At 69.6% G+C, this 55,891-nt stretch carries 57 protein-coding genes, 1 tRNA gene and 1 pseudogene (1 of these 59 cut by a window edge); 38 read left to right on the top strand and 21 right to left on the bottom strand.

Going from position 1 to position 55,891, the window contains the following annotated elements:
- A protein-coding gene (locus tag ACWCSD_RS00295) for a hypothetical protein (RefSeq protein ID WP_449912140.1) crosses the window boundary here: on the top strand, positions 1–982 show its 3' portion. Its footprint begins 428 nt before the window's first position; only the last 982 of its 1,410 coding nucleotides appear in the window; the start codon falls outside the window, past its left edge; it ends in the stop codon at positions 980–982.
- Positions 983–1,000: 18 nt separating this feature from the next.
- On the opposite strand, the gene ACWCSD_RS00290 is transcribed toward ACWCSD_RS00295, so the two are convergent.
- The 6 genes from ACWCSD_RS00290 to ACWCSD_RS00265 all read right to left on the bottom strand — a co-directional run bounded on the left by ACWCSD_RS00290 (position 1,001) and on the right by ACWCSD_RS00265 (position 7,296).
- On the bottom strand, positions 1,001–1,657 hold the full coding sequence (locus ACWCSD_RS00290) for a class I SAM-dependent methyltransferase (protein ID WP_358290033.1): 657 nt from the start codon (positions 1,655–1,657) through the stop codon (positions 1,001–1,003).
- A gap of 60 nt (positions 1,658–1,717) precedes the next feature.
- Positions 1,718–2,641, bottom strand: a complete 924-nt coding sequence (locus ACWCSD_RS00285; RefSeq protein ID WP_449912137.1) for an NAD-dependent epimerase/dehydratase family protein — start codon at positions 2,639–2,641, stop codon at positions 1,718–1,720.
- Between the two features lie 61 nt (positions 2,642–2,702).
- Entirely contained in the window at positions 2,703–3,749 is a 1,047-nt protein-coding gene (locus ACWCSD_RS00280; RefSeq protein ID WP_449912135.1) for a 2-oxoacid:ferredoxin oxidoreductase subunit beta, read from the bottom strand.
- Positions 3,742–5,586, bottom strand: coding sequence for a 2-oxoacid:acceptor oxidoreductase subunit alpha (locus ACWCSD_RS00275; protein ID WP_397154463.1), 1,845 nt, complete (start codon positions 5,584–5,586; stop codon positions 3,742–3,744). Before ACWCSD_RS00275 ends, ACWCSD_RS00280 begins: the two co-directional genes overlap by 8 nt.
- A gap of 120 nt (positions 5,587–5,706) precedes the next feature.
- Positions 5,707–5,796: a putative leader peptide gene (locus tag ACWCSD_RS00270; protein ID WP_352322479.1), complete on the bottom strand. Its 90-nt coding sequence runs from the start codon at positions 5,794–5,796 to the stop codon at positions 5,707–5,709.
- Between the two features lie 33 nt (positions 5,797–5,829).
- Complete coding sequence (locus ACWCSD_RS00265; RefSeq protein ID WP_449912132.1) at positions 5,830–7,296, bottom strand: polysaccharide deacetylase family protein; 1,467 nt, start codon at positions 7,294–7,296, stop codon at positions 5,830–5,832.
- Between the two features lie 103 nt (positions 7,297–7,399).
- On the opposite strand from ACWCSD_RS00265, the gene ACWCSD_RS00260 reads away from it, so the two are divergent.
- From ACWCSD_RS00260 to ACWCSD_RS00235, 6 genes are all read left to right on the top strand, one after another.
- Positions 7,400–7,771: an NADH-quinone oxidoreductase subunit A gene (locus ACWCSD_RS00260; protein WP_358290019.1), complete on the top strand. Its 372-nt coding sequence runs from the start codon at positions 7,400–7,402 to the stop codon at positions 7,769–7,771.
- 239 nt (positions 7,772–8,010) lie between these two features.
- The gene (locus ACWCSD_RS00255; RefSeq protein ID WP_449912130.1) at positions 8,011–9,105 is read left to right on the top strand and encodes a M48 family metallopeptidase; all 1,095 of its coding nucleotides are present in this window, start codon (positions 8,011–8,013) and stop codon (positions 9,103–9,105) included.
- Positions 9,106–9,132: 27 nt separating this feature from the next.
- Complete coding sequence (locus tag ACWCSD_RS00250; protein ID WP_449912128.1) at positions 9,133–9,669, top strand: NADH-quinone oxidoreductase subunit B; 537 nt, start codon at positions 9,133–9,135, stop codon at positions 9,667–9,669.
- Entirely contained in the window at positions 9,666–10,208 is a 543-nt protein-coding gene (locus ACWCSD_RS00245) for an NADH-quinone oxidoreductase subunit C (protein WP_352364678.1), read from the top strand. Before ACWCSD_RS00250 ends, ACWCSD_RS00245 begins: the two co-directional genes overlap by 4 nt.
- The gene (gene nuoH, locus ACWCSD_RS00240; RefSeq protein WP_358290014.1) at positions 10,201–11,142 is read left to right on the top strand and encodes an NADH-quinone oxidoreductase subunit NuoH; all 942 of its coding nucleotides are present in this window, start codon (positions 10,201–10,203) and stop codon (positions 11,140–11,142) included. The genes ACWCSD_RS00245 and nuoH overlap by 8 nt, the downstream gene beginning before the upstream one ends.
- Before the next feature lie 79 nt (positions 11,143–11,221).
- On the top strand, positions 11,222–12,166 hold the full coding sequence (locus ACWCSD_RS00235) for a hypothetical protein (RefSeq protein WP_449912125.1): 945 nt from the start codon (positions 11,222–11,224) through the stop codon (positions 12,164–12,166).
- Positions 12,167–12,429: 263 nt separating this feature from the next.
- Here ACWCSD_RS00235 and ACWCSD_RS00230 read toward each other — a convergent pair whose 3' ends face one another.
- Positions 12,430–13,665, bottom strand: coding sequence for a serine/threonine-protein kinase (locus tag ACWCSD_RS00230; RefSeq protein WP_358290010.1), 1,236 nt, complete (start codon positions 13,663–13,665; stop codon positions 12,430–12,432).
- Positions 13,666–13,818: 153 nt separating this feature from the next.
- Between ACWCSD_RS00230 and ACWCSD_RS00225 the strand changes: the two genes are divergently transcribed.
- The 7 genes and pseudogenes from ACWCSD_RS00225 (at position 13,819) to htpX (ending at position 22,719) form a co-directional block, all read left to right on the top strand.
- A complete protein-coding gene (locus ACWCSD_RS00225) occupies positions 13,819–15,519 on the top strand; it encodes a 4Fe-4S binding protein (protein WP_449912122.1) in 1,701 nt (566 codons plus the stop codon).
- Positions 15,516–16,076, top strand: coding sequence for an NADH-quinone oxidoreductase subunit J family protein (locus ACWCSD_RS00220; RefSeq protein WP_352322488.1), 561 nt, complete (start codon positions 15,516–15,518; stop codon positions 16,074–16,076). The genes ACWCSD_RS00225 and ACWCSD_RS00220 overlap by 4 nt, the downstream gene beginning before the upstream one ends.
- Positions 16,076–16,378: pseudogene (nuoK, locus tag ACWCSD_RS00215) on the top strand (NADH-quinone oxidoreductase subunit NuoK); the annotation flags it as partial. The gene ACWCSD_RS00220 and the pseudogene nuoK, both read left to right, overlap by 1 nt.
- A gap of 158 nt (positions 16,379–16,536) precedes the next feature.
- Entirely contained in the window at positions 16,537–18,480 is a 1,944-nt protein-coding gene (locus ACWCSD_RS00210) for an NADH-quinone oxidoreductase subunit 5 family protein (protein WP_449912119.1), read from the top strand.
- Complete coding sequence (locus tag ACWCSD_RS00205; protein WP_449912117.1) at positions 18,477–20,120, top strand: complex I subunit 4 family protein; 1,644 nt, start codon at positions 18,477–18,479, stop codon at positions 20,118–20,120. The genes ACWCSD_RS00210 and ACWCSD_RS00205 overlap by 4 nt, the downstream gene beginning before the upstream one ends.
- Positions 20,117–21,688 carry an NADH-quinone oxidoreductase subunit N gene (locus tag ACWCSD_RS00200; RefSeq protein ID WP_449912115.1) on the top strand — a complete coding sequence of 524 codons (1,572 nt, stop codon included), beginning with the start codon at positions 20,117–20,119 and terminating at the stop codon, positions 21,686–21,688. Before ACWCSD_RS00205 ends, ACWCSD_RS00200 begins: the two co-directional genes overlap by 4 nt.
- 179 nt (positions 21,689–21,867) lie before the next feature.
- Entirely contained in the window at positions 21,868–22,719 is an 852-nt protein-coding gene (gene htpX / locus ACWCSD_RS00195) for a zinc metalloprotease HtpX (protein WP_358289996.1), read from the top strand.
- A 152-nt stretch (positions 22,720–22,871) separates the two neighbouring features.
- Here htpX and ACWCSD_RS00190 read toward each other — a convergent pair whose 3' ends face one another.
- Both ACWCSD_RS00190 and ACWCSD_RS00185 read right to left on the bottom strand, forming a co-directional pair.
- Entirely contained in the window at positions 22,872–23,342 is a 471-nt protein-coding gene (locus ACWCSD_RS00190) for an NUDIX hydrolase (protein ID WP_397154442.1), read from the bottom strand.
- A gap of 102 nt (positions 23,343–23,444) precedes the next feature.
- Entirely contained in the window at positions 23,445–23,942 is a 498-nt protein-coding gene (locus ACWCSD_RS00185; RefSeq protein WP_352322494.1) for a YajQ family cyclic di-GMP-binding protein, read from the bottom strand.
- Between the two features lie 219 nt (positions 23,943–24,161).
- On the opposite strand from ACWCSD_RS00185, the gene ACWCSD_RS00180 reads away from it, so the two are divergent.
- Positions 24,162–24,842 carry a sulfotransferase family protein gene (locus ACWCSD_RS00180; protein WP_397154440.1) on the top strand — a complete coding sequence of 227 codons (681 nt, stop codon included), beginning with the start codon at positions 24,162–24,164 and terminating at the stop codon, positions 24,840–24,842.
- An 87-nt stretch (positions 24,843–24,929) separates the two neighbouring features.
- Positions 24,930–25,011: transfer RNA gene (locus tag ACWCSD_RS00175), tRNA-Tyr, on the top strand.
- Between the two features lie 1,341 nt (positions 25,012–26,352).
- On the opposite strand, the gene ACWCSD_RS00170 is transcribed toward ACWCSD_RS00175, so the two are convergent.
- The gene (locus tag ACWCSD_RS00170; protein WP_449912111.1) at positions 26,353–26,958 is read right to left on the bottom strand and encodes a GNAT family N-acetyltransferase; all 606 of its coding nucleotides are present in this window, start codon (positions 26,956–26,958) and stop codon (positions 26,353–26,355) included.
- A 217-nt stretch (positions 26,959–27,175) separates the two neighbouring features.
- Entirely contained in the window at positions 27,176–27,613 is a 438-nt protein-coding gene (locus ACWCSD_RS00165; RefSeq protein WP_397154406.1) for a hypothetical protein, read from the bottom strand.
- Positions 27,614–27,930: 317 nt separating this feature from the next.
- On the opposite strand from ACWCSD_RS00165, the gene ACWCSD_RS00160 reads away from it, so the two are divergent.
- On the top strand, positions 27,931–29,124 hold the full coding sequence (locus tag ACWCSD_RS00160; protein ID WP_397154404.1) for a sensor histidine kinase: 1,194 nt from the start codon (positions 27,931–27,933) through the stop codon (positions 29,122–29,124).
- Positions 29,125–29,147: 23 nt separating this feature from the next.
- On the top strand, positions 29,148–29,819 hold the full coding sequence (locus ACWCSD_RS00155; RefSeq protein WP_397154402.1) for a response regulator transcription factor: 672 nt from the start codon (positions 29,148–29,150) through the stop codon (positions 29,817–29,819).
- A 165-nt stretch (positions 29,820–29,984) separates the two neighbouring features.
- On the opposite strand, the gene ACWCSD_RS00150 is transcribed toward ACWCSD_RS00155, so the two are convergent.
- Positions 29,985–30,392, bottom strand: a complete 408-nt coding sequence (locus ACWCSD_RS00150) for a MerR family transcriptional regulator (RefSeq protein WP_397154400.1) — start codon at positions 30,390–30,392, stop codon at positions 29,985–29,987.
- 59 nt (positions 30,393–30,451) lie between these two features.
- Here ACWCSD_RS00150 and ACWCSD_RS00145 point away from each other — a divergent pair, with 59 nt between their 5' ends.
- The 3 genes from ACWCSD_RS00145 to ACWCSD_RS00135 all read left to right on the top strand — a co-directional run bounded on the left by ACWCSD_RS00145 (position 30,452) and on the right by ACWCSD_RS00135 (position 32,779).
- Positions 30,452–31,159, top strand: coding sequence for an SDR family oxidoreductase (locus ACWCSD_RS00145; RefSeq protein WP_397154398.1), 708 nt, complete (start codon positions 30,452–30,454; stop codon positions 31,157–31,159).
- A 522-nt stretch (positions 31,160–31,681) separates the two neighbouring features.
- The gene (locus ACWCSD_RS00140) at positions 31,682–32,236 is read left to right on the top strand and encodes a hypothetical protein (protein WP_449912107.1); all 555 of its coding nucleotides are present in this window, start codon (positions 31,682–31,684) and stop codon (positions 32,234–32,236) included.
- A gap of 162 nt (positions 32,237–32,398) precedes the next feature.
- Complete coding sequence (locus tag ACWCSD_RS00135; protein WP_397154395.1) at positions 32,399–32,779, top strand: hypothetical protein; 381 nt, start codon at positions 32,399–32,401, stop codon at positions 32,777–32,779.
- Between the two features lie 63 nt (positions 32,780–32,842).
- On the opposite strand, the gene ACWCSD_RS00130 is transcribed toward ACWCSD_RS00135, so the two are convergent.
- Together ACWCSD_RS00130 and ACWCSD_RS00125 are read right to left on the bottom strand one after the other, a co-directional pair.
- Positions 32,843–34,066: a serine hydrolase domain-containing protein gene (locus ACWCSD_RS00130; protein WP_449912105.1), complete on the bottom strand. Its 1,224-nt coding sequence runs from the start codon at positions 34,064–34,066 to the stop codon at positions 32,843–32,845.
- Between the two features lie 34 nt (positions 34,067–34,100).
- Positions 34,101–35,618: a serine hydrolase domain-containing protein gene (locus ACWCSD_RS00125; RefSeq protein WP_449912103.1), complete on the bottom strand. Its 1,518-nt coding sequence runs from the start codon at positions 35,616–35,618 to the stop codon at positions 34,101–34,103.
- Positions 35,619–35,842: 224 nt separating this feature from the next.
- On the opposite strand from ACWCSD_RS00125, the gene ACWCSD_RS00120 reads away from it, so the two are divergent.
- Positions 35,843–37,045, top strand: a complete 1,203-nt coding sequence (locus tag ACWCSD_RS00120; RefSeq protein WP_449912101.1) for a helix-turn-helix domain-containing protein — start codon at positions 35,843–35,845, stop codon at positions 37,043–37,045.
- A 64-nt stretch (positions 37,046–37,109) separates the two neighbouring features.
- On the opposite strand, the gene ACWCSD_RS00115 is transcribed toward ACWCSD_RS00120, so the two are convergent.
- Positions 37,110–37,607 (bottom strand): ABC transporter permease, encoded by a 498-nt coding sequence (locus ACWCSD_RS00115; RefSeq protein WP_449912099.1) that lies wholly within the window; start codon positions 37,605–37,607, stop codon positions 37,110–37,112.
- A gap of 380 nt (positions 37,608–37,987) precedes the next feature.
- On the opposite strand from ACWCSD_RS00115, the gene ACWCSD_RS00110 reads away from it, so the two are divergent.
- Complete coding sequence (locus tag ACWCSD_RS00110; RefSeq protein WP_449912097.1) at positions 37,988–38,584, top strand: hypothetical protein; 597 nt, start codon at positions 37,988–37,990, stop codon at positions 38,582–38,584.
- Positions 38,585–38,674: 90 nt separating this feature from the next.
- On the opposite strand, the gene ACWCSD_RS00105 is transcribed toward ACWCSD_RS00110, so the two are convergent.
- Positions 38,675–39,196 carry a hypothetical protein gene (locus ACWCSD_RS00105; RefSeq protein WP_449912095.1) on the bottom strand — a complete coding sequence of 174 codons (522 nt, stop codon included), beginning with the start codon at positions 39,194–39,196 and terminating at the stop codon, positions 38,675–38,677.
- 351 nt (positions 39,197–39,547) lie between these two features.
- On the bottom strand, positions 39,548–40,252 hold the full coding sequence (locus ACWCSD_RS00100; RefSeq protein WP_449912093.1) for a VOC family protein: 705 nt from the start codon (positions 40,250–40,252) through the stop codon (positions 39,548–39,550).
- A 277-nt stretch (positions 40,253–40,529) separates the two neighbouring features.
- On the opposite strand from ACWCSD_RS00100, the gene ACWCSD_RS00095 reads away from it, so the two are divergent.
- Together ACWCSD_RS00095 and ACWCSD_RS00090 are read left to right on the top strand one after the other, a co-directional pair.
- Entirely contained in the window at positions 40,530–41,285 is a 756-nt protein-coding gene (locus ACWCSD_RS00095; protein WP_449912091.1) for a hypothetical protein, read from the top strand.
- Positions 41,286–41,299: 14 nt separating this feature from the next.
- Positions 41,300–41,878, top strand: coding sequence for a hypothetical protein (locus ACWCSD_RS00090; RefSeq protein ID WP_449912089.1), 579 nt, complete (start codon positions 41,300–41,302; stop codon positions 41,876–41,878).
- 51 nt (positions 41,879–41,929) lie between these two features.
- Here ACWCSD_RS00090 and ACWCSD_RS00085 read toward each other — a convergent pair whose 3' ends face one another.
- Complete coding sequence (locus ACWCSD_RS00085; protein WP_449912087.1) at positions 41,930–42,115, bottom strand: hypothetical protein; 186 nt, start codon at positions 42,113–42,115, stop codon at positions 41,930–41,932.
- A 274-nt stretch (positions 42,116–42,389) separates the two neighbouring features.
- Between ACWCSD_RS00085 and ACWCSD_RS00080 the strand changes: the two genes are divergently transcribed.
- Entirely contained in the window at positions 42,390–42,767 is a 378-nt protein-coding gene (locus tag ACWCSD_RS00080; RefSeq protein WP_397154378.1) for a hypothetical protein, read from the top strand.
- 237 nt (positions 42,768–43,004) lie between these two features.
- Here the strand turns inward: ACWCSD_RS00080 and ACWCSD_RS00075 are convergent, their stop codons facing one another.
- Complete coding sequence (locus ACWCSD_RS00075) at positions 43,005–43,451, bottom strand: DUF6461 domain-containing protein (protein WP_449912248.1); 447 nt, start codon at positions 43,449–43,451, stop codon at positions 43,005–43,007.
- 190 nt (positions 43,452–43,641) lie between these two features.
- On the opposite strand from ACWCSD_RS00075, the gene ACWCSD_RS00070 reads away from it, so the two are divergent.
- Together ACWCSD_RS00070 and ACWCSD_RS00065 are read left to right on the top strand one after the other, a co-directional pair.
- On the top strand, positions 43,642–45,924 hold the full coding sequence (locus ACWCSD_RS00070; RefSeq protein ID WP_449912085.1) for an SCO7613 C-terminal domain-containing membrane protein: 2,283 nt from the start codon (positions 43,642–43,644) through the stop codon (positions 45,922–45,924).
- A gap of 195 nt (positions 45,925–46,119) precedes the next feature.
- Complete coding sequence (locus ACWCSD_RS00065; RefSeq protein ID WP_449912246.1) at positions 46,120–46,782, top strand: DUF4097 family beta strand repeat-containing protein; 663 nt, start codon at positions 46,120–46,122, stop codon at positions 46,780–46,782.
- Positions 46,783–46,982: 200 nt separating this feature from the next.
- Here ACWCSD_RS00065 and ACWCSD_RS00060 read toward each other — a convergent pair whose 3' ends face one another.
- Positions 46,983–47,327 (bottom strand): ester cyclase, encoded by a 345-nt coding sequence (locus ACWCSD_RS00060; RefSeq protein WP_358289875.1) that lies wholly within the window; start codon positions 47,325–47,327, stop codon positions 46,983–46,985.
- A gap of 1,075 nt (positions 47,328–48,402) precedes the next feature.
- Here ACWCSD_RS00060 and ACWCSD_RS00055 point away from each other — a divergent pair.
- From ACWCSD_RS00055 to ACWCSD_RS00010, 10 genes are all read left to right on the top strand, one after another.
- A complete protein-coding gene (locus ACWCSD_RS00055) occupies positions 48,403–48,957 on the top strand; it encodes a hypothetical protein (RefSeq protein WP_449912083.1) in 555 nt (184 codons plus the stop codon).
- Entirely contained in the window at positions 48,954–50,324 is a 1,371-nt protein-coding gene (locus ACWCSD_RS00050) for an SRPBCC family protein (protein ID WP_449912081.1), read from the top strand. The genes ACWCSD_RS00055 and ACWCSD_RS00050 overlap by 4 nt, the downstream gene beginning before the upstream one ends.
- A 56-nt stretch (positions 50,325–50,380) precedes the next feature.
- Entirely contained in the window at positions 50,381–50,800 is a 420-nt protein-coding gene (gene gvpJ, locus ACWCSD_RS00045) for a gas vesicle protein GvpJ (RefSeq protein ID WP_358289862.1), read from the top strand.
- Between the two features lies 1 nt (position 50,801).
- Positions 50,802–51,605: a GvpL/GvpF family gas vesicle protein gene (locus ACWCSD_RS00040; protein ID WP_449912080.1), complete on the top strand. Its 804-nt coding sequence runs from the start codon at positions 50,802–50,804 to the stop codon at positions 51,603–51,605.
- Positions 51,606–51,675: 70 nt separating this feature from the next.
- Complete coding sequence (locus ACWCSD_RS00035) at positions 51,676–51,900, top strand: gas vesicle protein GvpG (protein WP_397154368.1); 225 nt, start codon at positions 51,676–51,678, stop codon at positions 51,898–51,900.
- Positions 51,901–51,944: 44 nt separating this feature from the next.
- A complete protein-coding gene (locus ACWCSD_RS00030; RefSeq protein ID WP_449912077.1) occupies positions 51,945–52,310 on the top strand; it encodes a gas vesicle protein GvpO in 366 nt (121 codons plus the stop codon).
- Positions 52,311–52,336: 26 nt separating this feature from the next.
- A complete protein-coding gene (gene gvpJ, locus ACWCSD_RS00025) occupies positions 52,337–52,714 on the top strand; it encodes a gas vesicle protein GvpJ (protein ID WP_352355870.1) in 378 nt (125 codons plus the stop codon).
- Positions 52,704–53,522, top strand: coding sequence for a GvpL/GvpF family gas vesicle protein (locus ACWCSD_RS00020; RefSeq protein ID WP_449912075.1), 819 nt, complete (start codon positions 52,704–52,706; stop codon positions 53,520–53,522). The genes gvpJ (ACWCSD_RS00025) and ACWCSD_RS00020 overlap by 11 nt, the downstream gene beginning before the upstream one ends.
- Positions 53,509–53,748, top strand: coding sequence for a gas vesicle protein (locus tag ACWCSD_RS00015; RefSeq protein WP_358289850.1), 240 nt, complete (start codon positions 53,509–53,511; stop codon positions 53,746–53,748). The genes ACWCSD_RS00020 and ACWCSD_RS00015 overlap by 14 nt, the downstream gene beginning before the upstream one ends.
- On the top strand, positions 53,732–54,043 hold the full coding sequence (locus ACWCSD_RS00010) for a gas vesicle protein K (RefSeq protein WP_397154362.1): 312 nt from the start codon (positions 53,732–53,734) through the stop codon (positions 54,041–54,043). Before ACWCSD_RS00015 ends, ACWCSD_RS00010 begins: the two co-directional genes overlap by 17 nt.
- Before the next feature lie 51 nt (positions 54,044–54,094).
- Here the strand turns inward: ACWCSD_RS00010 and ACWCSD_RS00005 are convergent.
- A partial coding sequence (locus ACWCSD_RS00005) for an FtsX-like permease family protein (protein WP_449912071.1) occupies positions 54,095–55,891 on the bottom strand: 1,797 nt, incomplete at its 5' end.

Here is a 55,891-nt window from a genome sequence, read left to right as displayed (position 1 = left end):
GACCGTCACGGCCACCCGCACCCCGACCCCCACGGGCACGCCGCCCAGCGAGTCGCCGACCCCGACGCCCACCAAGACGCCCACCGGCACCCCGACGGCGACCCATACGGCGACCCCCACGGCCACCAAGACGCCGACCCAGACCCCGTCCCAGACGCCGACCCAGACCCCCACCAAAACCCCCGCCTCCACCCCGCCCCCCGGCGGCGGCGGCTGGCCCGGGGCGGGCAACACCGGCGTCCCCGACGGCACCGACCTGGTCAAGAAGACCGGCTCGATCGTCATCAAGGAGGACGGCAAGGTCATCGACGGCTGGGACGTCACCGGTGACATCACCGTCGAGGCCGACAACGTGACCATCCGCAACACCCGCGTCCGCGGCCAGAGCGACTACTGGGGCATCCTCCAGCGCGAGGGCTTCTCCGGCCTGAAGGTCGAGGACAGCGAGATCTTCGGCAACGGCAAGGTGCGCACCCAGTTCGGCATCCTCAACCAGGGCAAGCTGATCACGATCCGCCGCGTGGACATCCACACGATCTCCAACGGCATCCTCACCGACCAGGGGCTGGTCGAGGACTCCTACGTGCACGACCCGAAGTACTACTCCGGCGACCACACCGACATGATCATGTCCACCGGCACCGCCGCCCCCGGCACCGAGCTGGTCATCCGGCACAACACGGTGATCAACACGCTCGACCAGACCGGCGCCATCGCCCTCTTCCAGGACTTCGGCGTCACCAGGAACGTCACCGTCCAGGGCAACTTCCTGGCCGGCGGCGGCTGGTCGCTGTACGCGGGCGCCGGCCGGAAGGGCCTGTCGTCCAACATCAAGGTGATCGACAACGTCTTCAGCCGCAAGGTCTGGCCGAAGGGCGGCTACGCCGGCCCGGTGTCGTACTGGGACGCGAACGGGCCGGGCAACGTCTGGAAGGGCAACTCCTGGGAGGGCGGCGGCGCGACCATCATGGGCACGGACTGACCCCGGCGAGCCTGGGCCTCAGCTGCGGACCGCGATGACCGACTTCACCAGCCCGGCCAGCCGCTCGAAGCGCAGCCGCGACTTCGGGAAGTAGTGCCGCATCTCGGTCACGCTCAGCAGCTCGACCTCCATGGCGATCATCCGGGCGGCGTCCCGGTCGGAGGTCGGCGTGTGGACGAGCGGCCAGCGGCGCAGGATCGTCGTCCGCGCGGCGAGCGGCAGGAACTGGAAGCCGGGGAACAGGAAGTGCGGTTCGACCGGGAAGTACCGGTAGGGCGTCTGCACCCAGTGGCGATCGGCCATCTCGTGCACGGTGTCGGCGAACCGCTGCCGGCGCTGGTGTCCGCCGACGTGCTCGATGACGGCGTTGGAGAAGACCAGGTCGTAGCGGCTGCCGCGGATCGCGGGCGGCAGGTCGCAGGCGTCGGCGACGTCGGCCCGCAGCCAGGACGGCAGGTCGGCGGGCGGCTGTTCGAGGTTGACGATGTGCACGTGCGCGGGCCTGACCGGGGCGCGCATCCAGGCCCCGGCCGTGCCGCCGAGGTCGAGGACGTTCATCCGGTCGAGGTCGGGGAAACGGGCGGCGAACCATTGCCACCTGCGTGCCCGCGCCTTGGCTCCCAGCGAGTCGGGAGCGTCCACGAAACGACTGCGCAGGGCGTTCAGGCGGCTCATAAAGGCAACTCCTCCGGCCGGAATAAGTAGCCCCATGCTCGCAGAATTTCGCCCGTCCGGCTAAGAGGGCCTTTCTTCGTGACATTCTTGGGATGCATACCAATTGACCGTCCGGCGCAACCCTTCGTCCAATTCCGTGGCAGGGCGCCAGCCGAGCCGGTCCGCCGCCGGGACGATGTCGGCGACCTGCGTGATGTCGTGCGGACGGTCGGGCGCGGCGCCGAACTCGGGCCGCGTGTCCGCGCCCGTGATGCGGTAGAGCCGCTCGACGACCTCGTGGGCGGCGGTCCGTACGCCGGTGCCGACGTCGAGCGTGTGGCCGACCGCCTTGTCGGACTCGCCCGCCAGCACGAACGCGTCGACGACGTCGTCCACGTAGATCCAGTCGGCGAGCTTGGCGCCCCTGGTCAGCCGGGGACGTTCGCCGCGCAGCAGGCTGAGCGTCACGTACGGCACCAGCTTGGTGGTGTCGGGCTGGGCCGGGCCGTAGACCATGCTGGGACGCAGCACGGTGACCGGAAGGTCCCAGAGCCGGTGGTAGAGCCGCGCGTAGCCGGTGGCGGCCCACTTGGACATCGCGTACGCCGACGAGGGCGGCGCATGGTCGTTGCCCGGCCGCGGCTCCTCGATCGAGCCGGTGAACACGGTCCGGACGCCGTGCTCGCGCGCGGCCGACAACACGTTGACCGCGCCCACGACGTTGCTCTCCAGCGTGGCCCGGACGACCTCGTCGCCGCGCGACCCGGTGACCTCGCCGGCGAGGTGGAACAGCAGGTTCGGGCGTACCGACCGGAACAGCCGCGCGGTGTCGCCGGCGTCGTTGAGCCGGGCCTGGTGCCAGATCTCCCCGTGGCGGGCCTGCTGTGGCCGCCGGCTGACCGCGTGCACCTGCGCGCCGAGCACGCGCAGACGCGCGGCCAGGTGCGATCCGATGAACCCGGCCGCACCCGTCACCAGCACCACGGCCTCAGGCCAATACGACATCGTGGATTGACCTCCGTGGAAGATGGAGCCGTCGGGCCGACGGCTCCATCTAATACACGAACTAGCCGATGCGCCAGGTGTCTCCACCCATGAGCAGCTCGCTCAGGTCGCCGGGGCCCTTCTGCGCCACGGCCTCCTCCAGCTGGTCGGCCATGAGCACGTCGTAGGCCGGGCGGTCGACCTGGCGGAAGATGCCGATCGGCACGTGCTCGAAGGCCGGCTCGTCGAGCCGGCTGAGGGCGAAGGCCACCGACGGGTCGGGGTTGTGGGCGTCGTGCACGAGGATCTGCTCCTCGCTCACGCCGTCCCTGGCGACGACCTCGATGCCGCCGTTGGCGGCGCGCACGACGGCCTTGGACGCGCTCACGATCGGCTCGCCGTGCTCCAGGCGCAGCGTGATGTCGTCGCGCACCGCCGGGTCCTTGAGCTGCTCGAAGGCGTTGTCGTTGAAGATGTTGCAGTTCTGGTAGATCTCCACCAGCGACGTGCCGCGGTGGGCCGTGGCCTCGCGCAGCACCGACTGCAGGTGCTTGCGGTCGGAGTCGATCGTGCGGGCCACGAACGACGCCTCGGCGCCGATGGCCAGCGAGATCGGGTTGAACGGCTTGTCCAGCGAGCCCATCGGGGTCGACTTGGTGATCTTGCCGACCTCGGAGGTGGGCGAGTACTGGCCCTTGGTCAGACCGTAGATCCTGTTGTTGAACAGCAGGATGTTCAGGTTGACGTTGCGGCGCAGCGCGTGGATCAGGTGGTTGCCGCCGATGGACAGCGCGTCGCCGTCACCGGTGATCACCCACACCGACAGGTCGGGCCGCGAGGCGGCCAGGCCGGTCGCGATCGCGGGCGCGCGGCCGTGGATCGAGTGGAAGCCGTAGGTGTTGAGGTAGTACGGGAAGCGCGAGGAGCAGCCGATGCCGGAGACGAACACGATGTTCTCGCGCCGCAGCCCCAGCTCGGGCAGGAAGCTCTGCACGGCCGCCAGGATCGCGTAGTCGCCGCAACCCGGGCACCAGCGCACCTCCTGGTCGGACTTGAAGTCCTTCAGCCCCTGCTTGACGTCGGTCTTGGGAACCAGGCTCAGGCCCTTCCCGTTCACCAGCTCAGTCACTGTCGATCACGTCCTGAATGACTCCGGCCAGCTCCTCGGCCTTGAACGGGAGCCCGCGCACGCGGTTGTAGCTGATCACGTCGACGAGGTAGCGGGCCCGCAGCAGCAGCGCGAGCTGGCCGAGGTTGATCTCGGGCAGCAGCACCTTGTCGTAGCTCTTGAGCACCTCGCCGGTGTTGGCCGGCAGCGGGTTGAGGTGGCGCAGGTGCGCCTGGGCGACCTTGCCGCCCTCGCGCCTGATGCGCCGCACGGCCGCCGCGATCGGCCCGTACGTCGAGCCCCAGCCGATGACCAGGACCTTGGCGTCGCCGTCGGGGTCGTCGACCGCGAGGTCGGGCACGTCGATCCCGGCGATCTTGGCGGCCCGGGTGCGGACCATCAAGTCGTGGTTGTCGGGGTCGTAGGAGATGTTGCCGGTGCCGTCGGCCTTCTCGATGCCGCCGATGCGGTGTTCGAGGCCGGGGGTGCCGGGGATGGCCCAGGGGCGGGCCAGCGTCTCGGTGTCACGCTTGAACGGCAGGAACTCGCCGCCCTCACCGTTGGGCTCGGTCGTGAATTCCTGCGAAATGTCGGGCAAGTCGGAAACTTCGGGCAGGCGCCACGGCTCCGAGCCGTTGGCCAGGTAGCCGTCCGAGAGCAACATGACCGGCGTGCGGTACTTGACCGCGATGCGGGCCGCCTCGACGGCCGCGTCGAAGCAGTCGCTCGGCGAGAGCGGCGCGACGATCGGCACCGGCGACTCGCCGTTGCGGCCAAACATGGCCATCAGCAGGTCGGTCTGCTCGGTCTTGGTCGGCATGCCCGTGCTGGGACCGGCGCGCTGGACGTCAACGATGATCAAGGGCAGCTCGGTGGTGACCGCGAGGCCGACCGTCTCCGCCTTCAGCGCCACGCCGGGGCCGGAGGTGGTGGTCACGCCCAGCGCCCCGCCGAACGCGGCCCCCAGCGCCGCGCCGACGCCCGCGATCTCGTCCTCCGCCTGGAAGGTGCGGATGCCGAACCGCTTGTGCTTGGACAACTCGTGCAGGATGTCGCTGGCCGGCGTGATCGGGTACGAGCCCAGGAACAGCGGCAGCTTCGACTGCACGCTGGCCGCGATCAGCCCGTAGGCGAGGGCCTGGTTCCCGGAGATGTTGCGATAGACGCCGGGAGCCAGCCTGGCCGGCTTGACCTCGTAGGAGACCGAGAACGACTCGGTCGTCTCGCCGTAGTTCCAGCCCGCCTGGAAGGCCGCGATGTTCGCCTTGGCGATGTCGGGCTTCTTGGCGAACTTCTGCTGCAGGAACGAGATCGTCTGCTCGGTCGGCCGGTGGTAGAGCCACGACAGCAGGCCGAGGGCGAACATGTTCTTGGCGCGCTCGGCGTCCTTCTTCGAGATCTCGAAGCCTTCGAGCGACTTGACCGTCAGCGAGGTCAGCGGCACCGCGTGCACGCGCCACTCGCTCAGTGAGTCGTCCTCCAGCGGGTTGGCCGCGTAACCGACCTTCTGCAGGTTGCGCTTGGAGAACTCGTCGGTGTTGGCGATGATGTCGGCGCCGCGCGGCAGGTCGCCGAGGTTGGCCTTCAGCGCCGCCGGGTTCATGGCCACGAGCACGTTGGGCGCGTCGCCGGGCGTCAGGATGTCGTGGTCGGCGAAGTGGAGCTGGAAGCTCGACACGCCGGGCAGGGTTCCTGCGGGGGCGCGGATCTCGGCGGGGAAGTTGGGCAGCGTCGACAGGTCGTTGCCGAACTCCGCCGTCCCCGCGGTGAAGCGGTCGCCGGTGAGCTGCATGCCGTCGCCGGAGTCGCCGGCGAACCTGATGATCACGCGGTCGAGTTGCTGGACCTGCTTCGTCACAGCTCAGTCCTCCTCGACGCGCCAAGGCGCGGTTGCGTTGGGCGCGTTCTCTGTTTCCATGCTAGATCCTCGGAAGGTCACGCGTTTGCCAGCCGCGAAAGCGGGTAACGCGGTCGGAAGTCAGGGTGAGGCGGGAGAACGACGACACAGCCCTGACGCGAGCCTGCAGAGGTCTACATGCAGGCGTGCGAAGAGGACGGTTCGGGTCACGAGCGCCAATGATACGTCCCCCCAACACGTGTGCTACGTCAGGGGCTGCTTACGCGACTGCTGGTTCCCCGACTCGTACAGGCGTCCGGCGCGCATCGCTGCGGAGCCGTACAACTCTGGAACGGTCACGAAGGTGTAACCCTTCCCGCTGAGTTCTTTCAGGATGCCCGGAATCGCGTCGATCGACTCGGGGTTGGTGTCGTGCATCAGGATGATCGCGCCCGGATGGGCCTTGCGGACGACGCGGTCGGTGATCTCCGACGCCGTCGCGCCGGGCTCGTCCCTGGAGTTTACGTCCCAGCCGACCAGCGACAGGCCCAGGTCGCGGGCGACGTCGCGCACGTCCTTGCTGATCGCGCCGTACGGCGGGCGGGCCAGCGTGGGCTCCTGCGCGATCGCCGCCCGGACGGCGTCGTCGGTGCGCCGGAAGGAGTCGGCGATCTTGCTGGTCGCCTGCTTCGACAGGTCCCGGTGCGACCAGGAGTGGTTGCCGACCAGGTGGCCTTCCGCGCTCATCCGGCGCAGCAGGCCCGGCTGCGCGACGGCGTTCGTCCCGACGGTGAAGAAGGTGGCCCGCGCCTTGCCGGCGGCCAGCAGGTCGAGCAGCCGCCCGGTCCGCGGCCCCGGCCCGTCGCTGAACGTCAGCGCCACGCACTTGGTCCTGGCGCAGTTCACGCTCCCGGCCCGGTTGCTGGACGCCTCGGGGCTCGCCGTCGCCTTCGGCGGCGTCGTCGTCGGCCCGGCCGGAGGGGCGCTGCGGGCGGCCTCCCGCACGCTCTCCTGGGCCCGGCGTCCCAGCTCGGACAGCAGCGGCGCGACCCGTCCCGCCTGGACGGCCACCGCGACCCGGCCGAGCGAGCACGGCCCGATCTGGCAGTCGTCGAACTCGACCACCAGGTCACCGCTCCGGTTGAAGGCCATGGAGTCGAACTGGCCGGGGTCGGCCCGCACGCCGTCCCGCTCGACCTGCGGCCCGCGCCCCTTGAGCTGCTCCTTGACCAGCGCCGCCAGCCGGTCCAGCGCCTGCGGCCCGCCCAGCAGCGCCGTGGACCCGCCCGCCTTGCCGGTACGCGGGTCGAACCAGAAGGTACGGGTGGAGTTGCCCCAGCTCGCGCCCAGGAACTCGCCGGTGCGCAGCCGAACCGCGACGGCCTCCGGGGAACGGGCGGCGAGCTGCCAGTCCACGTTCAGCTCGGGACGCGGGTAGTCGCCGTTGACGCTCTTGGCGGCCCGGAAGTCCCGCAGCTGCCGCTCGGCGTCCGCGCGCAGCGCGCGGTTCAGGCCCGGCGCGTCGGTCAGTTCGGGGTAGTTGATGTGCACGTATCTGCTGTGGTCGTCGTCCTCGTTCGTGATGGTCGCGGTGGACAAGCCGACGACTGTCGCGGGGTCGACGAAGTCGATCGCGGTCGGCTCTGCCGGGACCAGCACGTCCCGCTCGGGTGCGGCGGCGGCCAGCCCGCAGCCCCCGGCCGAGAGGGCCAGCAGAGCGATTCCAGCCAAGAATCGCGTTTGGTGCATGTCTGTCAGGGTATGTGGGGGATCTTACCTTTTGCCCTGTCTTGGGGTTATGGGGTCTGAGGTTTGACTGGGTTACGATCACGTCATGGAGGGCTACTTCGGGTCCTACGTGCTGGTCGCCGCGCTGTTCGCGATCGGTGTCGCCATCGTCGCCGGGGCTCTCATGGCCAACCGGCTCCTGCGGCCCACCAGGCCGACCCCCGAGAAGCTGACCACGTACGAATGCGGCGTCGACCCCGTCGGCGACGGCTGGGCGCAGTCGCAGGTCCGCTACTACGTCTTCACCTACCTCTACGTCGTCTTCGCCGTCGACGCCGTCTTCCTCTTCCCATGGGCCACGATCTTCGACGCGCCCGGCTACGGGGTGACGACGCTGGTGGAGATGTTCGTGTTCCTCGGCTTCATCGCCCTCGGCATCCTGTACGCCTGGCGCAAACGCGTCCTGTCCTGGACATAGCCCGGCTCCTGGCCGCCGATCGTTACCCGGACGTGCTGGCGCCCTGAATGTGTCATCTGTCACCGTCCTCGGTCGTGCCGAGACAAAGATCGTGTCCCCGCTGCGACGTTTCGATCGAGCATGATGAGCGGTATCCCGCCTGGTGTCCGTCCTGCGGATGGAATCTGCCCGTCCCTCAGGGCAAGCGCTCGATCAGCGCGGTCCTCGCCGACCGACTGACGGCCGGACTGCACGCCGACGTGCTCAGGACAGGCGCCGACGTACCGAAGGGGAAAGTCCCGCGGGCGCTTTCGTACCTGTTCGCGGGGCTCATCCACCTGATCGCGGCGAGCGCGCTCGCCGCGGCCGGCTGGGCGGTCGTCATGTGGCCGAACGTTCTCGGCGTGCTGCTCGGCGCGTTCCTGCTGTTCGTGGCCTGGCTGATGCGGCCGCGTCTGGGCCGGGTGCCGAGCGGGCCGCTCGTGCTCACCAGACACGCCGCGCCGCGCCTGTACGACCTGACGGACAGGATCGGGGCGGAGATCGGGGCGGACCGGGTGGACCTCGTCGTCGTCACCCCCGTCTTCAACGCGTCCTTCGAACAGGCGGGCCCAAGCGGCAGACGCGTGCTCACGATCGGCGCCCCCCTCTGGGCGCTGCTCGAACCCCAGCAGCGGGTGGCGCTGCTCGCGCACGAGCTGAGCCACTCCAGCAACGGCGACAGCCGCCACGACCGGTTCACCCGTACCGCGCTCGGCGCGCTGGCCGCCGTGCACCGGGCGATGCGCGGCGCGGCCGGGGGTGGGGAGTACATGGCGGAGGCCGTGCCGCAGAGCGTGCTCAGCGTCCTGGGGCTGGTGCTGCTCATCGTGATGCGCGTGGCCGGGCTCGTCGTCCGGCTGGTGGGCCTGCTCTTGCTGGTCGTCACCATGCGCTCCGCCCGCCAGGCCGAGTACGTCGCCGACGAACGCTCCGCCCGCATCGCCTCCTCCGCGGCCGCCGCAGCAATGCTTGACCTCGTCGCCACCGCCGACGTCGAGGTGAACGAACTGGCCTGGATGTCGTCCGCGCTCGGCCCTTCGGTGTGGGAGCACCTGCGCGAGCGGCAGGCCGCCGTCCCCGACTCCGAGCTCGAACGGCGCCGCCGGATCGAGGCCATGGCACAGGCCCGCCTCGACGACTCGCATCCACCGCTCCCGCTGCGCGTGGAGTTCGTCCGCTCGCTGCCTCACGACTGGCCCCTGATCAGGCTGCGCGACAACGAGAACGAGGCCATCGAGGCCGAACTCGCCCCCCTGTTCGACCGGCTCGCCACCGAGCTCGGCGCCACCAAGAGACATGATTCCTTTGCCTGACCTGCGATTCGCGCAAGAATGGGCGACATGGCAGCAACGGATCTCCCGATGCCCACCGTCGGACCTGTCTCCAGGCTCGCGCCCAAACCCATGCGGTTCGTGCTCAACTGGGGGCGGCGCTATTCGCTGTGGGTGTTCAACTTCGGGCTGGCCTGCTGCGCCATCGAGTTCATCGCGACCTCCATGAGCAGGCACGACTTCATCCGGTTCGGGGTCATCCCGTTCGCCAACGGCCCCCGTCAGGCCGACCTGATGATCGTCTCCGGCACGGTCACCGACAAGATGGCCCCCGCCGTGAAGCGCCTCTACGAGCAGATGCCCGATCCCAAGTACGTGATCTCGTTCGGCGCCTGTTCCAACACCGGCGGCCCCTACTGGGACTCCTACTGCGTCACCAACGGCGTCGACCAGATCATCCCCGTCGACGTCTACGTGCCCGGCTGCCCTCCCCGTCCCGAGGCGCTGCTCTACGGGATCATGAAGCTTCAGGAGAAGATCGCGGGGGAGAAGCTGAGCGACCGCTACGTGTGGTCCCGCTCCCACGGCTCCGAGGACCAGGCGTGAACGCCGCCGTCGCCGCCCGTTTCGGCGAGCGCGCCGAGATCAGCGAGTCCTACGGCGAGACCACGGTCGACGTCGCCCCCGCCGACTGGATCGAGCTGCTGACCTTCGCGCGCGACGACCTCGGCCACGCCTTCTTCGACTGGCTGACCGGCGTGGACGAGCCGCCCGACGCCTTCGTCGTCGTCGCCCACGTCTACAACCTGGACACCCGCGAGCGGCTGCTGCTGCGCACCCGGGTGCCGCGCGCCGACCCGCGCCTGCCGTCCGCCGTCGGCGTCTACCGGGGGGCGAACTGGTACGAGCGCGAGACGTACGAGATGTTCGGGGTGATCTTCGAGGAGCACCCGTACCTGGTGCCGCTGCTCCTGCCCGACGGCTTCGAGGGCCATCCGCTGCGCAAGGACTTCGTGCTGGCCGCCCGCGTGGCCAAGCCGTGGCCGGGCGCCAAGGAGCCGGGCGAGTCAGGGCACGGCGCCCCGAGCCGCCGCAAGACGCTTCCGCCCGGAGTACCGGCCGATTGGGGTCCGCCTGATGCTTGAAGTGGTGCTGAGCTTCGTCGTCATCCTCGTCGTGTTCCTGGTGCTGCCGCTGATCGTCGGCCAGACCGAGCACAAGGTCATGGCCCACATGCAGTCGAGGCTCGGCCCCATGTACGCCGGCGGCTTCCACGGCTGGGCCCAGCTCATCGCCGACGGCGTGAAGTTCATGCAGAAGGAGGACGTCATCCCGGCCGCGGCCGACCGCCGCGTCTTCATGATCGCGCCGGGCGTGGCGCTGGTCCCGTACCTGGTCGTCCTGATCGTCATTCCGCTCGACCGTGGCCTGGTCGCCGTCGACCTCGATCTCGGGCTGTTCTTCGTGCTCGCCGTCATGGGCGTCGGGGTGCTCGGCGCGATCATGGCGGGGTGGGCGTCGGCCAACAAGTATTCGGTGCTCGGCGGCATGCGGGCGGCCGCCCAGCTCATGTCGTACGAGCTGCCGCTGGTGCTGGCGGCCTCGTCCGTGGCGATGGCGGCGGGCACGCTGTCGATGCCCGGCATCGTCGAGGCGTGGCAGTGGTGGTGGCTGCCCTGGCAGGCGATCGGCGGCGTGGTGTTCTTCGTGGCGGGGCTGGCCGAGCTGCGCCGTCCGCCGTTCGACATGCCGATCGCCGAGTCCGAGATCATCATGGGCCCGATGACCGAGTACACCGGCATGCGGTTCGCCCTGTTCATGCTCTCCGAGTACGCCGGGATCGTCGTCCTGTCCCTTCTGACCACCGTGCTCTTCCTGGGCGGCTGGCACGGGCCGTTCCTGCCCGGCTGGATCTGGACCCTGATCAAGGTCTTCGCGCTGGCGTTCGTGGTGATCTGGCTGCGCGTCACCTATCCGCGGCTGCGTGAGGACCAGCTCCAGAAGCTCGCCTGGGCCGGACTGGTGCCGCTGGCACTCGTGCAGCTCGCGCTCACCGGAGTGGTGAAGGTCCTCATCTGAGTTTCGCTCCGGCGGAAACTTTATGACGCCCTTATCCGTCGTACCCGGCATAGGGGGCCCCGGATGAAGGGGACAATTCGTGAACGCGCAAATCCTGCCCGTCGCGGGCGCGATGAAAGGCGCCCGCTGCCCGAAAGTCACTCTCACCTCCGACGGCCGCACCTTGACCGTCACCGACGAAGCCAGGGGCCGTTCCACGACCCTGTCGCCCGCGTCGCTCTACCGTTACGACTATTCGACAGACGGTTCCGGGAAGAGGTCGCGGTTCTTGAAAGGGGTCGCCGCCCTCGACCCCGACGGGCTCGTCCTGCTGGACCTGCCTGGCGACTGGCACCCACCCCACCTGCGGGACTTCGCCGCCAAGGCCGGCATCCCGCTCCGGGACGGCCGGGACGACAGCTCCGAGCGGGCGCGCCGGATCCTGGCCGCCCGCGCCCCCGGCTGGGAACGCATCCGCGGAATCCCGGCGCCGCGGACGGCCCGATGGAACCTGGCGCTGGGGGTGTGCGCGGGAATCGCCGGGCTGGCGTTGATGGTGTATCTGGGGGTCACCGGAATGTGGGTCGCCTGGCGCGGCTTCTCGGCCTTCGGACGTTTTCTGATGGAACTGATCGAGGCCAAATGGCTGATGGTGGCTTTCAGTCCCGCGTTGCTCGTCGTACGGCCCGTGCTGGGCGGGGTGCACCGGTGGCAGGAGAGGCGTGGCCTTGTCGTGGGGCCGCCTGGAGGGCCGTATCTGCGGATGAAGTCGTCCCGGACGTTGTCGGTGTACCGCCGTTCGGGGGTCATCACCGAACTTCCGGTCGAACCGGGCAGCAGTCTCCTCCGGTACCGTCACGACGACCTGTGCGGCGTCTTCCTCCTCGACCCCGCGGGGAACCCCCTGCTCCACCTGCCCGGCCGCTGGCCCCCGGCCTCTCTCCACCGCTTCACCGAACGCCACGGGCTGGGGCTGGCGATGCACCGGGTCTCCCACGAGGAATACCTGACCCTCACCACTCGCTCCCGCCAAGCCTTCCCCTGACCCCCTCCTCATCGGGCCGCCCTCCACGAACCCTCGACCGGATCGTGAGGGGCGCCCTACTCCATCTCCCGTCCTGTCCCTTTGGGCAGGGGTGACCCGCTTTCGTCGTACGGCGCTTCGTGGTGGGGCGACTCGCTTCGAGCCCTCCCGATCCAGCTGGCACGGACCGCCCACGGGCGGTCACCGGTGGGCGAAGCGGTAAGTGGTGGTCATCCGCCTGCGGTCGGTTGTTCGGTGGTCGCGGCATGTGCCGGGGGCGGTGGTCAGTGGACGATTGCGACCATCACGTCCGAAGCCGACGGGCGTTCCTGGGGGCGCTTGTTCAGGCATGCCCCCACCACGCCGCGCAAGGCGGGCGGCAACGGCGACAGGTCCGGGTGGACCGTGAGCACCCGGTTGAAGACGGCCGGCACGGTGTCCTCGCCGAACGCCGGACGCCCGGTGGCCGCGAACATCATCGTCACCGCCCAGCTGAACACGTCGGACGCCGGCCCCACAGGCTCCCCGGTCAGCTGCTCAGGCGACATGTACGGCGGCGTCCCCACCATCTTCCCGGACGTCATGGTCATCCGGTCGAGCGCCCGCGCGATCCCGAAGTCGATCACCCGCGGCCCGTCGTGCCCGATCAGGACGTTGCTCGGCTTGAAGTCACGATGCACCACCCCGGCCTTGTGGATGGCCGCCAGCGCTCCGGCTGTGGATAACGCGAGCCGCGTCAGGCCGTCCTCGTCGCGGGGCCCGTGGCGCCGTACGAGTTGCTCCAGCGACGGCCCCTCCACGTATTCCGAGACGATGTACGCGTGCTGCCCGTTGATGTTCACATCGAGCACCCGGGCTGTGGAGAACGTGGCGACCCGCCGAGCCGCGTCCACCTCCCGCGCGAACCGGGTGCGGGCCGTCTCGTCGACCAGGTCGTGCAGCACCTTGACCGCCACCCGCGCCCCGTTGGGCGCCATGGCCAGGTAGACGGCGCCCTGCCCGCCGCGCCCGAGCTGGTGCAGCACCCGGTAGTGCCCGATCCACTCTGGCTGCCCGCGATGTTGCTGATGGGTGGGGGCCGTGGTTCGTTGATGCAGGTCGGCGGGCCGATGCCGCGGCGTGGGCGTCTGGGCGGGCGCGTGCATGGGCGCCTGCGTGCGCACGGGGGCCTGCGCGTGCACCGGCGGGCGGTGCCGCGCCCGCGCCATCGCCGGCACCAGGACGGCCGAATGGGCGATCCCGCCGATCCAGGCGATCACGAACCCGAACGAGATCAGAGTGGACATCGGCTCGGGGATGTTGTCGAAGTCGTCGTACAGCATGATGGCGATGACGAACGAGCCGATCAGGACCAGGTAGACGCAGGCCCCGATGGCCTGCCAGGTGCTCCGCAGCCAGAATGCCGCGAACCCGATCGTGAACGGGGTCGCCAGCCCGCACGAGATCAGGGCCAGGCTGGCCCACCCGATGGCGGCCGCCCACGCCCCGCTGCTGGGACGGACCGGATGGCTGTACGGCATGGCCGAGAGACTATCGCCATGCAGTCGTTCATATCGGACAGTCACCCAGCCTGTGGATAACTTCCGCCGAACCTGTGGATGGCTGTGGAAAAACTGGGGACAAGGGTCTTGGCTCATTCACCTCCGCCGCCAAGTACGTCATGATGTTGAACCATGGCGCGGATACCGGGAGTCGGACTGGCGAAAGGGCTGTCCATCACTCTTCGCCACATGCTGCGCAAATCCGTCACCCAGCAGTATCCCGAGGTCAAGCCGGCTCTTCCGCCGCGCAGTCGAGGCGTTATCGCCCTCGTCGAGGAAAATTGCACCTCTTGCATGCTCTGTGCCCGAGAGTGTCCCGACTGGTGCATCTACATCGACTCCCACAAGGAGACGATCCCGGCACCGGAGGGCGGGCGTCCCCGTCAGCGCAACGTGCTCGACCGGTTCGCCATCGACTTCGCGCTGTGCATGTACTGCGGCATCTGCATCGAGGTCTGCCCCTTCGACGCGCTCTTCTGGTCTCCGGAGTTCGAGTACGCCGAGGGTGACATCCGGAACCTTCTTCATGAGAAGGACAAGCTGGCGTCCTGGACCCAGACCGTCCCGCCGCCGCCCGCCCACGATCCCGGCGCAGAACCGCCCAAGGAGCTCACGGCGGCTCCTCGCCGTCCCGCGGCCCGTACCGGAACCACCCGCCCCGGAGCAGCGCCTGAAGCACCCGGCCCCGCCGGAGCCGCCCGCCGCGCCCCGCGAGAGCGGGAGGGCGCCACGGGCGAAGCAGCGCCAACGACCCCCCAGGGAACGGGCACAGCGCGACCGGGCGCCGGCCCGCAGGACGAGCGTGCCCGCAGGGGAGCGGCGGGGGTCCCGGGAGAGGGCGTGACCGAGCCGGGAGCCGCCGAGCCGGGAGCCGCCGAGCCGGGAGCCGTGCCTCCGGGGAGCGGAGAGCCGGGCGCGGCTGCCTCCGGCGCGAACGCGGGCCCCGACTCCGAGGCCAGCGCCACATCACCGCCCGGCCCCGACTCCGCCGTAGGCGCAACCTCCGACGCCGGCTCCGCCGTGAGCGCAACCCCTGACGTCGGCTCCGCCGTGAGCGCACCCCCCGGCGCCGAAGCAGCGCGCCGTCCCGAAGGCGGGGAAGCCGTCCCTGGCCCCGAAGGGGCCGCAGCAGCTGACGCCGGACAGGCCGGCGCAACTCCGCCTGCTGGGCGCACCGACGCGGGCCCGTCGGCCGGAGGCGTCGAAGCGCGCACCGGCGCCGACCGGGAAGAGCGAGCAGGTGAGAAGGCCGGCCCCGCGGAAGCTCCTGAAGCCGCGCGCGGCGAAGGCCCTGCCGCGCCTCCGTCTCCTGCGGGCCGCCGCGAGCGTACGCGCAGGCCCATGTCCAACGTACGAGGCATCCGTCCTCCAGGCGCTCTCCCGCCAAGCCCGCAAGCGGCCGAACCGTCCGCCGATGCACAGGACAAAGAGCCGGAAGACACTCGCCCGTCCGACACAACGACCCCGAAACCGTCAACAGCGGCAAGCCCGTCAGACGTGACGGAAGGCGACGTTCCCCCCGCGGCGGAGGGCGACGCGCCGCGCGCCCATGACGGCGACGCCGCAGCTCCGGCGGGCGAGGAGCCGAACCGCCCGTCCGACCAGGACGCCCCGGCCTCGGACGAGCGCCCGCCGCGAACGCCTTCATCCACAGGCGAGCCGCCCTCGAACGGGTTTTCCACAGGCGCGGGTGAACCGTCTCCGGAACCCGGCCCGGACGAGCAGACTTCTTCCGCGAGCCCCCGCAGGCGCCGGATGGCGGACCCGAGGTTCATCCGACCGCCGGGGCGGCTCGGCCCTGACGACACAGAGGAGTCCGAGGAGGAGTCGTGACCGAGGCGGTGCCCTCCTACCTGTCACCCACCGGGCAAGAGATCGTCTTCTTGCTGCTGGGAGCGGTAGCGGTTGGATCGGCGCTGCTCGTCGTCACGACCCGGCAACTCGTCCACGCCGCCCTGTGGCTCGTGGTCTCCTTCGGCGCGCTCGCGGGCGGCTACCTGGTGCTGACCGCCGAGTTCGTGGCCTGGGTCCAGGTGCTCATCTACGTGGGCGCGGTGGTGGTCCTGATGCTGTTCGGCATCATGCTCACCCGTGCCCCGATCGGCCGTTCCGCCGACCTCGACAGCGGCAACCGGCCGGTGGCCGCCCTGGTGGCGGTGGCGACCGCCGCGGTCCTGGTCACGGTCGTGATCGACGGTTTCCGCACGGCGTACACCCCGCTCACACCGGGCCAGGGGGCGGCGAAGGAGCTGGGCGCCAGCGTCTTCGCCACCTGGGTGCTGCCGTTCGAGGCGCTGTCCGTGCTGCTGCTCGCCGCATTGATCGGAGCCATCGTGCTGTCCCGTACGGACATTCCCGGCTCGCCGCCCGATCAGACCGGGGGTCACTAGTGCACATCGTCTACCCGGCGGTCGTCTCCGCGCTGCTGTTCTCCGTGGGCGTCTACGGCGTGCTCGCCAGGCGCAACACGATCCTCGTGCTCATGTCGGTCGAGCTGATGCTCAACGCCGTCAACCTCAACCTGGTGGCGTTCGACGTGTGGCTGCGCGACCGGCTGCACAGCGGTCAGGTGCTCACCCTGTTCGTCATCGTCATCGCCGCCGCCGAGGTCGGCCTCGGCCTGGCGATCGTCCTGGCCCTCTACCGCAACCGCCGGACCGTCGACCTCGACCACCTCCGCGACCTGTCCGAGCCTCCCGACGAACGTCCTGACCTGGTCCCGGCCGCCACCCCCTCCGGCCAGGCCGCCGGCACCACCCCGCCCTCTCTCAACGACCACCATCCGGCCTCGCCGACCGGCGCAGGCCGGCCCCACCCGGACGACCGCAGCGCCCGGCGAGGGGGCGAGCTGTGACGACGTTCCCGCTGCTGGCCGTGTTGCTGCCCGCTCTCGCCGCCGCCACCGGCCTGCTGCTCTCCCGCTGGCCGCACGCCCGCCCCGCTGTCCAGGAACAGCCACCGGGTGGAGCGCGGCTCGCGGCGGCCGAGAAGACCGCCGGCGAACGCGCCAACACCCGAGCCGCCTGGATCGCCGTCATCCCGACGGCGGCGTCGGCCGTCCTGGCTCTCTGGCTGGCCTGGGGGCCGGGCTTCACGTTCCTCGAAGGCGGCGCCCCCTCGGCGCCCGTGGGCCGCACGTACGGCTCGATCGTCACCGGCGGCGTCCCGATCTCGCTGACCCTGCTGGCCGACGACCTGTCGGCCGTCCTCGGCGTCCTGGTGACGCTGGTGGCGCTGGCCGTGCAGGTCTACTCGGTCGGCTACCTCAAAGACGATCCCCGCTACCCCTCCTACAGCGCGTTCATCAGCCTGTTCACCAGTGCCATGCTCCTGGTGGTCTACGCGGGCGACCTCCTGGTCCTCTACGTGGGCTGGGAGATCATGGGCCTGTGCTCCTACCTCCTCATCGGTCATTGGTGGGAAGACCGGGGCAATTCGCGCGCGGCGGTCAAGGCGTTCCTCGTCACCCGGCTCGGCGACGTCGGCTTCCTGTTCGGCATCTTCGTCCTCGGCACGGCGGCGGGCAGCTTCCGCGTCGCCGACGTGCTGGCGAAGGTGCCCGACATGTCCGCGGCCACCCTGACGACGGCCACCATGCTGCTGCTGTGCGGCGTCGCCGGCAAGAGCGCCCAGGTGCCGCTGCACACCTGGCTCCCGGACGCCATGGCGGGCCCGACCCCGATCAGCGCGCTGATCCACGCCGCCACCATGGTCGCCGCCGGCATCTTCATCGTGGCCAGGCTCTTTCCCGCCTTCCTCGCCGCCCGTCCCACGCTCGACGTCCTGGCCGTCATCGCCGCGATCGGCATGCTGGGCGCCGCACTGGCCGCGTTCGCCCAGGACGACCTGAAACGGGTGCTCGCCTACTCCACGGTCAGCCAGCTCGCCTACATGGCCGGCGGTCTGGCCGCGGGCTCCGACCGGGCGGCGATCTTCCACCTGGTGACCCACGGGGCGTTCAAGGCGCTGCTGTTCCTGTGCGCGGGAGTGGTGATCCACCACGTCGGCTCCAACCTGATGACCCAGATGGGCGGGCTGCGCCGCGAGCTGCCGGTCACGTTCGTGACGATGACGGTGGGGTTCGCCGCTCTGATGGGCCTGCCACCGGCCAGCGGCTTCTTCAGCAAGGACGGCGTCCTGGCGGCCATGGACGGCGCGCTGGCCGGCGGCGGCCTGACGGACGCCGCCGCCCTGCTCCTGTACGGCTGCGCCCTCGCGACCGTCGCCGTCACCGGCGCGTACGCCACCAGAGCCTGGCTCCGCACGTTCTTCGGGCCGTCGCGCGTGGTGGCGCTCCCCGAGCCCGAGCCCGGCACGGCCCACGTCGTCGACGTCACCGAGGCCCCCAAGACCATGCTCGTGCCCGTCGTGCTCCTCGCGGTCCCCGCTCTGCTGCTGGGCTTCGCGGGGCAGCCGCACGTCGAGCTGGCGGTGGCCGTGATCAGCGTCGTGCTCGCGCTGCTCGGCGCGGGCGTCGTCCACGCCGTCTGGCGCGGCGATCCCGTCACCGACCCGGCCCGTCTGCTGGGACCTCTACGGGTGCCCTGCGAGCGCGCCTTCTACGTCGACGACGTCTACGCGGCGCTGTTCGTCCGCCCGATCACGGCCCTGGCCCGGCTGGTCGTCAGAACGGACGACGTGGTCGTCGACGGCGCCGTCCGTGGGTCGGGCCGCACCGCCCGCGGCCTGTCCGGATGGCTGCGCCTGGCCCAGAACGGCAACGTGCAGCTCTATGTCAGCGGCGTTCTCGCCGGCGTGATCCTGATCGCGGTGGGGGCGGTGATGCTCACATGACGGGCTGGCTGTCGGTCGCACTGCTCGCCGTGCCCCTGCTCGGCGCGCTCGTGCTCCTCCTCGCCCCCGGCGCGCTCCGCCCGGTCCTGCGCACGTACGGCTTGATCCTCTCGGGGGTCACGCTGGCACTGGCCCTGGTCATGGCGGCCACGTTCGACCACGGGCGGCCGACGAGCCTGCAGTTCGCGGTCGACCAGCCGTGGATCCCCGGCCTGGGGCTCCGCTTCCATCTGGGCGTCGACGGCATCTCCCTGCCGCTGATCGTGCTCACCGCGCTGCTGACGTTCCTCTGCTTCGGCTACCTGTCCTGGGGCCGGCCCCGCACGCCGAGCCGGTTCCTGGGGAACAGGCCGAGGGCGCTGGTGTTCACGCTGCTGGTGCTCGAAGTCGGCATGATCGGCACGTTCCTCGCCCTCGACCTGCTGCTCTTCTTCGTCTTCTTCGAGATCGTGCTGATCCCGATGTACTTCCTGATCGGCATCTGGGGCGGCGCCGGGCGGCGGGCGGCGTCGGTCAAGTTCATCCTGTACACGCTGCTCGGCTCGGTCGTGATGCTCCTCGGCCTGCTGCTCGTCTGGGCGCGGACCGGCACGCTCGACATGGCTGAGCTGGCCGCCGCCCACGGCGCAGGAATGTCCAGATCCGTGCAGATCGTGGCGTTCGTGGCGATCGGTGTGGGCCTGGCGGTCAAGACGCCGATGTGGCCCCTGCACACCTGGCTGCCCGACGCCCACACCGAGGCCCCGACCGTCGGCTCGGTGCTGCTGGCCGGAGTGCTGCTGAAGATGGGCACGTACGGTTTCGCCAGGATCGCCATCCCCGTCCTCCCCGAGGGGGCAGCCGCCGTGGCGCCGTGGCTGGGGGCGTTCGCCGTGGCCGGCATCGTCTACGGCGCCCTGGCCTGCCTGGCCCAGCGTGACCTCAAACGCATGATCGCCTACTCCTCCGTGGGCCACATGGGCTTCGTCCTGCTCGGCTTCGCCACCCTGACCCCGGTCGGCGTCAACGGCGCCCTGTTCGCGAACGTCGCCCATGGCCTGATCACCGGCCTGCTGTTCTTCCTCGCCGGTGGGATCAAGGACCGCTGTCACACGGCCGACATGCCGAGCCTCGGCGGTGGCCTGCTGGCCACGATGCCGCGACTGGGATCGGTGCTCACGTTCGCCGCGATCGCCTCGCTCGGGCTGCCCGGCCTGGCCGGGTTCTGGGGGGAGATGCTGGCGCTGCTGGGGTCGTTCCAGCCGGCGAGCGGCCTGCCACGTGCGCTCTTCCGCACGTACATGGTGATCGGCGGCCTGGGAGCGGTCCTGACGGCCGCGTACTTCGTGCTCATGCTGTCCCGCGTCACCCACGGCCGTCCGTCGGGAGCCGCGCGGCAGCGGGAGACCCCGCCGGAGGGGGAGACGCCGGACGAACGTCCCGTTGTGCCTCTCGGCTCGGCGGAGTCGCTCCCGGGGCAGCCGGCGACCGCGACCCTCGAAGCCGGCCACGCCACGCAGCGCATCGACGACCTCCGGTCCTACGAAGCGGCGGCGTGGACCCCGCTGGTGGTCCTGATCGTGCTCTTCGGGCTCTGGCCCGGTCTCCTGCTCTCACTCACCACGCCGGTGGCGCAGACCCTGCTGGGAGCCCTGCCATGACTCAGCAGATCGACTACTTCGTGATCGCGCCGCCGCTGGCGTTGGCGGTGGTGGCCGGGCTCGTGCTGCTGCTCGACGTGTTCCTGCCCGCCTCGACGCGTACCCGCACCGCGCTCGGGCTGGTGACCCTGGCGGGGGTCGTCGTGGCCCTCGGGTTCGTGATCGCGCAGGCCGCAGGCGGCACGTCCCGGGCGACGTTCTGCGTGCCGCCGGACCTAGCGACCGGGGGAGCGGGCACGCTCTGCTCGTTCGTCGCCGACCGGTTCACGACGGTCTTCGCCGGGCTGGTGCTCGTCGCGGCCCTGGTGGTCGTGCTGATGTCGATGACGGAGCTGGCCGGGGGCGGCATCCCGGCCGGTGAGTGGTACTTCCTGCTGCTGTGCACCCTCGTCGGCGCGGTGACCCTGCCCGCCTCCCGCGACCTGATCATGCTCGTGGTGGCGCTCGAACTGGTCTCGCTGCCGGTGTTCGCCCTCACCGCGCTCAAACGCTACGACGGGCGCGCCTCCGAAGCCGCGGTCAAGCTCTTCGTCGTGTCGGTCGTGTCCACGGCCGTCATGCTGTTCGGCGTCTCCCTCCTGTACGGCGTCTCCGGCGCGGTCCACCTGTCCCGCGTGGCGGCCGTCCTGGGCGGCCGGATCCCGGCGCCGGGGGCGGCGGGCACGCACTCCACGGCCCTGGAGACGGCCCACGGGCTGCCCGCGGTCGTCACGGTGGGCGTCGTCCTCGTGGCGGCCGGGTTCGCGTTCAAGATCGCCGCCGTGCCGTTCCACTCCTGGGCGGCGGACGTCTACCAGGGCGCGCCCGTCCCGGTGGCGGCCCTGCTCTCGGTCGTCTCCAAGGCAGCCGGGTTCGCGGGGCTCATCCTGGTCCTGGTCGCCGGGCTGGCCGGCCAGTCGTCCACCTGGGGGCCGGTGATCGCGGTCATCTCGGCGCTGACCATGACCGTGGGCAACCTGCTCGCCATACGTCAGCGGTCGGCCGTCCGCATGCTGGCCTGGTCCTCGGTCGCCCAGTCCGGCTACATCCTGGCCCCGCTGGCGATCGCCGCCACGGTGGCTCCGTCCCAGGCCGCGTCCCAGGCTCCGTCCCAGGCCGCGACCGGCACATCCGTCGCGTACCTGGTCATCTACGCGGCCATGAATCTCGGGGCCTTCGCCGTCGTCATGCTCGTCTCCAGGGCCGCCCCGCGCAACGAGCTCGACGACTATCGCGGCCTGGTCCTCCGCAGCCCGGCGGCCGGCATCGCGCTGGCCTTCTGCCTGGTCTGCCTGGCAGGGCTGCCGCCGGGGCTGGCCGGCCTCTTCGCCAAGGTCTTCGTGTTCCGGACGATCGTCGAGGGCGGCCTCGGCTGGCTCGCGCTGGTCATGGCCGTCAACACCGTGATCGGCCTCTACTACTACGCCGCCTGGGCGGCCCGCCTCTTCGCCCCTCCCGGGGAGACGCGCCTGCGTGGTTCGTCCCCATCGGCGTGGCTCGCTGTCGGCCTGGCCCTGGCGGTGGCGATCCTCTTCTCGGTCGCTCCGCAGCTCGTGCTGGACATGACGTCCTTATCGGCCACGAGCTGACCGTAGGCAGGTCATGACACCGGCTGTCCTCGTGCGGGCAGCCGGGCCGTACCCCGCCCTGTTCCCCGGCGGACACGGGGGTAAGTCGCGCTCCGCCCGCAGCTGAGCACGCCGGGGAACGATAGACCGGGTCGTCGTCGTTGGACGAGGTGAAACCCGGACCACGAAGGGGGGAGACCTTGCACCACAACGGTCTGCGTACCGCCATCCTCCTGGGAGGTCTGTCCGCGTTCATCATCGTGATGGGCGCGTGGCTGGGGGGTGGCACCGGCCTGCAGATCGCGCTCGTGCTGGCCCTGCTGAGCAACGGCGTCGCCTACTTCTTCTCCGACCGCATCGCGCTGTCGGCCATGCGGGCCAGACCGGTCAGCGAGGTGGAGCACCCCACGCTCTACCGGATCGTCCGCGAGCTCTCCACCGAGGCGCGCCAGCCGATGCCGCGGCTGTACATCTCCCCGACGGTCCAGCCCAACGCCTTCGCGACCGGCCGCAGCCCGCGGAAGGCCGCCGTGTGCGTCACGTACGGCCTGACCCAGCTGCTCGACGAGTCCGAGCTGCGCGGCGTGATCGGGCACGAGCTGTCCCACGTGTACAACCGGGACATCCTCGTCTCCTCCGTGGCCGGTGCGCTGGCCACGATGATCACCTGGCTCAGCTACGTCGCCGTCTTCTTCGGCGGTTCCGACGACGACGAGGGGCCCGGGTTCGTGGGCGCGCTGTTGATGATGATCCTCGGGCCCGTGGCGGCCGGGATGGTCCAGATGGCGATCTCCCGCACCAGAGAGTTCCAGGCCGACGAGTCGGGCGCGCGGCTCACGGGCGACCCGCTGGCCCTGGCCTCGGCCCTTCGCAAGATCGAGATGGGTGCGCGCAGGCTGCCGCTTCCCGAGAACAGCCGCCTCACGTCGGCGTCCCACATGATGATCGCGAACCCGTTCAGCGGATCCGGCTTCGGCCGCCTCTTCTCGACGCATCCGCCCACGTCGGAGCGGGTGGCGAGGCTGGAGCGCATGGCCGGCTACCGCCGCTGACCTTCCCGGCCAGGACGAAGCGCGGGGGACGCGTCCGCGCCGAATGCGCCAGGGCCTCCGAAATCGACCGAGAGCCCCGAACAGGGCTCACCCGTCATCTTGCCCTTCGGTGGTCCTGCTGCAGCGATCAGGGCCTTCCGGCGACGTCGGGGCTACCCCGGCTCTCCGGCCGCAGCGATCCGCCTCAGGATGGCCGGCAGGTCCTCCGGGAAGAAGGTCTCCTCGGTGTTCTCGAGCTCCTCCGCGCTCCACCACCGATGCCCCGTCGTCGTCTCCTTCTCGATCTGCTCCATGTGCTCGAACGACACGGCGGTGTCGTGCACCCGGATCGCGAAGAAGGTCTGGTCCTGCGTGATCGCATAATCGGACCAGCAGAACTCGATCGTGCTCGTCCCGTACGGCCCGGTGAACTCCGCCACCTCCCGCCGGATCCCGACCTCCTCGTACAGCTCGCGCGCGGCGGCCTGCCGAAGCTCCTCCCCGGCCTCCGCCGCGCCCCCAATGGTGAACCAGAACGGCTTGTCCGGCAGTTGCGGATCAAAGCCGTGCAGCAGCAGCACCCGGTCTTTCGCATCAAGGGGCAGGACGCGTGCCGTGAAGCGGCGCAGGGGGATCTTCGTCACGATTGTCGAGCCTACGATGCCGGATTCGCCCGTTCCACCGCGAATGCAGGCCCGAGGCACAAGAAGGCGCGTACGCCGCCATGTGCCCCGGAGGCCGACCTGTTAGCGGTAGTTCACGAATTGCAGAGCGATGTCGAGATCCTTGCCCTTGAGCAGAGAAATGACGTCCTGCAGATCGTCCTTCTTCTTCGAGCTGACCCGCAGCTCCTCGCCCTGGATCTGCGCCTTGATGCCCTTGGGACCCTCGTCGCGGATCAGCTTGGAGATCTTCTTGGCGTTCTCCTGGTCGATGCCCTCCTTGAGGGTGACCAGCATGCGGTATTCCTTGCCCGACAGCCTGGGCTCGCCCGCGTCGAGGATCTTCAGCGAGAGCCCGCGCTTGACCACCTTGTCCTTGAACGCGTCGAGTGCGGCATTGGCGCGCTCCTCGCTGTTCGCCTTGATCTCGATGTTGTCACCGGTCCAGCTGATGCTCGCCCCGGTGCCCTTGAAGTCGAAGCGGTGTCCGATCTCCTTGGCCGTCTGGTTCAGCGCGTTGTCGACCTCCTGGCGGTCGATCTTGCTGACGATATCGAAAGATGAATCGGCCAAAACACCCATCCTCTCGGCTGTGAAAGCGTTATTAGGGATCCCGCCTCTCCGCCGTACGCGAAACCGCTCCGTCGTACGCCGAATGCGCGGACCCAGCGAACGAGCCTAGCCAGCATCGGCGCGCCGTGCAGTCCACGTGGGCGCGAGGCGGCTTGATGCCGGGCTCTTGGCGACGGATCATGCCTGTGGACCCACATTTCGCAGTTTCCGATCGTATTGGTAGGGATCATGCGAGTCATCGGAGCCGGCTTCGGCCGCACCGGAACGCTGTCCACGAAGACCGCGCTGGAACGTCTGGGCTTCGGCCCATGTCACCACATGACGGAGGTGCTCCAGAATCCGGTCCACATCCGACGCTGGCTGGACCTCGCCGAAGGCCGTCCGGTCACCTGGGAAACCCTCATGTCGGGGTACGACTCCTGCGTCGACTGGCCGGCCGCCGCGTACTGGCGCGAACTCGCCCACCACTACACCGACGCCAAGGTCATCCTCACCGTCCGCGACCCGGAACGCTGGCTGGCCAGCATGAACGCCACCATCTTCAAACAGTCGGCCCGCGCCCGCACCTGGTCGGGCCGGACAATGGCCACACTCTCCCGCCTCCTCGACACGGACTTCGCGGCATTCATCCGGATGACCCGGCTGGTCGTGAGCGAGCGCGTCTTCGGCGGCGGCATCCCCGACACCGAACTCGCCCTCAAGATCTTCACCGAACACGTGGAGGAGGTCAAAGCCACCATCCCCCAGGACCGCCTGCTGGTGTTCGAAGTCGCCCAGGGCTGGCAGCCGCTGTGCGACTTCCTCGGCGTGCCCGTCCCGGACGAACCCTTCCCCAGAACCAACGACGCGGCAGGCTTCGACCAGCACGCACGCGGGATGGGACGCCTGCTGTTCCGGCGCAGCCGGTGACCACGATCCGGCTGGGGACAAACTGGTGTCACGTACACCTCGGAAGTCCGCTATTCTTCTGTCTGTCGCCGCGAGAGCGGATGGCACGGCAGGTTGCCCGAGTGGCCAAAGGGAGCGGTCTGTAAAACCGTCGGCTCAGCCTACGCAAGTTCGAACCTTGCACCTGCCACACCAGCGGGAAGAGGCCCGTCACCAGCGGAAACGCGGTGACGGGCCTCTCGCGTCGTGTCCGGCCGTCCACGAGTGGCGCCGGCTCTCTATGGTTGATCGTTCCCTATGCATTCCTTAGTGATCATGGTTGGTGGACCGCGGCGCTCAGGATGTGTCTGCAGCGACACTGGCTCCCATAGTGTGCGCGTCCACCTCAGGAACGGAGCGTCACAGAGCTCTTCGGAAGGAATCAGGCACCCTGGGACGGCAATGCAGCTACTTCGGCAGCACTCGTGCCGCCCTCTACGCGCTGGCATTGGGCGCGTGCTACTGCGCCCGACCCTCTGCGTGATCAACGAATCGTCGGCACCGAACCGGCCAAGCTCGACGCCACCGGCTACCGGCCACTACGTTGCTTCGAACGCGTCGTGACCGCGTCCTTGTGATGACTGAGCAGGGCGGCCAGAGGCGCGCTCTCGCTCGTGGGTACCCCGCGATGGAACCGGGCTATTCCATGCCAATGTTCCTGCAACGGTCCCGAAGCCAAAGGACGAAATCGAGATCACCATCTGTGTGTCGATTTCCGAAGTCGCCTGCACGGGTGGCCGAAGTCTCGTGCGCAACAAGGCGACGGTCGGGAGGTAAGACCTCGCCATCTCGGAGATGATCACGAGCCGTGTGATCACGGCCCGGGCAGGATGCTCCTGTGAACTCTGTCCTATGCGGCCTCGCTATCAATCCAGCCCTTCTGCCCGATCTGGTCGACCGGCTGATCGCGGTTGCCGACGTGCCCATTCGGCTATCTGGGGCGCTCGGCACGCCAGCGTTGAGCCATGTGGAGACGGCCGCATGACGTAGGGCGTAGGGGACCTCCATGAGGGGCGACCGGGCTTCGGACGGTTAGAACGCTCGTGCTCTGGCTGCGTGGAAGACCTTGAGGGTCGGCGATGTCCTGGCCACCGGCCTCCGACGTTTCCGGGTTCGTCTGCGCGAGCAGCTGGTGCCGGTCGATGACCTCGCGCCGGAAGATCTTTTCGGGTTCCGCAGCGGCCCTGGGGGTGGATGCGGCCGTGCTGGCCTGATCGCCAGGAGGTGCGGGGTGGGGGGCGCTGAGGCCGCACGAGGGCCGTGCGGCGTTCGGGGCCCGGGGTGCGTGCGTCCAGGCGGTCCTGTTCGGCGCTCGACCGCGCCTACCCGGTCGGGGCGGTGAAGGCGGCCGCCGATCGGGCCTGGCTGGTCGAGATGATGCGCGGCCGCACCGAATGACCGTCCGGCGACTCCCACCCCTTACGTCCCGTCGGGGCCTTCGGCGGCGGCCACCTGCGCGAGCTGCGTGATCTGGTGGCTGATGCTCGCGTCTCTATCGCGGGTCGAGTACGCGCGTCATCCAGATCGAGTTGCCGTGTTCGACGTCCTCGTCGATGCGGTCGCTTCGGTGGAAGCCGAGTTTCTCAAGGACGCGGAACGAGGGGGTGTTCCACTCCCGCACAGTGGCCCAGAGGCGGCGACGTCCTGTTCGAATCGCGGCTTCCAAGACCGCACGGGCGGCTTCTGTCGCATAACCATGGCCGTGAGCTCGTTGTGCCAGCTCGTAGGCGATCTCAGGTTCGTCGAACGTTCCCTGGCCGACGGTCAATCCGCAATACCCGAGGAACTCACCGGTGTCGCGCAGCTCTATGGCCAGCAACCCGAGCCCAGGAGCCGCCGTCAGAGGATTGTCAACGAGCCAGCCGCGGACGTCCTCGACCGTCGGCCGTCCCTCGGCGTCGATCCGCCGGGCCGCAGGCACTCGCGGGTCCCGCTCGAACCACAACCCGCGGAACTGCTCTGCGTCCGACGGCACCCACCGTCGCAACCGCAGCCGCTCGGTCACCAGCTCCGCCGGAAGATCCTCATATGTCCTCATCCCGACCAACCTAACCCAAGGCTGGTCAACCTCGGACGGAGACGGGGGCACGACGAGCATCCGTACGAAAGGTCCTGTTAGCGGGTGGCCACAGCTAACTATTTGATCTTCCGCTCGTCCTGCTTGCCGGGCCAGGCGGCCAACCGCAAGAAGCGCGGATCTGTCGGCGGCCGGCCGGTCCTGTGATCCCGATCTCTACAAGCAGCGCAAGGTCACGACCACGTCAAAGGCCACTACCCGTGACGGGTGCGGGGTCTTCTCGATGTACGGCGACCGCTCACCCTGGTTCCCGTGAGAGTGAGTCGACGAGTGTCTCGGCTTCTGACTGGCTCATGTCTTCGGTGCTTCGCGCAAGAAAGACGGCCTCCTTCCGGTTGCCGGCCTCGATCAGCTTGCGAATCCGGGTAGGTAGATCGCTGTCGTCGAACACCGGGAAGCCCGGCAGGACGCCACCAGCGCGCAGAACCCGTGTGACCTTCACCGCGGTGGGCCAGGACACCTGGGACTCCTTTCGGATCAGTGCTACAGCCTCGCGGATCCTGTCTGCCTCGATGAGGTCATGGGCCCGAACCTGAACATCGACAGGGGTCATGAAGTCCAGGCCGACGTAGATCCGCGCTACCTTGCGCTGTCTTGTCCACCGGCTGATGACGATCCCGAGGATCGACAGCAGCAGGGCGAGGAGAATCGAATTCGTCGCGTCCAAGCCGAACATGCGGTGATCGTAGTGAGAGGCACCGACAGATCAGAGCTTCGTGCGTCATGCCAATGGTGTGAGCGGCCTTGGTGATTCCGGACAGCCGTGCAGAGCACGGCCGATGCGGCTGCTGGGAGCTCGCGTATGTGGTTGGCGACGCTGCGCCGCGCGGAGGTCCAGAATTCGACACCGAGACGGGCGAGCGCGCTTTCGGCCTGACGGCCCCGTCCCACGGAACTCGGCGCCCGACCGCTTCGAAGTAGGCTAAAAGCTACCTCGAAGTGATGGGGTTCCCTCACTGTCCAGAGATTCCGGAACGCGTACCGTCTCTTGGCATGCACCAATCGGCGGCACTGACCGCGCTGCGAAGGTCCCCCATCCGGTTCCCGTTCACGCGCTGGCCCTGGATGTCGCTGATGTATCTGTCGATCGGCGCCGCGCTTTGGCTCGTGACCGTGCTGGCCTTCGCGTTCATCGGCACCATCCCCTATTGGGCGCACGGGCTCGCCAACGCTGAGCGCCGCCTGGTAAGGCTGGCCGGGTACCGGCCGATCGCCGGCCGGTCTCCGGGTCTGCCAGGTCTGCAAGAGCCGGTGCTGTGGCGGGAGGTCTCCTACGCACTGGCGCACATGCTGATCGGCTTCATCTCATTCGTCATGCTGATCGTGATCGCCGTCTTGGTCTTCACAGGGGTCATAGCGATGCTCGTCATGGCGGGCGTGGACGCGCCGCTGAGCCCGAACCACACGGAACTCCCGCTTCTGGCCCTGTTGGGAGTGGTGTTGCTGGTCGTTTCGCCTTACGTGGTGACGCTGCTGGCCAGTGTGCAGGGTGCGCTGGCCACCGCACTCCTCTCGCCTCGGGTGGAGGAACTCCAGACGCAGGTGGCGTCCCTGGCCAGGGCCAACATCGCCGAACTCGACCGGTTCGAGGGGGAGCGGCAGCGGATCGAACGCGACCTGCACGACGGCACCCAGCAGCACCTGGCCACTTCGGCGATGCGCCTGGGCATGCTCGAACTGGAAGTACGTGAGATGTTCCCGCCAGGGCCGAAGCAGGATTCGGCGCTGGAGTCGCTGGAGGCGGTCAGGAGAGAGAACGAACTGGCGCTGGACACGTTGCGCGACGTCGTACACGGGCTACGGCCACGCACGCTGATCGACGACGGCCTCGGCGCCGCCCTGCGCGAGCTGGCACGCCGCGTACCCATCAAAACCACCGTCGACGCCGAGGGCGTCGGGCGCTTCTCCCTGCCGGTGGAGTCGTCGCTGTACTACATCGCCAGTGAGGCCGTCACCAACGCGATCAAGCACGCGACGCCGGACCACATTCACATCGAGCTGGCACAGACTTCTGACAGGATCAGGCTGACGGTGTCCGACGACGGTCTCGGTGGCGCGAACTCGGCGCACGGCACCGGAATGGTCGGTATGTACGAGCGGGCCGTCCTGCTCTCGGGCGAGCTCATCATCGACAGCCCACCGGCCGGGCCGACCAGGATCACCGTCGACATCCCGCGTCCGTACTGATCAACATGACGCACAATGGCACCATGCGTGTAGTGATCGCCGAAGACGCGGCCCTGATGCGGGAAGGCCTGGTAGCACTGCTGCAACGCTTCGGCCACCAGGTCGTGCACGCGGCCGAGGACGCGGACGAACTGCTGGAGGCCGTCGCCGATCACCGGCCCGACGTCGTGATCACCGACGTGCGGATGCCGCCGCGCAACGTCGACGACGGACTGCGGGCCGCACTGGAGATCCGCGCCGAGTATCCGGACATCGGCATCCTGGTGCTGTCGCAGTATCTCGGTGACGCCTACGCGGCCAAATTGATCGCCGAGCCCGTGAACGGGCCTCGCCGCGGCGGCGCCGGCTATCTCCTCAAGGATCGCGTCGGCAGGGTCGCCGACTTCATGCAGTCCCTCGACGTCATCGCGGGCGGCGGCATCGTCATCGACCCCAAGGTCATCGGGCATCTCATGTCCTCCGGGCGCCCGCACGCGCTCGACACGCTCAGCGAGCGCGAACACGAGGTCCTGGGCCGGATGGCGACCGGGGAGAGCAACGCCCACATCGCCGCGGGCTTGCACGTCACCGAGGGCGCGGTCGTCAAGCACATCGGCAATGTCTTCGCCAAACTGGGCCTCCAGGCCCAGGACGGCAATCGGCGCGTCCTGGCGGTCCTCACCTACCTCCAGGCGGCTCGGCCGGAGGGTCCCTGATCAGCTCACCGGCCCGGTTCGATGGCACCGCGACGACGGCGGAGGCCGCGTCAGGCGCGTAGCCCGTGCGGCTGCTCACGGGGTGAGGGGAAGATCGTCACCGGCCCGGGAGAAAGCCTCGGCGGCGATGGTTTCATCGGGAGTTGCCAAGCCTAGCCGTGGCGATCACGGCGTCGCGGAGTGACTTGTCTCCGCGGCGACGTCCTGGTCCGCGATCCACATGCAGCCGCTGTCGGGGCTTTCGGAGAACTGGATGACCGCGTCCAGACGGTTACGAGTACGGGTCAACGCGGCGATCTGGGCATCGATGCGACTGCGCTCGGCGGCGAGCCGGGCACGCGACTCCGGAGTATTGACCTTGGCCTCGACACAGGGCAGCAGTTCGGCAATGGTCCGGCTGGACAGACCGGCCGCGTAGAGCGTCTGGATCAGCTGGACACGGTCAGCCGCCGACTCGGGGTAGTGGCGCTGCCCGGAGTCGCTCCGGTACGCGTCCAACAGTCCCTGCTCTTCGTAGTAGCGCAGGGCTCGCACGCTGACGTCCGACCTTGCCGCCAACTCGCCGATGCGCACCATGGCCTCCATCACAAGACTTGCCTCTGACGTCAACGTCAGGTTTTAGCCTATCCGGCATGCAGATCAACGGAGCACATGTGCTGGTGACCGGGGCCAACCGCGGCCTCGGACGGCGATTCATCCTGTCTCTCCTCGACCGCGGCGCAGGCAAGGTGTACGCCACTGCCCGCCGCCCGGAGCTCATCGACGTACCGGGGGTCGTCCCGCTGCGCCTCGACATCACGGATCCGGCATCGGTCGCCACCGCGGCGGCAGCGGCACCTGACGTCAAGATCGTCATCAACAATGCGGGAATCTCGACCGGGGCGAATCTGGTCACCGGGGACCTGGACACGATTCGCCGCGAGATGGACACCCACTTCTACGGCACCCTCAACGTGATCCGTGCCTTTGCGCCCCAGCTGGCCGACGGCGCGATCCTCAACGTTCTGTCCGCGATCTCGTGGCTCGCCTACGACGGCGCAGGCGCGTACCACGCGGCGAAGGCCGCCGAGTGGGCGCTCACCAACAGCGTCCGGCTGGAGCTGGCCCACCAGCGCACTCTGGTGACGGGCCTGCACCTGGGCGCTGCGGACACCGACATGATGGCCTGGTACGACGGCGACAAGAGCGCCCCCGAGGTGATCGTCGCGGCGGCCCTCGACGGTATCGAGGCGCATCGGCCCGAGGTGCTCGCCGACGGCTGGAGCCGCCAGGTGAAGGCATGGCTGTCCGAGGACCCGAAGGTCATCTACCGGGAAGCGGCGGCCGCCCTCACGGCCTGACCCGCTGCCCCTGTAGGTCACCGCACTCGCGGCCGTGACATTTCAAGCGCGCCCGTACGTTGAGCCGCACTCGCCGGCAGGGTGATGCAGCGGGACCAGAGCGAGGCGAGCTGACGCCGCCGCATCGTTGCCGGCGCAGGCCGGCCCGATGACGAATCTCATCCCCATCTGGGGATCGGCCCATTCGGCAGGCCACCGGTCAGGGCTCCGGCCGCCTCGGCCTCCTCGTCTTCGCTGTCCGTGCAAGACGAGCGACGATGGTCCTTCAGAATTCCGGAAATCTCAGCAATCCCCGGAAGAACCGCCGATCCCAGGAAGTCAGTCCGAGGCCCTGCGGCTATGGCCACGCTCAACCGCTCAACGAACACAGGGGGTATTTCACGGCACCACGAGCATTTCCACGAGCCCGACCGCGGATCCCTTGTCACAAGTCACTTCCAAGTGTGACTGCAATGGCGTCCGCCACCGTGTTCGTGGTGCCGGAAGCGCCGGCACGAGCGACCGATTCGAGGGACGTAATCCGTGTACAAGAAGGTGCTCGCCACTGCGGCGTCCGTCATCCTGGCCCTGGCCCTGACTCCCGCAGACCCGGCCGCCGCGAAGCCGGTCGTCTCGATCGTCGAGGGGTACTCCGCAACGGTCAAGGAGAACGACAGCAGCTTCTTCTGCCCCCAGAACGAGGTGTTGATCGGCCGGGCGCACCATGGGGACGAGAACGGCCACACCACGTACTGGTGCGGGAAGATCTGGATCGACAGGACACAGGTCGCCGTGTCCACGAACCACTACCAGCTGGTCGACCCCGAGACCTACTCGTGGTTCGAGGCTCCTGAGAGCAACGCCATGGTCGGCCGCGAGCACGACGGGGACGAGAACGGCATCAGCGTGGCCTACTTCGCCATGCTCACGTATCTGGGCAGGCCCGTGACGCTGGTCAACAAGCGCTGGTCGGAGACCTACACCGAGGAGTCGCACGAGTCGAAGGCGAACCCGGGCGAGATCATGACGGGACGCAAGCACTTCGGCGATGAGAACGGCGACACCGAGTACCAGTACGCCGTGGTCACGTACTACTGACCGATTCGCCGCGGAGAGGGCCCGCTGGGCGCTCGCGTGGTGGCGGCGCTGGACGATCTTCACTCCATGGCCCGGTACGAGCTGGGCTGGATCTGACGAACCTGTACACGAATCCGGCTCCTGGACATCGACCTGTCCGTCCCGATCCGTGACAATCACTCTGTGCGTCTCTTGTTGAAGTCGGCCTTGGCGGGGTCAGCGGTAGGGTTCTTACTGCTGCTCCTCCTCCACTGGCCGACTCCCGATTCGGATTCCGAGATCAAGCTGGCAGTGGCATTCGCGCTGGCGCCCTTCCCGCTCAGCATGGTGGCCGCGCTGCTTGCTCGCCTGCCTGCCTGGCCGGCCGTTGGGCTGCTGGCGCCCTTCGCCATGCTGGCGGTCGTCCTCATCCAGCCGGACTATGACCCCTGGGTGCCTGATGGGAATCTCTCGCTCTACCTCTCCATCGCGGTCCCTGCGGTGACCGGCTTCACGCTCACGGCCCTGCTCTGTGCGCTGCTCTTGTCGAAGGCCGCGGGCTCTCCAGGAGTGGACGCAGCGTAGAGCACGTGTAGAAGGCCGGCCGCCGTGTTCGCCGTCCCCGACGCCCCTGCGGTCACCGGCTCCTCAGAAGGCAGAACCAGGCTTGTCCGGCTGTGCCTGTCCGGTCGGTGTGTCGCAGAACTCCTGCTTGACGAGGGCGTCCACGAGCGTCAGGAAGTCCTTCGCCGAACCTCTGGTGGCCGAGTCCAGCCAGGTCACCGAGGCGGTCAGGGTCTTGCTGCCGTCGGGCGAGCTGTACATCAGCGCGCCGTAGCCGTGCGGCGGGCTGCCGTTGTGCTGGTAGACGGTGCCGCAGCCGGGGCCCAGGTCCTGCGCCCAGATGCCGAGGCCGTAGTCCTGCCTGGGGATGGACGTGGGGATCGCCGTGCGCATCTCGGCCAGCAGCGGGGCGGGAAGGAGCTTGCCGCCGTTCAGCGCGGAGAAGAACGTGGCCAGGTCCTGGGTGGTGGAGATCAGGTCACCGGCGCCGGTCAGCAGGGACAGGTTCTGGTGGGAGAGGTCGATCACGCGGTCCTTGTACTGGTAGTAGCCGTGGGTGTGCGGGCCGGGCAGTGCCGTCGTGCGGTTGCCCGCCGCGAGGGTGCCCCGCAGTCCGAGCGGGCCGGTGATGCGCCGCTTCAGCTCGGTGGCGTAGGAGTGGCCGGTGACGTTCTCGATCAGCAGCAGCGCCACGGTGTAGTTGGTGTTGGAGTAGCTCCATTGCGTCCCGGGTTCGAAGCGCGGCTTCTTGGACAGCGCCAGACGTACCAGTTCTTCGGGCTTGTAGCTGTTGAATCGGTTGGGCACCCATTCGTCTCCGTTGGCGGGGATCCCCGGTTCGTCCATCGTCCCGTCGGGGTTGTACTCGCCGGTGTAGTTGAAGATCCCGCTGGTGTGCCGCAGCAGCATCCGTACGGTGATCCGCTCGTCCAGCCCGTAGCCGGGCAGGTAGTCGGCGGCGGGACCGTCCAGCTCGATCCTGCCCTCGGCCACCAGCTGCAGCACCATGGTCGCGGTGAAGGTCTTGGTGATGCTGCCCGCCCAGAAGCTCCCGTCGGCCGGGGGCTTGGCGGCCGAGCCCAGCTTGCGCACCCCGGCGCCGGCGGCCCAGTCGCCCTGCTGATCGCGCACGCGTAGCTGGATCCCGGTGAAGCCGGCGTCGACGAAGGCGTTCATCGCCTTGCGCAGCTCCGGGCGATCCTGCGCGCTGGAGGCGGGGGCGGCAGCCATGGCGGGGGAGGCGGTCCCCGCCAGCACCGCCGTCGCGAGCGCCGCGACGGCCGTGCGCCGGCTGATCGTCGTGTTCATGATGTCCTCGTCTCTGGGGGCTTGGTCGCTGTTCTCAGTTCGCGGGCCGGCCGTCGCCGAACACCTCGGCGATGAGCCGCTGTGTCGCCTGCTGGAAGGCCGCCGCCTTGGACAGGGCGGCGTCGTCCACGTAGGTCACGGAGGCCGTCATCGTCTTGCGGCCGTCGGGCGTGCTGTACATCAGCGCCGCGGAGCCGGCCATGCCGCCGTTGTGGTGGTAGACGGTGCCGCCGTTCTCGCCCAGGTCCTGCTCGAAGATCCCCAGGCCGTAGCCGATCTTCGGGTCCGGCTTGCGCATCTCGGTCAGCAGTTCGGCGGGCAGCAGCCGGCCGCCGTTCAGCGCGGAGAAGAACGCGTGCAGGTCCTGGGTGGTCGAGATCATGTCGCCGCCGGCGGAGATCCAGGAAGGATTCTGGCTGGTGACGTCCACCGTGTGCTCCTGGCCGCCGTCCTCGTACCGGTAGTAGCTGTGGGCGTGCGGACCGGTGATCTCCGTCGAGGTGCCCGGCGCCTCGGTGCCCGTCAGTCCCAGCGGGCCCAGGATCAGCCGCCGCAGTTCCTCGGCGAACGAGCGGCCCGTGACCCGCTCGATCAGCAGCCTGGCCAGCACGTAGTTGGTGTTGGAGTAGCTCCAGTCCGTGCCCGGCTCGAAGCGCGCCGGCTTGGACAGCGCCAGCCGGACCAGTCCCTCGGGCTGGTGGGTGTGGAACCGGCCGTCCACCCATTCCTTGCCCGACCACGGGATTCCCGGGGCGAACGTCCCGTCCTCGTAGTACTCGCCGGTGTGGTTGAAGATCCCGCTGGTGTGCTGCAGCAGCATCCGTACGGTGATCCGGCCGTCCAGCGCGAACTCGGGCAGGTAGCCGTCCACCGGGCTGTCCAGTCCGATCCTGCCCTCGGCCACGAGCTGCAGCACCACGGTCGCGACGAACGCCTTGGTGGAGCTGCCGACCCGGAACCGTCCGTCCGCCGGCGGCTTCTCCGGCGAGCCCAGCTCGCGCACCCCGGCGGTGCCGACCCACTCGCCGCGCTCGTCGTTCACCCGCAGTTGCATGCCGGTGGCCACCCCGGAATCGACGTACGCCTGCATGGCCTCCTGCAGTTCCGGGCGATCCTGCCCGGCCACGGTGCTCGCCGCGCTCACCTCGGGCGTGGCCGGAGCGGTGTCGAGGGCCGCGCTGATCTTGCGGGCCATCTCGGTCATGGTGGGGCTGGGCCTCCCGTGGGCGGCCGCTTCGACGGCGACCAGGACGGTGCGGCGGAAGTTGTCGGCCTCGGCCGGTGCCGACTTCGCGAGCAGGCTCATGGAGGCGTTCAGGGCAGGCAGCACCTGGTCGGCGAGTTCGGCCACGGTCCTGCCGTACTTCACGCCCTTGGGCGCCTTGGCCAGCACGTGCCCGACCAGACCGGTCGCGGACGTCAGGGCGACGGAGCCCTCGGCGGCGGCCTTGTGGGCCGAGCCGGCGGCGCCGGCGGCGGACATCAGCGAGACGGCGCCCCAGGCGGCGGTACGCAGGGTGAGCTGGTCCTGGTCGGTGAGGGCGATGGGCATGGCGGTGCTCCTTCGGGTTGCTTCTGGCTTGTCGGCGACGAGGTCCGTTGGCGACGACAGGAACGCTACGGCTGTTGCCACGGCGTTGGCAAGTAGTTGCCAAAATTAATTGCCAAGCTCGCATGGGCCGAGCGTTGGCGCTAGGCAAGAACTTGTCTAAAGTGAGGCAAGTGAGCTACCCTCCGGACGTCGGACGACGTCAACCGCTACCCGGGAGTTCGGACATGCTCGAACAACCACTCTTCGGCCGCCGACTGAGGCAACTGAGGACCGAACGCGGCCTGACGCTCGCAGCCCTCGCGGGCGAGGGCATGTCCACCGGATACCTGTCCCGGCTGGAATCAGGGGCGCGTCAGCCCACCGAACGGGCCATCACGCACCTGGCCACCCAGCTCGGCATCAGCCCCGCCGCCCTCACCCAGTCCACCGCCACCTCCCTGGCCGAGAGCCTGACCCTGGCCACCGGCCTGAGCCAGGACGAAGGCGGCCAGACCCTCAGCGACGCCCTGAAAACCTCCCGCGGAGAGGACCCCCTGCTGCGCTGGCAGGCCCTTTGGAAGGTCGCCGAATGGCGTCAGTGGCGTCAGGAGTACGCCGAGCAACGCACCTGCCTCGACGAGCTGGCCACGCTCAGCGCGCAGATCGGGCTGCCCGAGCTGCAGTCCAGGGTGCTGGCCGCACTGTCGCGCTGCATGCGCAGCACCGGGGAGATCGCCGGCGCCGTCGATGCCGCAACACACGCCTACGAGCTGGCCGAACGCGAGGCGCTGCCCGTCCGCGTGCGGGCCTCCACACTGCTGGCCCTGGTGTCGGCGCTGGCCGAGGCCGGGCGGCTTCCCGACGCCGCCCGGCATGCCGACGAACTGCTCACGCTGGCGGACCAGATCTCGGGAGCGCTGCGGGCGCAAGCCGTGTGGACCGTGGCCAACATCCGGGTCCGCCAGGGCGACCTCGACACCGGCGCGGAGCTGATGAACCAGGCCATCGACGGCTTCGACGGCCGGGACGACCTGACGCTCTGGATGCGCCTGCGCCTCGGCGCGGCCCGGCTCGACCTCAGGGCCGATCCGCCCAGAACGGAGTCCGCCCGGCGGCGTGTCACCGAAGTCCAGGCCGCGATGCCGTTCGCGGGCGCCCCCGCCATCGAGCAGCAACTGCTGGCCGTGCGCGCCCGGATCGCCGTCCTCGCCGGCGACCTCGACGAGGCCCGCACGGTCCTCGACCGGCTGACCGGCTTCGACGATCTGCTCACCTACCAGGAGCGGATGCGGCTCGACGTCCTGCGCAACCGCGTCCTGCTCCTGGAGGGCGAGCAGGACGCGGCGCTCGCCGGGCTGCGCAAGCTCGCCGAGCAGGCCCAGCAGAGCGGCAACATGGACCTGGCCGCGGACATCTGGCGACTCGTCGCCGAATCCCTGACCCAGTAGGACGCTGTTCCAGCCCGGGGGGCGGCACGCTGCTCGATTGGAAGATCGACCCGACGTACCGGGGTCAGCTGGAGGCCAGGGCCACTGTGGGAGGCAGGTGGGAGGCCCTGATCGCCGAGCAGATCCCGGCGATCGCGCCGACGGCCGGTGTGGCGGCGAAGGCGCCGGCCGGCACCCACGCGGGCACCGTGGGCGGCCAGCCCTGCCACAGCGCGTACCCGGCGGTCACCAGCCCGCCGAGCGCAGCCCCCGCCACTCCGCCGAGCGCCGACAGCAGCAGCGACTCTGTCAGGCACTGGATTCTGATCTGCCCGCGTGTGGCGCCCAGCGCGCGACGCAGCCCGATCTCCTTGCGGAGCTCCAGCACCGAGATCACCATCGTGTTGGCCACGCCCACGCCGCCGACGAGCAGCGCGACTGCGCCGAGTCCGAGCAGCAGGGTGGTGAAGGTGCCCGCAGCGGCCGCGCGGGCGGCCAGCGCGTCCGACGGGCGGGAGACCGCGAGGTCGTGCGGTCGCTCCGGGCTGACCGTCCGCGCGAGCATGCCTGCGACCTGCTCCACCGATTCCTCGCTCGACCGCTCGTACACGGTGGTGGGGTGACCGTCGAAGCCGAGCCGCGACGGCGATCCGTCCGAGATCGAGCTGTACGAGCATGCTTCAGATCCACAAGTCCGACTGATCAACCGGGCAGTCCGATCGCGAGTTGGCCAGCATTTCCGGCACCTTGGACGCCTACAAGAGCGGACGAAGAACGCGTGACGCCGGAGCATGCTCCGGGATGTACGCGGGATGGACCGACATTGCAGGGCCGAGGGACAACGTCGACCCTTGTATCTTCCATCAGCAGTAAGTGCAGCTCAGAGGTCCTTCGGGCCTCTTCTGCATTTCTGGAGGAGACGAGGGCTGCTTCGCTCCTGTCAGCTTCCACGACAATCATCACGTGATCGATCACTACCGCAATCTTTTCAGCCAACAGCAGTACTTTGAGGAGGCCCTCTGCTGGACCGTCGTGCAATCTCGCGATGAAGAGATCACAGTGGACGATCTCCTGTGGCGGCTGAACGGGGGCCGTGATCCCGAGAAACGCATCATGGAGTACCCCACAGAGGAGGCAGGAGAGGAGGACATGCCCGTGCTCTTCGTCTACCAGGGCGAAGGAGCCTGGGGTTTCCTGGAGTTCTCCCATGGCTTCGCCACGCCCGATCACATCCTCACTGAACTCAGCAAAAAGTCACGCGTGTGGATGACGACCTGGCACTTCAACGGGGGATACACGATTCTCTACGCGGCCGACGGCAAGATCAGGGCATGGATGCGCGACTTCATCTTCGCCGAGCACGCCGTCCAAAAGGGTGATCCGGGCATCCTGGCCGAGTTCCGCGCCATGCTCGACAACCTCGACCCCGAGGACTATCGAGGCAAGCGCAGCGCGGCGTTCGCCTTCATCGAGGCGTCCACTGGCATGGGCATCGAAAGCGAGTGGCTGGATGTGGAAGAGGCGCCCGTCATCGTTCTCGACAACTGGAACGAGGCCTGAAAGGCAGGCTCGACTCCAGCGCTGGTGAGCGTTGAGCCCACGCCTCCGGTGAGGGTACTTCGGCTCCGGGGTGATCAGGTGGCGAGCAGGTCAAACGACCGCACCAGAACCGCCTTGGCGGCCCTCCGTTCGCTGCAGATAGGCCATGGATCTTGGTATGAGAAAGCAGGTTATGGCCGCCAGCACCCACGCGATCCCCAGACCGATACCCATCCATGAGATCACCAGCGGTGTCAGGAAGGATGCATTCGCTTCCGACGGCTCGACCACCCTCGCGCGCATCCATTTGTCCTGCACCCCCAACTGCATGAGGATGCTGGGAACAAGGACCACAAGCCCGATCCCCATCAACACTCGACTGCATGCCCTTAAAATCATTTGCTCCCCGTTCCGGTCAAGAGTCGCATCAGAGTAAGCGCTCCCCATACGTGGCCGATCGTAGGGCGATTGCGGGGTTGTGTGCACTCCAGGCAGACGAACATGTAGAGCGATCCAGCGTCCTGAACTGTCGAAGAGGCATAAAGGGTGGGCGATGAACGCTTTCGATGTGAGCCCACGATTACCGCTCTCGATGTCGAGTTTCCGGCTCGCAATGGTCAGCAGGTGTGCCATCTCGCGATTCGCGCCGGATCCTGGATCCGTCCACCCAGCCTCCGGCCTTGCTCCCTGGAGCAACTGGTCTCGGCATGAGGCGGCGGTCGGCACGCATCTGCGGGGCTGTGTTCGCGGCCGGCCGGCGCCCTCCCGCCTCCGCAGCCGGCGCGCAGGCGGCCGTCGACGTCGGCCCCCCGCCGAGTGCGGCCAGCTGAAGATCAGCCCGGCCCGTACGGGGACGGTTGGGCTCCGCACCACCTGCGGCATCCGGCGCCCCCTTGGCGCAGCACGGTCCGTACGACCGCAAGCCGGCAACTGGCACGAAATGTGCGATACATCGAAAACATGGACCGGACGGGCAGAGCCGCGCTACCGGGGGCTGCGTATGGAGAATTCGTTGCCGTCCGGGTCGAACATCAGGATCTGGCCGCCATCATCCTCACCGGCACGCGTCGCCCCGAGCGAGAGCAGGCGATCGACCTCCGCCTCCCAGTCGGCGTCGGCGGGCGTCACGAGCTCGAAGCACAATCTGTTCGTGCCCGTCTTCGGCGCCACCGGAGGACCACCCCACGTGATCTTCGTGCCGCCGCTCGGCGACTGGATCGCGGTCTCCTGGTCCTGGTCCCAGACCAGTGGCCACCGCAGCGCCTCGCTCCAGAAGTAGCCGACCTCCTGGGTGCCGTCGCAGGCCAGTGCACCAATGACACCGGTGTCGGCAAGGAACTTGTTGCCCGCCTCGATGACGCAGAACTCGTTGCCCTCCGGGTCGGCGAGCACCACATGTCCCTCTTCCGGGAGTTGGCCCACGTCGATGTGCTTCCCGCCGAGTCTCAGTGCTCTGGCCACCGTCTGCTGCTGATCGTCCGGGGAGGTGCTCGTCAGGTCGAAGTGCGCCCGGTTCTGGCCGATCTTCGGTTCCAGGCTCGGCAGGAAGCGGACGCGGAAGCCGGCAGGGTCGGGCGGCAGGATCGCGACGTCGTCGTCAGGGGCGTCGGCCATCTCCCAGCCCAGAACCCCCGACCAGAACCGCGCCAGGTCCGAGGGACGGATCGCATTGAAGCAGATCGCGAACAATTGACTCGTCATACCTCACGCATCCCCGATTCACCAAGATTGCTACAAGTCGGGCTTCGCTGGCACAGCCTAAAGGGCGTCCACGCGACGCCGCACCTGAGTTTCATGGCAGGCGGTCCGGACGGGGACGCGACCGGTACACCGCTTTTCTCCCCGCCCATGGACGAGTCCTGGGCAACGATCGGCAACCCCAGCGGGTCCTGGATCCACACCTACAATGCTCACCACATCGCCTACTTGCGTCCGTTCCCGGGCCTGACCGCGAGGGAGGACAACGATGAGGAAGCAGACCCTTCCCGCGCTCGCCCTCGCCGCCACGGCGGCCCTGTCCGCCTGCGATGGACCCAGCGGCGGCGCGCCCGCGACACAAGCGGGCCCGAAGCAGGGGCAGGCCCCCGGCTCTGAAGCGAAGGGCTCTTTGGATTTGTCGCTGTTACGCGTGGTCGAGGCCGACTTCGACCCGTACAGAACACCGGAGGAACTCGCCGCGGACCGTCCCGTCGTGGCGGCCGGAACAATCGACGGCTGGCAGCAGGGCCCCGTTCTGAAGACTTATCCCGGCGGTCCTCTGGACCATCGCGTCGTCCTGCGGATGCGTGTCACGGAAGCGCTCAAGGGCGTCAAGGGGCGGAAAACGATCCCTGATGGGCTCGTTTACATAGAGCTCAGCCAGGGTGGTGTGGTCAGCGATCCGAAGATCCCGGTCGAGCAGTGTAAGCCGCGCAGATCTGTCGCAGATTTTGAAGAAGCGCTTCCGGTCGGCACCAGGATGCTCGCGTTCCCGCGCGAGCAACCTGGTCAGGAACTGGAGGTGCACGACCCGGGGGAACCTCTTCCGCCGGGTGCCGAGCTGATGCTCGTGCCTCCGCAGGGGCTGATATTCGAAGATCCGCAGCTGGTCGGCCGGCGATCCGGAGGCACGGCTTTGGTAGGGGGCAAGGAACGGCGGAGCGGCGGAGGCGAGGCCTGGTCCAGCGCCAGGGACATGGGTGAGTTGGCCGCCCGCCTGAAGCAGCACGGGATCACCGAATGACTCAAGGTCTCGTGTTGGACGGAATCGTCGCTCGCTACGGCGACATGCTGAGCCACCTCGACACCATCGCCTACACGGTGACGCTTCCCGATTCCGGTGTCCTGTCCATCAACGACGCCGTAGGCCGACTCGGGGCAGACCTCGCCACCCTCCAAGGCCCCGACGAACTGCCGCGCAGCACCGGCTCCATCAGCCTCTACCAGGTCGGCAACGGCATCGTCACGCTGGACTGGGTCAACCCGGGCGGCGACCGCACGGAGATGACCGAGCGACTCGCCGGCCAGGGGTTCCGGCACTGGTACGTGTCCTTCGACATCGAAGGCAACACCAGCATGTACGTCCGCTACGGCCAGGTCGAAGGCTACCTCCATCACCCGGATCCAGACCCTCCGCCTTTCACGAGATGGGCAGACCACCTGGGTCCCTTGAGCCCGTACATCGACCTTCTCGCGAGCGGCTATGACAGCGAGGACGCGGAGGCGAGGGTGGACATCATTGCGGCCTGCCTCGCCGTGGTGGAACTGGAAAGCGGCGTCCGCCTGGACGAGGCACTGATGGACAGCCCCTGCTCGGCACTGCCGATCCCCCTGTGACACAGCTCGCCGCCATGATCGCCACACCCCGCGGAGTGACGAGGGTGGCGATCACTCCGGTGCCGGCTGATCGCGAGGTTCATGCGGGGTCAGCAGCCACCGGGCGAAACAGTTCTCGTCGTCCAGTTGGGTGTGCCAGTGCACCTTGAATGCGAACATCATGCACGCCGTCGTCATCCGAAGGCCTGGATCGCCGTTCGTCCACAGCTGGCCCAGATGCACCCACGGTTCTCGCATCGGCCCATTGTGGATGCAGGTTCAGCGAAAACCGCACGAGAGCTCCCAACCGCCGTGAAGGGTGCCAGCTGACATACGTACGGGAAATGATCTAGGCTGGGCGTCCTTTTGCTGCGATCACATGGCGGCTGTCTTGCTTCCGTTATCGGCGATTCCCCCGCGCTGGGGAGTGCCCCTTTTGACCTTGGCGGCTCTGGCGGCTCCCGCTTCGCGTACCTTGCAGTGGCGCCTTTCTGGCGGGCCGACCTACTCGGCGCACGGCTATGCCTGCCCCTTGAGCGCAGAGCCGTGGAAACCCGGCAAGTTCGATTGGCTGATCGAGATCAACTGGGGGACCATCTCCGCGGAGTTGTCCGGCTGGCCCACCGGCGTGATGGCGCTGGGGCTGTGTGCGACTCTCGCCCTTCGTGGCGGGTGGGGGGCATTCGCCGCATGGGTGACGGTGGCGCTGTTCGTGGTCTTCGCCGGGGTGTTCAGCCTTCCCTACGCCGTTCGGGTCATCTTGGACGATTGCCGGGAAACGCTTGAGTTCGGCGGCTGGGACATCGTCGGGTTCGGGCCGATGCTGCACTATTCGGCGGGCGCGGTGCTGGTCACGTTCTTGGCGCTGGCCCGGCGTGCGGAGACGGGCGGCGGCGTCCCGGGTTCCTGATCGGGAGATCGGCGTCCGCTACGTCGAGGAGGCGCGCAGTCGGTCTCCCATGCGTAATCCGCGGACGTGACCGGTTTCTCCCCCTGGGTGATCACGGGAAGTGTGGCACGTGGATCTGACGTCTCCGCGGGGATCACCGGCGAGCGGTGCGCCGCACGTCGTGGTGCGGTTGACCGTCGTGAAGACCCGAGGAGGGGGACGGGCGCCGGGTGGCCGTCGCCGAAGTCCTCGGCGCGGTCAACCTGCCATGAGGTGATCGGTCGAACCCGTGAGGGCCGGTCGGGCGTAGTGGGCGCGGGACAGGTGTACGCCGGTGGCGCGGGAGGCGAGGGCCAGAGCACCGGGGATGGGGTCTTCGTGGTATCCGTCCCCGTCGTCGTACAGGCCCAGTTCGCGGACATCCGCGAGCAGCCGGTCGGGATCGTCGCCCTCCCGGTAGCGGTAGCCGTACAGGCCGAACGTGGTGATCAGACGGTCGTTCACCCTGTAGGTGAAGTCCGAGTCCTCGACATTGGCGAACACCATGGCCACGGCCGTGCCCAATGACAACGGCTCGGCCAGGTTGCTGACGTACTTGGTGGCCCATCCCGTGTCGGCGAGGACGGTTCCGCCCCGAGCGGCGTAGGCGGCGACGTTGAAGTCGCCATCACTCGGGCCGGAATCCGCTACGACAACCGATGACAGTGATTCGCAAGGACGTCACGGTGCAATATGGGTCATCTCGTCGGGCTCAAACGGAGTGTCGGTGCAGGGAAATATGAAGTGTCCGGACTGCGGGGTGATGTTGTCCGGGGCCGGGCTTCAGGAGCCGGTTTCCAGCTGCCCGGGGTGTGCGCTGCCTCTGCAGGGCCTCGTCGCGCATGAGCTCTGGCAGGTGGATCAGGCTCTCGCCAGCTTGGGGGACCAGCTCGCCGGGCTGCAGGCCCGCCGTACGGAACTGCTCGGAACCTTGCGTGCGGAAGCGGCGAGCGCCGGTGCGGCGGGTCCCCCAGAGGCGGGCGCGTTGCCGCCGTATCCGGGGGTGGCGGCCGGATCCGGGGGTGCGGGCCCCGGCGCGGCGAGGCCGGAGGTCTCCGCGGGTACCGCGAAGAATGTCCTGCTCATCCTCGGTGGCCTGCTGCTGACGGTGGCGGCGGCGGTGTTCACCGTGGTGAGCTGGGGCCAGCTGGGCATAGGCGGGCGCGCAGCCGTGCTGGCCGCGTTCACCGCGCTGGTGATGCTGGCGCCGGTCGTGCTGATCCGGCGCAGGCTCACCGCGACGGCCGAGACCATGGCCGGGTTCGCGGTCGCGTTGCTGCTGCTCGACGGCTACGCGGCCAGGCGGGTGGGACTCCTCGGGGTGGACTCCCTCGACGCGTTGCAGTACACGGCGGGCGTGTTCGGGCTCACCGCGCTGATCCTGGTGGCCTATGCCCGGATCACCCGACTTCGCGGGCCTGCTCCCGTCGCCGTCGTGCTGGCGCAGCCGGTCCTGGCGCTGCTGGTCGGAGACTGGCCGGTGACCTGGCTGGTGGCCGCGCTGGTGACGACGGCGGCGCTGGACGTCGCCCTGGTCCGCCGCGGCCGGGGAGCGGTGCGGGTGACGGCCGCCTCGACCGGCAGCGCGGTCGCGGTCCTCGCCCTGCTGAGCGGCGTGCCGTACGCGCTGGGATCGCCTTCCGTCGGTCAGGCGCTGGTCAGGTCGGTGCCGCTGGTCGCCTTGGTGCTGCTCGGCGGGTGGGTGACCTGGCTGCTGGCCAGGCGGGGCGACGCCGGGAGGGAGATCTGGGGCTCCGCGGTCGCCGTCGGGACCGCGCTCACGCTGATCGCCGTGCCGGCGGCGCTGGCGCAACCGATGCTGGACGGTCCGGGCACGGACTGGCGTCCCCTGGCCTACCTCGTCCCGGCGCTCGGGGTGGTGCTCGCCGCCTGCCGGTTGCCCTGGCGGCGGGTACGGGCGGCGGTCATGGGCACCGGCGGGCTGGTGGCGCTGCTGACCACGCTGACAGTGCTGCCCCAGCTGGTGGTCACTCTGGCGGCGCCGTTCGCCTGGCTGGACGTCCTCTGGACGGGCGCCTGGAACGGGCGGGAGTGGCCGCCGTTCGAGATGGCGTCGCCGGTGGACGTGGTGGTCCTGACCATACCGGCGGCCGCCCTCCTCGCGGCGGCCGGGCGCGGCACTGGTGGGTGGTTGGTCAAGGTGGCGGCGGCCGGGGCGTTGGTGGCCGGGGCGCTCGCGATCGCGGTCGCCCCCCAAGCCTTCGGGATGCCCTACCCGGTCGCGACGGCGGTGCAGGCGGCGTCGGCCGTCGCACTCGCGGTGGCCGCCACCCGCGGCCGGACGCCCTGGTGGGCGGTGGCCTGCGCGCTCGTCGCCGCTCCCGTCTCGGTACGGGCGGCGGCGTACGCGTTCGGCAGCGAGCCCGCGACGCTGATCGTGCTGCCGATCCTGGCGGCGGCGGCCGCCGCGATGGCGCTGTCGGCCAGGCCGAAGGAGCTCCGGCTCTGGGGAGCCGGCTTCGCCGCCCTGTTCCTAGGCCTGGAGGCGGTGGCGGCGGGGCTCTCGCTGGGCGTGCGCCTGCTGGTCGCGGGGAGCATGGGGTTCGCCGTGGCGGGGGTGCTGGTGCTGCTCATGTCGCTGTGGACGGGCCCGGCCGGCCGGAGCGGCGGGACCGGTCTCAGGTACGCCGGCGCCGTCCTGCTGCTGCTGGCGTCGTGGCTGCGGCTGGGGGCGGATGAGGTCACCGTCGTCGAGGCGTACACCGTGCCGTGCTCGCTGGTGCTGCTGGGATCCGGCTGGTGGCGGCGGCGCGGCGCGGCGGTCACGTCGTGGGCCGCCTACGGGGCGGGTCTCTCCTTCACGATGCTGCCCAGCCTGGTGGCGGTGTACTCGGACGCCGAATGGCGGCGGTCGCTGGCGCTCGGCGTGCTGGCGCTGGCGGTGCTGCTCGCCGGGGTCCGGTCCAAGCTCCAGGCGCCCACGTCGATCGGCGCGGTCGTGGTCGCCGGGGTCGTGGTGCGGGAACTGGCCCCGTACGTGTCGGAGCTGTTCCTCGCGGTGCCGCGCTGGGTGCCGATCGCCGTGGGCGGCCTGCTGCTCGTGGTGGTCGGGGCGACGTACGAGGCCCGCATGCGCGACCTGCGCCGGCTGCGCGACACCCTCGCGACGATGGGCTGAGGCCGCAGGGCGGCGGGGCTGTCCGCGTCCTGCCGGATGTCAGCGGCCATGTCAGGGCGGTGACGGCGCGGTATCAGAGCGGCCCGCGATGGTTGACCCATGAACGGTTCAGCGATGCGGCCCCAGGGCCGCGAAGCGGGCCAAGTGCCCGTCCCTCCAGGGGCGGGCGTCGGAGACCACCACTCGCAGGAGAGCATCATGCAGTTCACCACCCCCGCCCCCGTCCGCGTCGTCCTCGACATCCCCGCCGGACGCGTGCAGTTCGTGGCGGACGACCGGAGCGACACCACGGTCGAGGTCCGGCCCGCCAACGCCTCGAAGAGCCGCGACGTGCAGGCGGCGGAGCAGACCACGGTCGACTACGCCGACGGCGTCCTGCGGATCGCGACCACGGCGAAGACCCAGATCCTCGGCCCGTCCGGGTCGATCGAGGTGACGGTCCAGCTGCCCGCCGGCTCCCGCGTCGAGGCCAAGGCGGCCAGCGCCGAGCTGCGGACCACCGGACGCCTCGGCGACGTCGCCTTCGAAGGCGCGTACAGCCGGATCGAGATCGAGGAGGCCGCGAGCCTCCGCCTCACGGCGGTCGACGGCGACGTCGAGGTCGGCCGGCTGGGCGGGCCCGCGGAGATCAGCACCGCACGCGGGGACATCCGGATCGCCGAGGCCGCGGGCGGCAAGGTCGTGCTCAGCACCCAGTCCGGCGACATCTCGATCACCGCCGCCACCGGCGTCTCGGCGGCCCTGGACGCCGGCACCAGCCACGGCCGCGTCACCAACGCACTCAAGAACGACGGCACCGTCGAGCTCGACATCCACGCCACCACCTCCAACGGCGACATCACCGCCCGCAGCCTGTGACCCCCGGCTTCCGACGAGAGGGCGGGCCAACCCGCCGGAACCGCCCTCAGGAAGAAGCCGCAGGTCAGAGCGCTCATCCGGCGGGACTGTGAAACTGTCGGCCAAGCCCGCGCGAGCTCGGGACCTTGCGCAGGCCGCCGGTTCCAACAGCAGGTCAGAGGCCCTTCGGGGCCTCTTCTGCGTTGCGGGGAAGGCCGGGCTCAGGAGTCGCGTCGCAGCGAGGACAGGCCCCACAGTTCGGCGATCCGTCCGTCGCGCACCCGCAACATCTCCAGCATGGTCGGTGGCTCCCGGTCGGGAATGCCGTGCACGCTCGTGCGGACGGCGACCGTGTCCCCCTCGACGATCAGGTCCTCGACGACCACCTGGACCTCGGGGAACGCCTCGTGGAACCGTCGCCACGCCTGGGAGACGCTGTCGGGGCCGGTCGTGCCCAGGGGGTGGCTGTGGAAGTCCGCCGCGAAGATCTCCGTCGTGGCGGCGTGGTCGCGGGCGTTGAAGGCGGCGTACATGCGGTGGGCCGCGGCCCGTGCGTCCTCGGTCATCGGCTCTCCCGTTCGGTCATGTTCGCGCGGACGCGGCGCAGGGCGTCCAGGACGAGGTCCCGCTGGTGCGGCGGGACGCCGTCGAGGAGCCGCTCCTGGTACGCCTGGTGCGAGCGGTCGAGGTCGGCCGCGCATCGTTCGCCGGCGGGGGTGAGCGCGGACAGCGTGTAGCGGTTGTCCGCCGGGTCCAGGCGGCGGCTGACCAGCCCTTCGGCCTCGAATTGACAAGCTCAAGAGTCAGCGGAAGATCGTATGGCACACGCGCGCCCGCAACCCCTCGAACCTGGCGCACGGCGAGTGGTGGTGCCTCCGCCTCTTCGCGTGCTGCGGCTTCCTCGCCGTGTGCTTCGCCGTGTGTTTCGCTGTGTGTTTCGCCGCCGTCTTCGGCCGTGTGACGACCGGGTGGGCCGGTTGGGCGGCCGGTGGCCGGGAAGGCGCGGACGGAGCCGCCTGCGGGACGGCCGCCCTCGCGACGCCCGCCGGCCCGCGCCCCTGAGCTTCCTCCTGCAGCCCACGGCTGACCGTGAATCCGACGAACACGCCCGTCCCGAGCGAGAGGGCGACCGCGATGACGACGAAGACGTGGCCGAAACGCCTCCGAGGGGCGAGCGGCGATCCCCGGAAGAGCGCGGACGGCGGAAGGACGCCCTTGCCGCGCGCCGCGGACCGGGATGGGGCCGGACGGATGAACACGGAAGATGGCAGGTCGTTCATGGTCGCCTCCGAGATCACGCTCAGACGGTTGCCGTCTGGCCCGTATGACGCTCGACGCAAGCACTCCGGTTCGGGAGTTGGCGGATCCTTGGGCAGGTCGGGCCCAGGTCCTGACGCTTCCGCTCGCCTGAGCCCGTGGGCAGGCGAGGCTAAACACGCCCTGATGGGTCGGCTTGGATTCGCGCCCACACACCAACTCCCTGTCCCGTTTTTCGCCAATTGGGTGCTTTGTCGGTTTTCCGGGTAGGTCAAGCCGCGGCGAGCAGGCGTCGGCGTGTTCGGGGTCTGTCCGCGCGCACTGGACCGCGCACTGGACTCCGGTGCGGGTCGAGATGGTGAGCGAGCGGAAGGAGAGCTGACCATGTCGAGCAGATTGCAGATGGCCTTTGCCGTACTCGCCGGGTACTACCTCGGCAGGCGCCACAAGTTGCGCACGGCCGCGGCACTGGCGGCGGCCGGGCTGGCGGGACGCGCCAGCTGCGGCCAGGGTGGGGCTGGTGGCCTGCTGGCGCAGGGCGTCAAGACCCTCGGCTCCAATCCCGAGATTCAGCGGATGACCGGCCGCCTTCGCGGCGAACTCATGGAAGTCGGCAAGGCGGCGGTGATCTCCGCGGCCACCAAGCAGATCGACTCCCTGACCCACAAGCTCCAGGAGCGTGGGGAGAAGTCCGGGACCGCGCAGGAAGAAGAAGCCGAGCCGCAGCCCACGAAGCGGCAGGCGCCCAGGGACGAGGAAGCCGACTACGGCGAGGAGGAGTACGACGAAAACGATCGCTACCAGGAGGACGAGGACGAAGAGGAACCCGAGGCGCCGGAGCAGGCCAGACGCAGGCCCGAGGGTCAAGAGGGTCATGAGGGTCACAGAGGGCAGCGGCGGACACGTCCTGTCCGGCGGGTCGGCCAGTCACGGAGGTGAGTGCGGTGGCTGATGCAGCGAAGAGGACGGCGACCGGAAGCGGCGGGGAAGCCCTGGGCAAGGCCGCCGGAACGGCCCGTCGAGCCGGTCAGGCCGCGACGGGCACGGTCGAGGACGTCACCGGCAAGGCAGGGGACGTCACCGGAAAGGCAGGGGACGTCGCGGGGAAGGCCGGGGAGGCCGGCCAGGGCATCGCCGACAACCTGCCGATGGACCGGCTCGTGCAGTCCGCGCAGGGACTCCTGCAGGCGGCGGGCACGCGCGTGTTGTCCTCCGCCGGGGACAAGCTCGACGGACTGACCGGCCGGCTCACCGATTACGTCGAACACGGCGGAAAGGGCTTGATGAGCGCGGTCACGGGCTCGGACAAGCCCGGCTTCATGAGCGGAGCGCTGAAAGGCGGTCTCACAGGAGGTCTGAAGGGAGGCATCAAGGGAGGCCTCAAGGGAGGACTCAAAGGCATCTGGCAGAAGATCACCGGCCGTGGCGGCGGGAAAGCCGGCCACGCGAAGATCACCAACATCGTCGAGTCGATCGACGTCGGTGCGCCCCGGCGCCTGGTGTACGACCAGTGGACCCAGTTCCAGGACTTCCCGACCTTCATGAAGAAGGTCGAGACCATCAACCAGGAGTCCGACGAGGAGGTGTCCTGGAAGGCCCAGGTCTTCTGGTCGCACCGGACCTGGAAGGCGCACATCATCGAGCAGATCCCCGACCAGCGGATCATCTGGCGGTCCGAGGGAGCGAAGGGGTATGTCGACGGAGCGGTGACCTTCCATGAGGTCTCGCCTGACCTGACCCGGGTCCTGGTCGTGCTGGAGTACCACCCGCAGGGCCTGTTCGAGCGCACCGGCAACCTGTGGCGCGCCCAGGGCCGGCGCGTACGCCTGGAGCTCAAGCACTTCAGACGGCACGTGATGGCGCACCTGCTGCTGAAGCCCGACGAGCTGGAGGGCTGGCGCGGCGAGATCCGCGACAGTCAGGTCGTCAAGGATCACGAGACCGCCGTCCAGGAGGAGCGGGAGCAGCAGGAAGCCGAGGAGCAGCAGCCCGAGGAGGGCGAGCGGGCGGAAGCCGAAGAGCCCGAGGAGGGCGAGCGGGCGGAAGCCGAAGAGCCCGAGGAGGAGTACGAGGAGGAGCCCGAGGAGGAGGAAGAGGAAGAAGAGGAGGAAGAGGAGGAGCCCGAGGAAGAAGAAGGGGAGTTCGAGGAGGAAGAGGGAGAGTTCGAGGAGCCCGAAGAGGAAGAAGAAGAGGAAGAGGAGCGTCCCGCGGCTCCGGCCGTGGCGCGGCGTCGCGCCGGAGCGCCCACCCGCCGGTCCGCCGAGCAGGATCGCCCGGTACGCCGGCGCCGGATCCGAGCCGAGTAGCCACTCGTCAGGGCCTGTCGCCGAGGGCCCGGCCACCCAGAACCAGGGGGAACGACATGACCGTTCAGCCTGCCGGTCGCGGTACACCGGCCAGCAGCGGCACCGCGGGGACAAGTCTGGCGGACGTCATCGACACCATCCTCGACAAGGGCCTCGTCATCGACGCCTTCGTCCGGGTCTCGCTCGTCGGCATCGAGGTGCTGACGATCGACACCCGGATCGTCGTGGCCAGCGTGGACACCTACCTGCGCTTCGCGGAGGCGGCCAACCGCCTCGACCTGTCGGCCACCGAGAAGGGTCTGCCGGAGGTCGTCGAGGGCGTGACGGCGGCCAGGGCCGTCGGCCAGGCGAGCCAGCCTGACGCCGGGGAGCTGGAGGCCGCCTCCGACGAGCCCGACGAGTTGCAGGAGCTCACGGGTGAGGTCGTGGACCGCGAGGAAGAGCCGCGCCGGGCACGTCGTAGAGAGGATGACTGAGATGTCGCCACACAGAGAGGCCGCGGAGGCCGCCGGGTCCGAGGACAGGGCGCAGGCGAGCATGAACGGCTACGCGTCCTACGTGTACGGGATCGTACCGATGGACGTCGAGGTGGAGCCCGGGACCAAGGGGGTGGGGGATCCCGGCGGGGACGTGCGGCTGGTGCCGTTCGGCCAGGTCGCCGCTCTGGTGAGCGACGTCGAGCCGGACCGCCCGCTCGGCCGCCCGCGCGACCTTCAGGCGCACCAGCGGCTGCTCGACCAGACCGCGGCGGAGGTGCCGGTGCTGCCGTTCCGCTTCGGGGCGGTGCTGACGAACTCCGAGGCCGTGCTGGAGGAGCTGCTGAAGCCTTACCACGACCAGTTCGCCGACGCCCTTCAGGAGGTGGAGGGCCGGACGCAGTACGTCGTCAACGGCCGGTACGACGAGCGGGCGATCCTGACCGAGATCCTGCGCGAGAACGGCGAGGCCGAGAGCCTCCGGCAGCAGATCACCGGCCGCTCGGAGGACGCGACGCGCAACGAGCGCATGCGGCTCGGCGAGATCATCGAGGGCACGATCGCGGACAAGCGCGAGGCCGACACCGCGACGGTGGTGGACGAGCTCTCCGACGTCTGCGAACAGCTGGCCGTGCGCGAGCCCTCCCACGAACGGGACGCCGCGCACGTGGCCGCGCTGGTGGCGAACGACCGGCGGGCCGAGTTCGAACAGGCCGTGGACGAGCTGGCCCGCCGCTGGTCGGGACGCGTCGAGCTGCGGCTGCTGGGCCCGATGGCGCCGTACGACTTCGTCGGCACGAGCTGACCGTACGGCTTCGTCGGCACGAGCTGACCGCGCCGGCACGGACGCGGGCACCCGGGAGGAGTGAACATCCTTGGGACTGGGGACGTTGCTTTTTGGCTGGCCACTCATGCCGCTCTACGCGGTCGTCAAGCTCGGCGAGCTCATGCGCGACCAGGTCGAGCGCGAGCTGCACGACCCGGCCGTGGTCCGGCGCCGTCTGGAGGCGGTGGAGCAGGCCAGGGCCGACGGCCGGATCTCCGCGGAGGAGGAGGACCGGGCGGTGGAGGAGATCTTGCGGGGGATGGTCGGCTGGTGAGGCGCTAGCGGGGGGCCGCACCAGGGGAGTACGGGGGTGATGTGGTGCCTGCCAGGCAGGAGACCGAGCACAAGCGCGTGCCGGGGACGACAGGGCATGCGGAAACCGGCGGCGAGGGGCCGCCTCGCACGCGTGCGGCGGACATGCCGGCCGCCGAGGTGGCCGGGGTCGGGTTGCGGATGATGACCGAGCTGACCGGCAAGGAGGCCGAGAGCGTCACGCGGGTCGAGCCGGCCGAGGACGGATGGCTGGTCGGCGTGGAGATCGTGGAGGACCGCCGGATCCCGTCCTCCGGTGACACCCTGGCCCTGTACGAGCTCGAACTCGACATGTCGGGCGGCCTCCTGTCCTACCGACGGGTGCGCCGGTACAAGCGCGGCAGCGGCGACCTCGCCGAGGGCTCGCGGTGAGCGCCAACGTGCGGTCGAGCCCGTACATGCCCGGGGCGTCGTACCAGCCGGCCTCCGGCGGCCGCGAGTCGGCCAACCTCGGCGACATCCTGGAACGGGTGCTCGACCGGGGCGTGGTGATCGCCGGCGACATCCAGGTGAACCTGCTCGACATCGAGCTGCTGACGATCAAGCTGCGCCTGCTCATCGCCTCGGTCGACACGGCCCGCGAGATGGGCATCGACTGGTGGGAGCACGACCCGTGGCTCACCGGCGACACCCAGGAGCTGGCGAAGGAGAACCGCAAGCTGCGCCGCCGTCTCGCGGCCCTTGAGGAGATGGTGTCCGCCCGGGTGGTGGAAGGCGGCGCCGCGACCGGGCACGCGCCCGGCCACGTGCCTGAGGCGGTCGAGCGTGGCCACTGACCAGGGCGTCTACCTTTACGCGGTCACCCGCGACGAGGGCGAGGGGCCTGACGGCCTGGCGGGGGTGGCGGGCGCGCCCGTGCGCTGTCTCGCGCACCGGGGTCTGGCCGCGTTCCTCAGCACGGTCTCGCTGGCGGAGTTCGGCGAGGAGGCGCTGCGCCGCTCGATGGAGGACCTCGCCTGGCTGGAGGAGACCGCGCGCGCCCACCACCGGGTGGTGGAGGCCGTCGCCGCTCTCAGGCCCACGGCGCCGGTGCGGCTGGTCACCGTCTACACGGGAGAGGCGCAGGTCCGGGAGCTGCTCGACGAGCGGCACGAACAGTTCGACGCGGTGCTGGCGCGGGTGGCCGGCCGGCGGGAGTGGGGCGTCAAGGCGTACGCCGTTCCCGGCGGCGCGGAGCCCGCGGCCGACCCACAAGGCGCGACTCAGGGCGCGACGCAGGGCGCGACGCCGGGCGCGACGCCGGGAGCGGCCTACCTGAACCGCCGCCGGGCCGCCCTGCGCAGCCGGGAGGCCGACTGGCGCCGGGCCGCCGAGCACGCCCGGGCCGTGCACGAGGCGCTGATGGACGTCGCCGTCGTCGGCAGATGCCACCGGGCCCAGGACCCGCAGCTGTCCGGACGGCGGGAGCAGATGGTCCTCAACGGCGCCTACCTGGTGGACGACGCACGCGCCGCCGAGTTCGCGCGGGTGATCGAGGACGTCGCCGATCGAGGGGTCACCGTGGAGCTCGTCGGCCCGTGGGCGCCCTACTCCTTCGCCGCCCTCGACCAGGACGGTGAGGCGGCCCGCGGTGACGCCTCCTGAGCCGAGAGGAGCCCGGCTCGCAGCCCAGGGCCGCCTGCCCGACCAGCGGGTGGCGCTCGTCGACCTGCTCGACCGCCTGCTGGCGGGCGGGGCGGTGGTGACCGGCGACCTCGTGCTGTCCATCTCCGGCATCGACCTGGTACGCATCTCGCTGCGGGCCCTGCTGGTCAGCGTGCGCGAGGGCGACGCGGTCGAAGGAGGGATGCGACATGACGAGCCAGACTGACGGGCGGGTGGCCAGACCCGGCGAGTGGCGGCTGGAGACGGACGCCGACTCGGTGCAGCACGACCTGAGCCGTCTGGTGCTGACGCTGGTCGAGCTGATCCGCCAGCTGGTGGAACGCCAGTGCGTCCGGCGGATGGACAACGGCGACCTGACCGGGGAGCAGCTGGAGGCGGTGGGGCTGACCCTCATGCGGCTGGAGGAGGCCATGGCCGAGTTGTGCGACCGGTTCGGGCTGACGCCCGCCGACCTCAACCTCGACCTCGGCCCCCTCGGCACCCTGCTCCCGACGGACTGACCGCCTCGGGCTTCGTGGGCACTCCGCGCACCCGGCGGACTGACCGTCCGCTCACGCGGCCGAGCGCATCGTGAGCCGGGCGGGCAGGACGGTGGCCGCCAGGGCCAGCACGGCCGCCGCCCCGACCACCGCCGCGTACGTCCCCACCGGCACGTACGGCACCGCGGACCCGGTCATCCCCGCCCCGAACGCGGCCAGCGTCACCAGCGCGGCCCCGGTGCCGAGCACGACGGCGGTGACCACCGCGCCCAGCGTCTCCAGCCGCAGCATGAGCAGCACCTGCCGCCGCGTCGTGCCGGCCAGGCGCAGCGCGCGCATCTCGCCCGAGCGGGCCGAGGTGGCCATGGCCAGCGTGTTCACCACGGCGATCGCGGTGAAGGCGATGATCAGGCCCAGCGCCACGAACGTGGCCTGCGGATTCGACGCGCTCACCTCGGCGGCCCGCGCCCGGTCCAGCACCGACGCCCCGGGCAGCGCCCCGGCCAGGGCGTCCACGGTCAGCGCGGGCGCCTTGACCAGCAGGGACGCCGCGGGCTCGTCCACGTGGCCTGCCACCAGGTCGTACGGCAACGTCAGGTCGCCGAAGCCCAGCCCGCGGGTGTACACCGCGCTGACCGTCACCGTCGCGGGGGTGCCGTCGCCCAGCGTCAGCTTCAGCGGGTCGCCCACCCAGACGCCCAGCCGCTCGGCGGCGGTCGAGCTGACGGCCACGTCCTTCATCGAGCCGGCGACGATGCCCAGGTCCATCGTGCGGTCGTCGTAGGTGACCGCCTGCGCGCCGTACTTGTCCAGGCCGGACCGGACGGTCGTGCGCAGCACCCGGGTGACGGCCTCGACGCCGGGAACCCTGGCCGCCTCGGCGGCGGAGACGCCGGTCACGACGTACTCGGCGCGGGTGCCCGCGTCGGCCTGCTCCTGCGCGGCGTGGCCCATCGTGGTCTGGACGAAGAGGATCGTGCAGGTCATCGCGATCATCAGGGTCAGCGGGGACAACACCGAGGCCAGCGACCCCGAGTTGGCGCGCAGGTTGCGCGCGGCCAGGAAGCCGCCCACGCGGGAGGCCCGCAGCGGGACCGACAACACCGCCGCGGCCACCCGTGCGACCAGCGGGCCGAGCAGCGTCAGCGCGATCGTCCAGACCAGCGCGGTCAGCATCGTCACGGGCGTGGCCGCCGCCTCGGTGCGCAGGCTCGACAGGACCACCGTCAGCGTCACCGCGCCGGCCAGGGCCAGCGGCCCGGCCACCAGCCGCCACCGGGCCACCCTGCCGCTGTCCAGGACCGCCTCGCCCAGGGCCTCCACCGGCCGGATCCTGGTCAGCCGGCGGGCCGACACGCGGGCCGCGACCCAGGCGGCGCCGACCGTGGCCAGCAGCGCGGCCAGCGGCGGGAACGGGCTGACCACCAGGCCGAGGTTGGCGGGGACCGTCCCGAGCGAGACGAACTGGGCGCGCAGCCAGAACCCGACCCCGATGCCCGCCGCCGCGCCCAGCACCCCGGCCGCCCCGGCGACCAGCAGCGCCTCGCCGCCCACCAGCTTGCGCACCTGCCGGGGAGTGGCCGCCACGGCGCGCAGCAGGGCCAGCTCGCGCTGCCGCTGCTGGATGGACAGCGCGAACGTGCCCATCACGACCAGGATCGCGACCAGCAGCGACGTGCCGGCCAGCGCGCCGCCCATGCTGATCAGCTTGACCCGCGCCTGCTCGGCGTCCAGGAACTCCAGCCTGCCGCGCTCGTCGCCCGTGTAGACCACCGCGCCCTCGGGCGCCCGGTCCAGGCCGGGGAACACGCCGACCGCGCTGACCCTGCCGGGGTGACCGGCCAGGCGGCGGGCCTCGGCGGTGCTGAA

This window comes from Nonomuraea sp. NPDC001684 (genome assembly GCF_053596515.1).
This window is presented reverse-complemented; position numbering and strand designations above follow the sequence as displayed.

What these genes read in the sequence shown, in the direction of transcription:
- ACWCSD_RS00040 (WP_449912080.1), top strand. Translation starts at nt 50,802, where the DNA reads ATGTCGCCACACAGAGAGGCCGCGGAGGCCGCCGGGTCCGAGGACAGG.
- ACWCSD_RS00285 (WP_449912137.1), bottom strand. Translation starts at nt 2,641, where the DNA reads ATGTCGTATTGGCCTGAGGCCGTGGTGCTGGTGACGGGTGCGGCCGGG.
- ACWCSD_RS00145 (WP_397154398.1), top strand. Translation starts at nt 30,452, where the DNA reads ATGCAGATCAACGGAGCACATGTGCTGGTGACCGGGGCCAACCGCGGC.
- ACWCSD_RS00155 (WP_397154402.1), top strand. Translation starts at nt 29,148, where the DNA reads ATGCGTGTAGTGATCGCCGAAGACGCGGCCCTGATGCGGGAAGGCCTG.
- ACWCSD_RS00055 (WP_449912083.1), top strand. Translation starts at nt 48,403, where the DNA reads ATGTCGAGCAGATTGCAGATGGCCTTTGCCGTACTCGCCGGGTACTAC.
- ACWCSD_RS00165 (WP_397154406.1), bottom strand. Translation starts at nt 27,613, where the DNA reads ATGTTCGGCTTGGACGCGACGAATTCGATTCTCCTCGCCCTGCTGCTG.
- ACWCSD_RS00120 (WP_449912101.1), top strand. Translation starts at nt 35,843, where the DNA reads ATGCTCGAACAACCACTCTTCGGCCGCCGACTGAGGCAACTGAGGACC.
- ACWCSD_RS00225 (WP_449912122.1), top strand. Translation starts at nt 13,819, where the DNA reads ATGGCGCGGATACCGGGAGTCGGACTGGCGAAAGGGCTGTCCATCACT.
- ACWCSD_RS00010 (WP_397154362.1), top strand. Translation starts at nt 53,732, where the DNA reads ATGACGAGCCAGACTGACGGGCGGGTGGCCAGACCCGGCGAGTGGCGG.
- ACWCSD_RS00290 (WP_358290033.1), bottom strand. Translation starts at nt 1,657, where the DNA reads ATGAGCCGCCTGAACGCCCTGCGCAGTCGTTTCGTGGACGCTCCCGAC.
- ACWCSD_RS00060 (WP_358289875.1), bottom strand. Translation starts at nt 47,327, where the DNA reads ATGACCGAGGACGCACGGGCCGCGGCCCACCGCATGTACGCCGCCTTC.
- ACWCSD_RS00160 (WP_397154404.1), top strand. Translation starts at nt 27,931, where the DNA reads ATGCACCAATCGGCGGCACTGACCGCGCTGCGAAGGTCCCCCATCCGG.
- ACWCSD_RS00250 (WP_449912128.1), top strand. Translation starts at nt 9,133, where the DNA reads ATGGCAGCAACGGATCTCCCGATGCCCACCGTCGGACCTGTCTCCAGG.
- ACWCSD_RS00105 (WP_449912095.1), bottom strand. Translation starts at nt 39,196, where the DNA reads ATGGCACACCTGCTGACCATTGCGAGCCGGAAACTCGACATCGAGAGC.
- ACWCSD_RS00170 (WP_449912111.1), bottom strand. Translation starts at nt 26,958, where the DNA reads ATGCTCGTCGTGCCCCCGTCTCCGTCCGAGGTTGACCAGCCTTGGGTT.
- ACWCSD_RS00200 (WP_449912115.1), top strand. Translation starts at nt 20,117, where the DNA reads ATGACTCAGCAGATCGACTACTTCGTGATCGCGCCGCCGCTGGCGTTG.
- gvpJ (WP_352355870.1), top strand. Translation starts at nt 52,337, where the DNA reads ATGCCCGGGGCGTCGTACCAGCCGGCCTCCGGCGGCCGCGAGTCGGCC.
- nuoH (WP_358290014.1), top strand. Translation starts at nt 10,201, where the DNA reads ATGCTTGAAGTGGTGCTGAGCTTCGTCGTCATCCTCGTCGTGTTCCTG.
- ACWCSD_RS00095 (WP_449912091.1), top strand. Translation starts at nt 40,530, where the DNA reads ATGAGGAAGCAGACCCTTCCCGCGCTCGCCCTCGCCGCCACGGCGGCC.
- ACWCSD_RS00180 (WP_397154440.1), top strand. Translation starts at nt 24,162, where the DNA reads ATGCGAGTCATCGGAGCCGGCTTCGGCCGCACCGGAACGCTGTCCACG.
- ACWCSD_RS00085 (WP_449912087.1), bottom strand. Translation starts at nt 42,115, where the DNA reads ATGCGAGAACCGTGGGTGCATCTGGGCCAGCTGTGGACGAACGGCGAT.
- ACWCSD_RS00205 (WP_449912117.1), top strand. Translation starts at nt 18,477, where the DNA reads ATGACGGGCTGGCTGTCGGTCGCACTGCTCGCCGTGCCCCTGCTCGGC.
- ACWCSD_RS00125 (WP_449912103.1), bottom strand. Translation starts at nt 35,618, where the DNA reads ATGCCCATCGCCCTCACCGACCAGGACCAGCTCACCCTGCGTACCGCC.
- gvpJ (WP_358289862.1), top strand. Translation starts at nt 50,381, where the DNA reads ATGACCGTTCAGCCTGCCGGTCGCGGTACACCGGCCAGCAGCGGCACC.
- ACWCSD_RS00185 (WP_352322494.1), bottom strand. Translation starts at nt 23,942, where the DNA reads ATGGGTGTTTTGGCCGATTCATCTTTCGATATCGTCAGCAAGATCGAC.
- ACWCSD_RS00230 (WP_358290010.1), bottom strand. Translation starts at nt 13,665, where the DNA reads ATGCCGTACAGCCATCCGGTCCGTCCCAGCAGCGGGGCGTGGGCGGCC.
- ACWCSD_RS00260 (WP_358290019.1), top strand. Translation starts at nt 7,400, where the DNA reads ATGGAGGGCTACTTCGGGTCCTACGTGCTGGTCGCCGCGCTGTTCGCG.
- ACWCSD_RS00130 (WP_449912105.1), bottom strand. Translation starts at nt 34,066, where the DNA reads ATGAACACGACGATCAGCCGGCGCACGGCCGTCGCGGCGCTCGCGACG.